The 57,671-nt window shown below is 70.8% G+C and carries 44 protein-coding genes and 2 rRNA genes (1 of these 46 running past the window's edge); 22 read left to right on the forward strand and 24 right to left on the reverse strand.

The window, feature by feature from the left end:
- Both ACFY3D_RS15950 and rrf read left to right on the forward strand, forming a co-directional pair.
- Positions 1-89 (forward strand): 23S ribosomal RNA (locus ACFY3D_RS15950); the annotation flags it as partial.
- A 132-nt stretch (positions 90-221) separates the two neighbouring features.
- Positions 222-338: ribosomal RNA gene (gene rrf, locus ACFY3D_RS15955) — 5S ribosomal RNA — on the forward strand.
- 140 nt (positions 339-478) lie between these two features.
- Here the strand turns inward: rrf and ACFY3D_RS15960 are convergent.
- The 4 genes from ACFY3D_RS15960 to ACFY3D_RS15975 form a co-directional block, all read right to left on the reverse strand.
- Positions 479-1,945 (reverse strand): phosphodiester glycosidase family protein, encoded by a 1,467-nt coding sequence (locus ACFY3D_RS15960; RefSeq protein WP_362898756.1) that lies wholly within the window; start codon positions 1,943-1,945, stop codon positions 479-481.
- Between the two features lie 134 nt (positions 1,946-2,079).
- Positions 2,080-2,475, reverse strand: coding sequence for a cupin domain-containing protein (locus ACFY3D_RS15965; protein ID WP_350944822.1), 396 nt, complete (start codon positions 2,473-2,475; stop codon positions 2,080-2,082).
- 9 nt (positions 2,476-2,484) lie between these two features.
- A complete protein-coding gene (locus tag ACFY3D_RS15970; RefSeq protein ID WP_389980066.1) occupies positions 2,485-4,110 on the reverse strand; it encodes a PucR family transcriptional regulator in 1,626 nt (541 codons plus the stop codon).
- A 195-nt stretch (positions 4,111-4,305) separates the two neighbouring features.
- Positions 4,306-5,100 carry a TetR/AcrR family transcriptional regulator gene (locus ACFY3D_RS15975; protein ID WP_389980069.1) on the reverse strand — a complete coding sequence of 265 codons (795 nt, stop codon included), beginning with the start codon at positions 5,098-5,100 and terminating at the stop codon, positions 4,306-4,308.
- Positions 5,101-5,154: 54 nt separating this feature from the next.
- On the opposite strand from ACFY3D_RS15975, the gene ACFY3D_RS15980 reads away from it, so the two are divergent.
- From ACFY3D_RS15980 to ACFY3D_RS16000, 5 genes are all read left to right on the forward strand, one after another.
- Positions 5,155-6,666, forward strand: coding sequence for an MFS transporter (locus tag ACFY3D_RS15980; RefSeq protein ID WP_389980072.1), 1,512 nt, complete (start codon positions 5,155-5,157; stop codon positions 6,664-6,666).
- A 371-nt stretch (positions 6,667-7,037) separates the two neighbouring features.
- Complete coding sequence (locus tag ACFY3D_RS15985) at positions 7,038-8,336, forward strand: aspartate aminotransferase family protein (protein ID WP_350944816.1); 1,299 nt, start codon at positions 7,038-7,040, stop codon at positions 8,334-8,336.
- Complete coding sequence (locus ACFY3D_RS15990) at positions 8,333-9,838, forward strand: CoA-acylating methylmalonate-semialdehyde dehydrogenase (protein ID WP_389980075.1); 1,506 nt, start codon at positions 8,333-8,335, stop codon at positions 9,836-9,838. Before ACFY3D_RS15985 ends, ACFY3D_RS15990 begins: the two co-directional genes overlap by 4 nt.
- Before the next feature lie 151 nt (positions 9,839-9,989).
- Positions 9,990-11,228, forward strand: coding sequence for an ABC transporter substrate-binding protein (locus ACFY3D_RS15995; RefSeq protein WP_389980078.1), 1,239 nt, complete (start codon positions 9,990-9,992; stop codon positions 11,226-11,228).
- Positions 11,229-11,426: 198 nt separating this feature from the next.
- The gene (locus tag ACFY3D_RS16000) at positions 11,427-12,662 is read left to right on the forward strand and encodes a saccharopine dehydrogenase family protein (protein WP_389980081.1); all 1,236 of its coding nucleotides are present in this window, start codon (positions 11,427-11,429) and stop codon (positions 12,660-12,662) included.
- Positions 12,663-12,823: 161 nt separating this feature from the next.
- Here ACFY3D_RS16000 and ACFY3D_RS16005 read toward each other — a convergent pair whose 3' ends face one another.
- Positions 12,824-13,066, reverse strand: coding sequence for a hypothetical protein (locus tag ACFY3D_RS16005; protein WP_350944810.1), 243 nt, complete (start codon positions 13,064-13,066; stop codon positions 12,824-12,826).
- 528 nt (positions 13,067-13,594) lie between these two features.
- Positions 13,595-14,947, reverse strand: a complete 1,353-nt coding sequence (gene gabT, locus ACFY3D_RS16010; protein WP_389980084.1) for a 4-aminobutyrate--2-oxoglutarate transaminase — start codon at positions 14,945-14,947, stop codon at positions 13,595-13,597.
- 99 nt (positions 14,948-15,046) lie between these two features.
- Between gabT and ACFY3D_RS16015 the strand changes: the two genes are divergently transcribed.
- Positions 15,047-16,507 carry a PucR family transcriptional regulator gene (locus ACFY3D_RS16015; protein ID WP_362898738.1) on the forward strand — a complete coding sequence of 487 codons (1,461 nt, stop codon included), beginning with the start codon at positions 15,047-15,049 and terminating at the stop codon, positions 16,505-16,507.
- Positions 16,508-16,550: 43 nt separating this feature from the next.
- Here ACFY3D_RS16015 and ACFY3D_RS16020 read toward each other — a convergent pair whose 3' ends face one another.
- On the reverse strand, positions 16,551-17,180 hold the full coding sequence (locus tag ACFY3D_RS16020) for a TetR/AcrR family transcriptional regulator (RefSeq protein WP_389980087.1): 630 nt from the start codon (positions 17,178-17,180) through the stop codon (positions 16,551-16,553).
- Positions 17,181-17,391: 211 nt separating this feature from the next.
- Between ACFY3D_RS16020 and ACFY3D_RS16025 the strand changes: the two genes are divergently transcribed.
- The gene (locus ACFY3D_RS16025) at positions 17,392-18,819 is read left to right on the forward strand and encodes an aldehyde dehydrogenase family protein (RefSeq protein WP_350944806.1); all 1,428 of its coding nucleotides are present in this window, start codon (positions 17,392-17,394) and stop codon (positions 18,817-18,819) included.
- Positions 18,820-18,999: 180 nt separating this feature from the next.
- Here ACFY3D_RS16025 and ACFY3D_RS16030 read toward each other — a convergent pair whose 3' ends face one another.
- Positions 19,000-20,088 carry a trypsin-like serine peptidase gene (locus ACFY3D_RS16030; RefSeq protein ID WP_389980090.1) on the reverse strand — a complete coding sequence of 363 codons (1,089 nt, stop codon included), beginning with the start codon at positions 20,086-20,088 and terminating at the stop codon, positions 19,000-19,002.
- A 53-nt stretch (positions 20,089-20,141) separates the two neighbouring features.
- On the reverse strand, positions 20,142-21,269 hold the full coding sequence (locus tag ACFY3D_RS16035) for a trypsin-like serine peptidase (RefSeq protein ID WP_389980092.1): 1,128 nt from the start codon (positions 21,267-21,269) through the stop codon (positions 20,142-20,144).
- Positions 21,270-21,571: 302 nt separating this feature from the next.
- On the opposite strand from ACFY3D_RS16035, the gene dxr reads away from it, so the two are divergent.
- The 4 genes from dxr to ACFY3D_RS16055 all read left to right on the forward strand — a co-directional run bounded on the left by dxr (position 21,572) and on the right by ACFY3D_RS16055 (position 27,034).
- On the forward strand, positions 21,572-22,756 hold the full coding sequence (gene dxr, locus ACFY3D_RS16040; protein ID WP_389980094.1) for a 1-deoxy-D-xylulose-5-phosphate reductoisomerase: 1,185 nt from the start codon (positions 21,572-21,574) through the stop codon (positions 22,754-22,756).
- Between the two features lie 35 nt (positions 22,757-22,791).
- Positions 22,792-23,961: a flavodoxin-dependent (E)-4-hydroxy-3-methylbut-2-enyl-diphosphate synthase gene (gene ispG / locus ACFY3D_RS16045; RefSeq protein ID WP_350944802.1), complete on the forward strand. Its 1,170-nt coding sequence runs from the start codon at positions 22,792-22,794 to the stop codon at positions 23,959-23,961.
- 511 nt (positions 23,962-24,472) lie between these two features.
- Positions 24,473-26,131: an alpha/beta hydrolase gene (locus ACFY3D_RS16050; RefSeq protein ID WP_389980097.1), complete on the forward strand. Its 1,659-nt coding sequence runs from the start codon at positions 24,473-24,475 to the stop codon at positions 26,129-26,131.
- Between the two features lie 60 nt (positions 26,132-26,191).
- Positions 26,192-27,034: a GNAT family N-acetyltransferase gene (locus ACFY3D_RS16055; protein WP_389980470.1), complete on the forward strand. Its 843-nt coding sequence runs from the start codon at positions 26,192-26,194 to the stop codon at positions 27,032-27,034.
- Between the two features lie 202 nt (positions 27,035-27,236).
- Here ACFY3D_RS16055 and ACFY3D_RS16060 read toward each other — a convergent pair whose 3' ends face one another.
- Complete coding sequence (locus ACFY3D_RS16060) at positions 27,237-27,614, reverse strand: DUF3037 domain-containing protein (protein WP_350944798.1); 378 nt, start codon at positions 27,612-27,614, stop codon at positions 27,237-27,239.
- Entirely contained in the window at positions 27,611-28,429 is an 819-nt protein-coding gene (locus tag ACFY3D_RS16065) for a HipA family kinase (protein ID WP_389980099.1), read from the reverse strand. The genes ACFY3D_RS16060 and ACFY3D_RS16065 overlap by 4 nt, the downstream gene beginning before the upstream one ends.
- Before the next feature lie 215 nt (positions 28,430-28,644).
- On the opposite strand from ACFY3D_RS16065, the gene ACFY3D_RS16070 reads away from it, so the two are divergent.
- Positions 28,645-30,702, forward strand: a complete 2,058-nt coding sequence (locus ACFY3D_RS16070; RefSeq protein ID WP_389980101.1) for a PASTA domain-containing protein — start codon at positions 28,645-28,647, stop codon at positions 30,700-30,702.
- A gap of 115 nt (positions 30,703-30,817) precedes the next feature.
- On the opposite strand, the gene ACFY3D_RS16075 is transcribed toward ACFY3D_RS16070, so the two are convergent.
- Positions 30,818-31,408: a TetR/AcrR family transcriptional regulator gene (locus ACFY3D_RS16075; protein WP_389980103.1), complete on the reverse strand. Its 591-nt coding sequence runs from the start codon at positions 31,406-31,408 to the stop codon at positions 30,818-30,820.
- 126 nt (positions 31,409-31,534) lie between these two features.
- Between ACFY3D_RS16075 and ACFY3D_RS16080 the strand changes: the two genes are divergently transcribed.
- Both ACFY3D_RS16080 and ACFY3D_RS16085 read left to right on the forward strand, forming a co-directional pair.
- Entirely contained in the window at positions 31,535-33,769 is a 2,235-nt protein-coding gene (locus ACFY3D_RS16080) for an MMPL family transporter (RefSeq protein ID WP_389980105.1), read from the forward strand.
- A 94-nt stretch (positions 33,770-33,863) separates the two neighbouring features.
- Entirely contained in the window at positions 33,864-35,603 is a 1,740-nt protein-coding gene (locus tag ACFY3D_RS16085) for a trypsin-like peptidase domain-containing protein (RefSeq protein ID WP_389980107.1), read from the forward strand.
- Positions 35,604-35,776: 173 nt separating this feature from the next.
- Here ACFY3D_RS16085 and ACFY3D_RS16090 read toward each other — a convergent pair whose 3' ends face one another.
- Positions 35,777-36,379 carry a response regulator transcription factor gene (locus ACFY3D_RS16090; RefSeq protein WP_362501040.1) on the reverse strand — a complete coding sequence of 201 codons (603 nt, stop codon included), beginning with the start codon at positions 36,377-36,379 and terminating at the stop codon, positions 35,777-35,779.
- A complete protein-coding gene (locus ACFY3D_RS16095; protein ID WP_389980109.1) occupies positions 36,376-37,671 on the reverse strand; it encodes a sensor histidine kinase in 1,296 nt (431 codons plus the stop codon). Before ACFY3D_RS16095 ends, ACFY3D_RS16090 begins: the two co-directional genes overlap by 4 nt.
- A gap of 172 nt (positions 37,672-37,843) precedes the next feature.
- On the opposite strand from ACFY3D_RS16095, the gene ACFY3D_RS16100 reads away from it, so the two are divergent.
- Entirely contained in the window at positions 37,844-38,257 is a 414-nt protein-coding gene (locus tag ACFY3D_RS16100) for a hypothetical protein (RefSeq protein WP_389980111.1), read from the forward strand.
- A complete protein-coding gene (locus tag ACFY3D_RS16105) occupies positions 38,250-38,831 on the forward strand; it encodes a hypothetical protein (protein WP_389980113.1) in 582 nt (193 codons plus the stop codon). The genes ACFY3D_RS16100 and ACFY3D_RS16105 overlap by 8 nt, the downstream gene beginning before the upstream one ends.
- Positions 38,832-38,968: 137 nt before the next feature.
- Here the strand turns inward: ACFY3D_RS16105 and ACFY3D_RS16110 are convergent, their stop codons facing one another.
- Positions 38,969-40,822 (reverse strand): CHAP domain-containing protein, encoded by a 1,854-nt coding sequence (locus ACFY3D_RS16110; protein ID WP_389980115.1) that lies wholly within the window; start codon positions 40,820-40,822, stop codon positions 38,969-38,971.
- Between the two features lie 533 nt (positions 40,823-41,355).
- Between ACFY3D_RS16110 and ACFY3D_RS16115 the strand changes: the two genes are divergently transcribed.
- Both ACFY3D_RS16115 and ACFY3D_RS16120 read left to right on the forward strand, forming a co-directional pair.
- Positions 41,356-41,571, forward strand: coding sequence for a DUF5999 family protein (locus ACFY3D_RS16115; protein WP_350944788.1), 216 nt, complete (start codon positions 41,356-41,358; stop codon positions 41,569-41,571).
- Positions 41,572-41,710: 139 nt separating this feature from the next.
- The gene (locus tag ACFY3D_RS16120; RefSeq protein ID WP_389980117.1) at positions 41,711-42,142 is read left to right on the forward strand and encodes an ATP-binding protein; all 432 of its coding nucleotides are present in this window, start codon (positions 41,711-41,713) and stop codon (positions 42,140-42,142) included.
- Positions 42,143-42,363: 221 nt separating this feature from the next.
- On the opposite strand, the gene ACFY3D_RS16125 is transcribed toward ACFY3D_RS16120, so the two are convergent.
- Together ACFY3D_RS16125 and ACFY3D_RS16130 are read right to left on the reverse strand one after the other, a co-directional pair.
- Positions 42,364-44,670, reverse strand: coding sequence for a LuxR C-terminal-related transcriptional regulator (locus ACFY3D_RS16125; RefSeq protein WP_389980119.1), 2,307 nt, complete (start codon positions 44,668-44,670; stop codon positions 42,364-42,366).
- A gap of 367 nt (positions 44,671-45,037) precedes the next feature.
- Entirely contained in the window at positions 45,038-47,164 is a 2,127-nt protein-coding gene (locus tag ACFY3D_RS16130; RefSeq protein ID WP_389980121.1) for a protein kinase, read from the reverse strand.
- 346 nt (positions 47,165-47,510) lie between these two features.
- On the opposite strand from ACFY3D_RS16130, the gene ACFY3D_RS16135 reads away from it, so the two are divergent.
- Positions 47,511-48,743, forward strand: a complete 1,233-nt coding sequence (locus ACFY3D_RS16135; protein ID WP_389980123.1) for an ROK family transcriptional regulator — start codon at positions 47,511-47,513, stop codon at positions 48,741-48,743.
- Positions 48,744-48,819: 76 nt separating this feature from the next.
- Positions 48,820-50,079 (forward strand): alpha/beta fold hydrolase, encoded by a 1,260-nt coding sequence (locus ACFY3D_RS16140; RefSeq protein WP_389980125.1) that lies wholly within the window; start codon positions 48,820-48,822, stop codon positions 50,077-50,079.
- Between the two features lie 150 nt (positions 50,080-50,229).
- Here the strand turns inward: ACFY3D_RS16140 and ACFY3D_RS16145 are convergent, their stop codons facing one another.
- From ACFY3D_RS16145 to ACFY3D_RS16175, 7 genes are all read right to left on the reverse strand, one after another.
- A complete protein-coding gene (locus ACFY3D_RS16145; RefSeq protein WP_362898691.1) occupies positions 50,230-51,651 on the reverse strand; it encodes an ATP-binding protein in 1,422 nt (473 codons plus the stop codon).
- Positions 51,652-51,695: 44 nt separating this feature from the next.
- Positions 51,696-53,369: an FAD-dependent oxidoreductase gene (locus ACFY3D_RS16150; RefSeq protein ID WP_389980127.1), complete on the reverse strand. Its 1,674-nt coding sequence runs from the start codon at positions 53,367-53,369 to the stop codon at positions 51,696-51,698.
- 86 nt (positions 53,370-53,455) lie between these two features.
- Entirely contained in the window at positions 53,456-54,382 is a 927-nt protein-coding gene (locus ACFY3D_RS16155; RefSeq protein ID WP_389980129.1) for a TrmB family transcriptional regulator, read from the reverse strand.
- Positions 54,383-54,711: 329 nt separating this feature from the next.
- Entirely contained in the window at positions 54,712-55,302 is a 591-nt protein-coding gene (locus ACFY3D_RS16160; RefSeq protein ID WP_350944776.1) for a TetR/AcrR family transcriptional regulator, read from the reverse strand.
- Positions 55,303-55,496: 194 nt separating this feature from the next.
- Positions 55,497-56,510, reverse strand: a complete 1,014-nt coding sequence (glnII, locus tag ACFY3D_RS16165; RefSeq protein WP_362898685.1) for a glutamine synthetase — start codon at positions 56,508-56,510, stop codon at positions 55,497-55,499.
- 258 nt (positions 56,511-56,768) lie between these two features.
- Positions 56,769-57,401: a MerR family transcriptional regulator gene (locus tag ACFY3D_RS16170; protein WP_389980131.1), complete on the reverse strand. Its 633-nt coding sequence runs from the start codon at positions 57,399-57,401 to the stop codon at positions 56,769-56,771.
- Between the two features lie 37 nt (positions 57,402-57,438).
- Positions 57,439-57,671: the end of an HAD family hydrolase gene (locus tag ACFY3D_RS16175; protein ID WP_389980133.1), read on the reverse strand. Its footprint extends 361 nt past the window's final position; 233 of the gene's 594 nt are visible here — the last part of the coding sequence; its start codon lies beyond the right edge, outside the window — the gene reads right to left on this strand; its stop codon occupies positions 57,439-57,441.

The raw sequence follows: 57,671 nt of genomic DNA on the forward strand, positions 1-57,671 counted from the left end.
CCCGGTAGACGACCGGGTTGATAGGCTGGAAGTGGAAGCGCAGTAATGTGTGGAGCTGACCAGTACTAATAGGCCGAGGACTTGACCACAAAGCAATGTGCTTGGTCTGTTGCAGCGCTCTGTCCCTTCGCCGGGTCCGGAGCAGCGCCAGGCCAGGGATTGTGCTCGCGTCCACTAGGCAATTCTGAGACAGCAAACGGTGTTTGTGTGTTTCATAGGGTTACGGCGGTTATGGCGAAGGGGAAACACCCGGTTACATTCCGAACCCGGAAGTTAAGCTCTTCAGCGCCGATGGTACTGCACCGGGGACGGTGTGGGAGAGTAGGTCACCGCCGGACAATCTTTCATGAGAGGGCTCCCGCCGTTTGGTGGGGGCCCTTTCGTGCTTCCCAGGGTCTTTTCCTTTCAACAGATCCCGGTGACGGAGAAGCCCCGGCCTTCCAGGACCGGGGCTTCTCCGTCACACCGCTGTTTCCCGTCAGGGGGTGATGAAGAGACCGTCACCCACGGTTCGCTCCGCGCCGTCCGAAGGCCGGTTCACGGGCTTGTGGTTGACGACCATCACACTGGAGCCGCCACCGTCGAAGTTGATGGCCTGCTTGGCTCCCAGCCACCGCATCAGCTGGGCGGCCTCCACCATCGAGGCGCCCACGCTGACTCCGGGGTTGCGTCCGTCGACCGTGGCCAGGATGAGCCCGCCCGACTTGTCGACGCCGACCATCGTGCGCGGGTGACGCCGGAGCATCATGTTGATCGAGGCGTGCCCGTCGGCCGCCGCGGTGATGCGCACCCGGCCGTTCCTGACCAGCCCGACCCCGCCGCCCATGATGTGTGTCTCCGGGGTGAGTGGTATGGCCCGCTGCGTGCGCAGGTCGATGACCTTCCCGTCCACCTTCATCCAGGTTCCCTGCCCGTGCTCCTGGAGCCAGACGGCCGCCAGGCCGGTGCCGTGGAGCAGGTAGGTGCCCCGGGCGACGATGCCGCCGGCCTGACGGACCTTGATGACCCTGCCGTCGGCGGCGTTGACGACGACCTCGATGCCGCCGTCGGCTGCTGTCTTGCCGCCGAACTCCTCGGTGTAGAGGACGAGCTCCTCGGCCCCGGCGGCCCGGTTGATGCCGTTGATCTCGGCCTTCGTCCCGTCGGAGGAGATCGCGGTGACCGTGGTCTTCAGCTCGGTGATCCGCGCCTTGCGGCCCTGGGTGATGACGAGACCGCTGCGGCCCGGCACGGCCTCGCTGAGGAGCCTGCCGCCCACGACGGACACACCGACCGGGTCGCCCTGGAGCGCCTTGGCCGTGTGGATGTTGAAGAAGCCGCCGTTGACCCCGGCGATGGCGCCGGCCAGCTTCGACATCGAGCTGGTGCTCTCGCGCTTGGCCACGCTCTTGCCGACGCTCGTCTTGAAGGATCCCTTGAACAGCTTCGGGTTGACCATCAGCACGCGCATGTCCCAGGGACCGGTGGTGTCTGTGCCGTCGTCGCCGAGATAGTCGGTCTTGGCCCGGACACCGGCTGCCTTGAGCTCCTTCACGACCTTGTCGGCCTTGGCTCGCTGGCCGAACGACCACAGGCCGGTCCTCACCATGTAACGCTCCACGGCGGGAGCGTCCGAGGCGGCGGGCTGCACGATTCTCAGAATTTCAGGGGCGAATCCGGCGTCCTCCATCGCCTGGGCCACCGTCTGTGCGGTGACCAGGGAACCGGCGTCATGCCCGTTGGGCATAAGAGCGGAAACTGTCCACCCTTGGGTGGATTTGCCGTGTTTCACACTAAAAAGGGTAATTCCCGGTGCCACGCTCTGCTGCTGCTTCACCGGCGCCATGCTCACACCCAGCGGGAACGCGGAGGAGGGAAACCCGACACTCGCCTGTTTCGCCTCGGCGGGAACCGCCACGGCGGTGAGTGTCAGGGTCATCAATCCGGCGACAAGGTGTCGCGACATGTGCATCTCTCCCCGTTGGTCTCCGATTTCGTGAACCATCGTGCCGAGATCTACGGGTCAAGGGGAGGCAAACAGGTGAAACATCCCAAGAAAGTGTTGTTGCTCACGCTGGAGGTTCCGCGTACCTGATCCCGTCAGCCCACGCAGTGGTACACCTTGCGCAGCGTCTCGTGGACGATCCAGACGGTCTTGGCACCCTCGGCGAGCAGGCAGACCGATCCGGGCACGAGTTCCAGGGTGGCGCCGCCGTCGACTTCCAGTGTGGCGCGGCCGGACAGGACCACGAACATCTCGTCACGTTCCACATCGACGACCGTGCCCGGTGTGATCTCCCAGATGCCTCGGCTCTGCCTGCCGTCCGGTGAGGACCACAACTCGATCGACGAGACGCGCGGAGAACCCGCCAGGATCTGGTGGGGCTCCAGCTCTTCCGGTGACAGCCGTACGTCGTCGGTGGGGACGGAGAACGCCCCGGCGGCGGCGACCATCCGGGTCAGATCGGCGGTCTCGGGAACGAAGATCTCGGGCATGGGGACCTTTCAGGAACGGGGACTGTCTCTCCGGAAGGACTCCAGAGCCAGGAGGGCGACGTGGAGTGAGAGACAGGATTCGACATCGTCCAGATCGGTGTCGAGGACGCGCTCCAACCTGCGGAGACGGTCGTAGAAGGCGGGTCTGGACAGATGGGCTCTCTGGGCGGCGACGGCCTTGTTGCGACCCGAGTCGAGATAGACCCGCAGGATCCCGGTGAGGTCGCCGCCGCGCTGGGCGTCGTGGGCGAGCAGCGGTCCGAGCTCGCGCTCCGCGAAGGTCTGCAGCCGGGCGTCGTCGCGCAGAAGATGGAGCAGTCCTCTCAGGCGAAGGTCGGGCAGCCGGTAGAAGGCGCGGCCGTCGGGGTGTCTGACGGCCACGTCGGAGACCTGCTCGGCCTCCAGGAAACTTCTCCGTACGTCGCGGATCGACTCGACCAGGGAGCCGGCGGCGAGGACGAAGGGGACGGTGAAGGCCGCGCGCAGGTGATCGGCGAGCGTGGTCAGCGCGGCCTCGGGGAGGACGCGCGGCGGAAGGGGGAGCAGGACACCGACCCGATTCTGGTCCAGGGCGCCGACGAGGGCGGGAAGGCGGGCCTCGCGGCAGGCGGCGGCGGCCGCGTCCGCCAGCTCGCCGAGTTGGATGAGCTGCTCCTGGCCCTCCAGCGGCTTGTCCGCGGTCTCGGCAAGGCGGAGCACCACGCTGATGAGCTTGCGTCCGGTGAGTGACACACCGACCGCGCGGGCGCGTGCCGCGGCCTCCTCGGGGTCGGCGTACGCGTGGGTGAGGATTCCGGTGATGATCGTGCCGTGCGCCTGACGTTCCAGTGACTCCTGGTGGCGCTCCAGCAGGCGGCCCAGGGCGAGGGTGGTCGCGGCGCGCTCGGCGAGCACGATGTCGCGCGGCCCTGGCTCCGTGTCGCAGAGGATGATCAGGCGGCCCCAGTCCTGGCCGCGTGCGCCGACCATGGTGACCAGCCAGCCGGAGGCGGCATCGTAGGCGGTGCGCAGGTCGGGCGCGACCGCGCGGGAGCGGGTCTCCCAGCCCGCGAGCAGGGAGCCGGTGTCGCGGCCGGCGGTCTCGCAGGCCAGCACCTGGTGGGCGAGGTTCTCCAGCAATGCGGGGCGCCCGGACAGCCTCGTCACCTGGCCCAGGACATCCGCCGGAGAGGCGCCCTCGACCGACAGCTCGGTGAAGACCTCGTGCAGTTGCTCGGAGGCGCGGAGCTCCTCCAGCTGGATGTCGATGATCCGGGCGTGCACCGACTCGGTGATCTGCACGAACGGTGTCTCCCTGGCCAGGGTGACCAGAGGCAGGCCGTGCTCCTCGGCGGCGCGGACCACGGCGCCGGGCAGCTCCCCGACGAACTTGCGGCCCAGTTCCACGATCAGTCCCGAGGCGCCCACGGCGACGAGCTCGGCGATGTAGTCGGCGAGCTTGCGGGGATCGTCGGGCAGGGCGATGCCGGTGGTGAGCACGAGCTCGCCTCCGCGCAGCAGGTGCGCGATGTCGGTCACCTCGCCCACGTGCACCCAGCGCACCCGGCTGTCCAGCCGGTCGGCCCCCGCCACGACCCGTGGATTGCCCCGACGGACGGTGTCCAGGGCGAGGACGTCGGCGACGGTAGGGAGCACCTGTCGAGAATATCCGATCAGCATGTAAGCGCGAGAGGGTCACGCTTTACAGCCTGTTTGCCCCACCCTCCCCGCCACCTGCTTTCCCCCGCGAGCACGGTCACCGCTCGGCTCCCGTGGGGGCGGTCCAAGGATCGAAGACCCGCGCCGCGGCGGCCCTTACTCCATCGCCGCCCCTCACCCGCTCTTGCGTTCCTACCGGCGCGACTCCCCGGTTTCTTCGATGTCCGCGCCGGGTGCCGAGCGGCTCCGCGGCGCCAGAGGTGCCAGAGGTGGGGTGGCGCGGTTCAGGTGGGCCTCCAGTCCGTCGAGGAGGCAGGTCAGGCCGAACTCGAAGTTGAGCGCCCTGGCGGAGTCGACGTCCATGCACCGGTACTCGGCGTAGCGGGCGGCCAGCTCGGGGTAGTCGGCCGCCGCCTTCTCCACCACGGGCTGCAGGGCCTCGTTCAGTTCGTTGGAGTCGAGGCCGGCCTTGGCGGTCATCGCCCGCCAGGAGATTTCGGGCGCGGTGACCCCGAGCACGTACGCCAGAAGCGTCGAGGCGGCGTGGTCCTGGTCGAGGCCGCGGAACCCGGCGTGGTCGAAGGTGGCGACGAGCCGGCTCATCATCCGCATCGCGTTGGGGCCGATGGCGGGGGTCGTCCCGATGTAGCTGATGACCCAGGGGTGTGTGAAGAGCGCCTGGCGGATGGAGTACGCGAAGGAGGAGGCGGCGTTGCGCCAGGTGGTCTCCCGGACGTCCGGAATGTCGAACTCGCCGTAGACCTCGTCGAGGACCAGCTCAAGCAACTCGTCCTTGTTCGCCACGTGCCAGTAGACGCTGGTCGTCCCCGAGCCGAGCTTGGCGCCCAGGCGGCGCATGCTCAGCGCGTCCAGCCCTTCGGCGTCGAGCAGCTCCATCGCCGTGCGCACGATCTGCGTGCGGCTGAGGGTGGGACTCTTCGCGGTGCGCCGCTCGCGGGTCCAGACGGAGCTGAATTGCTGTTCCACTCCTCAAGCATAAATCTGGTGGCACGCTGTTCGAGCTTATCGTACGGTGTGCGAGTGGAATCGAACGCTGTACGAGTCGAACGTGATCCGAGGCGCTGGTGGATCCTCGGAGTGCTCTGTCTGAGCCTGCTTGTCCTCGTGGTGGACAACACCGTCCTGAACCTGGCGATCCCCGCCCTCATGGTCGATCTGGGGGCGAGCCCGGCCGACATCCAGTGGATCATCGATGCCTATGTCCTGGTCTTCGCCGGGCTGCTGCTCACCTCCGGCAGCCTGTCGGACCGTTACGGTCGCAAGCGCTTCCTGATCATCGGTCTGGTGCTGTTCGGCGGCGCCTCGCTGCTCGCCGTGCTGGTCACCGAGCCCTGGCACCTGATCGGCGCCCGCGCGCTCATGGGCGTCGGCGGCTCCATCCTCATGCCGAGCACCCTGTCGATCCTGATCACCGTCTTCGACGACGAGGAACGCCGCAAGGCGATCGCCGCGTGGAGCGCGGTGGCGATGGTCGGCGTGATCGCCGGTCCCACGCTGGGCGGCTTCCTGCTCGAACACTACTGGTGGGGATCGATCTTCCTGCTCAACGTGCCGGTCGCGATCGTCGCCGTGATCGCCGCGGCGCTGCTGATGCCCGAGTCGCGCGGTCCGGCGAGAAGGCTCGACCCGGTCGGTGTCGTGCTGTCCACGACCGGCATGAGCGCCCTCGTCTACGTGGTCATCTCCGCGCCGACCGCGGGCTGGACCTCGGCGGAGTCGCTGGTCGCCGCAGGGCTGGCGGTGGCGGCGCTGGGGGCGTTCGTGATCTGGGAGCTCAGAACGGAGCACCCGATGCTTCCGCTGGAGTTGTTCCGCGACCGGAACTTCAGCGGGGCGTCGTTCTCGATCGTGCTGATGTCGTTCGGCACGGGAGCGCTGCTGCTGATGCTCACCCAGTACCTGCAGTTCGTGCTGGGCTACAGTCCGATGCGCGCCGGTCTCGCGCTGCTGCCGTACGCCGTGGCCGCCGCGGTGTTCAACGGGGTCGGCGCCGCGCTGGGGCAGAAGGTCAGCAACCGGATGCTGGTAGCCGTCGGCCTCGCCGTGATGGCCGGTGGGTTCGGGGTGCTCGCCGTCATGACCGCCGACACCGGGTACGGCCTGCTGATCACCGGTCTCATGCTGATGGGGGTCGGCGGGGGTCTGGCGGGACCCGCGGCCTACGCGACGCTGATGGGGGCGGTACCGCCCGCGCACGCCGGTGTCGGGTCGGCGCTCAACGACACCGTCCAGCAGGTCGGCATGGCGCTGAGCGTCGCCGTGCTCGGCAGCGTGCTGGCCGGGGTCTACACCGCGTCGATGCCCGACGACGCCCCGGCCGCCGCGCGCGAGTCGATCGGCGAGGCGCTGCGACTGGGGGACGGGGGAGTGATCGAGACCGCGCGCGAGGCGTTCGTCTCGGCCATGTCGTTCGGCTCCTGGGTGGGGGTCGGCTTCACCCTCGCCGCCGCCACGCTGGCGTTCCTGGTGCTGCGCCCCGCGCCCGTGTCCGGGGCCGGTACGGAGGAGGGACTGGCGAAGGCGGGGAGCTGAGAGGTCGTCCAGGCCGTCGGCCCCGTGCGACTCGCGCCACGCCAAGGACGGCGCGAGCCGCCGGGGGTCGGGACGGGGCTCAGGTCGCCCGCGCTCCGGCGTGGGACGCGAGCCGAACGGGCTCCGCCGCGGGATGCGAGGGCGCCGTGGGATGTGAGCCGCACGGGCTCCCCGTGCCGCACGACCGCGTCGGGGACCTTTTCCCGGCGGAGCGGACGACCGCCTTCGATGCCCTTCAGCGCCCCGCGCGGCCCCGCTGCCCCGGTGAGGGTGATCCTCACGGACGGAGCCTGACAGTGTGCAGGGTTTGGTGGCGATATGCCGACATATTGTAGGTATGAGCGATGGCCCCGAGAGGCGATACTCGATGTATGTCGGACCTCCTTGCGCGCCATCGCGCGGTAATGCCCAACTGGCTGGCCCTTTACTACGACGAGCCCATCGAGATCGTCTCGGGCAAGGGAAACCGCGTCGTCGACGCGTCGGGCAAGAGCTATCTCGACTTCTTCGCGGGCATCCTGACCAACATGATCGGGTACGACGTGCCCGAGGTGCGCGAGGCCGTCGAGCGGCAGATCGCCACCGGTGTGGTGCACACCTCCACGGTCTACCTGCTGCGCGGTCAGGTGGAGCTGGCCGAGAAGATCGCGAGGCTCTCCGGCATCCCGGACGCGAAGGTCTTCTTCACCAACTCCGGCACCGAGGCGAACGAGACCGCCCTGCTGCTGGCGACCTACGCGCGTAAGTCCGACCAGGTGTTCGCCATGCGGCAGAGCTACCACGGCCGCTCCTTCGGAGCGGTCAGCGTCACGAGCAACCGCGCGTGGAAGAACAACTCGCTGTCACCGCTGAACGTGCACTTCCTGCACGGCGCCGACCGGCATCTCACCCGGTTCCGCGGCCTGTCCGACGCCGACTACATCGCGGCGTGCGTCGACGACCTGCGCCACGTGCTCTCCACCGCCGTCGCCGGCGACGTGGCGGCGCTGATCGCCGAGCCGATCCAGGGGGTGGGCGGTTTCACCATGCCTCCCGACGGGCTGTTCGCCGCCTACCAGGAGGTCCTCGACGCCGAGGGCATCCTGTTCATCTCCGACGAGGTGCAGACCGGCTGGGGGCGCACCGGCTCGGCCTTCTTCGGCATCCAGAACCACGGCGTCACGCCCGACATGATGACCTTCGCCAAGGGGCTGGGCAACGGCTTCGCGGTCGGCGGCGTCGTCGCCCGCGGCGACCTGATGGACAACCTCCACGCCGTGGGACTGGCCACCTTCGGCGGCAACCCGATCTCCATGGCCGCCGCCAACGCCACCCTGGACTACGTCCTCGACCACGACCTGCAGGCGAACGCCGCGAGGACCGGTGCCCTGATCATCGACGGGCTCCGTGCGGCGGCGCCGAGGCTGCCGATCGTCGGCGACGTCCGTGGCAAGGGCCTGATGTTCGCCGTCGAGCTGGTCGACCCGGCGACCGGCGAACCCTCGCCGGCCCTCGCCACCCGGTTCATGGAGGAGACCAGGAAGTCCGGCCTGCTCGCGGGCAAGGGCGGCCTGAAGGGCAACGTGCTCCGGATGGCCCCGCCGCTCACCCTCTCCCTCGACGAGGCCGCGGACGGCCTCGGGATCATCGTCAGCGCGCTCGAAACCATCAACGCCGAGGTCGTCTCGTGAAGAACGTCACCCACTGGATCGGCGGAGGCCCCGTCGAAGGCTCCGACCGTACTTCGGAGATCTTCGACCCCGCGACAGGGGAGGTCGCGGGCCGCGTCCACCTCGCGTCCGTGGGCGAGGTGGACGCGGCCGTGGCCGCCGCCGTCGAGGCCTGGCCCGCCTGGCGGGACGCCTCGCTGGTCAAGCGCTCGCAGGTGCTGTTCCGCTTCAGGGAGCTGATGTACGCCAACCGCGACGAGCTGGCCCGCCTCATCTCCGAGGAGCACGGCAAGGTCCACTCCGACGCGCTGGGCGAGGTCGCGAGGGGCCTGGAGGTCGTGGAGTTCGCCTGTGGCATCCCGCACCTGCTCAAGGGCGGTTTCTCCGAGGGCGTCTCCACCCGGGTCGACTCCTACTCGATCCGGCAGCCGCTGGGCGTCGTGGCCGGGATCACCCCGTTCAACTTCCCGGCGATGGTGCCGATGTGGATGTTCCCGATCGCGATCGCCGCGGGCAACGCCTTCGTCCTCAAGCCGTCGGAGAAGGACCCCTCGGCGTCGCTGCTGATGGCCGCGCTGTGGAAGGAGGCCGGGCTGCCCGACGGCGTCTTCAACGTCGTCCAGGGCGACAAGGTGGCGGTGGACCGGCTGCTGGAGCACCCGGACGTGCGCGCGGTCTCGTTCGTCGGGTCCACGCCCATCGCGAGGTACGTCTACGAGACCGGCACCTCCCACGGCAAGCGGGTCCAGGCGCTCGGCGGCGCCAAGAACCACATGCTCGTCCTGCCCGACGCCGACCTCGACCTCGTCGCCGACGCGGCGGTGTCGGCCGGTTTCGGCTCGGCGGGGGAGCGTTGCATGGCGATCTCCATCGTGCTCGCCGTGGACCCGGTCGGGGACGAGCTGGTCGACAAGATCGTCTCTCGGGTCTCCGCGCTCACCGTCGGTCCCGGTGACGACCCGTCCTCCCAGATGGGACCTCTCGTCACCGGGGCCCACCGCGACAAGGTCGTCTCCTACCTCGACCTGGGCGTTTCCGAAGGCGCCAAGCTCGTCGTGGACGGCCGCCTGACCCCCGTCCTCGGGGGCGGTGCCGCCCAGGACACGGCCGGATTCTGGCTCGGCCCCACGGTTCTCGACCACGTGGCCGCCGGCTCCCGGGTCCACCGGGAGGAGATCTTCGGTCCGGTCCTGTCGATCGTCCGCGTCTCCTCGTACGAGGAGGGCCTGGAGCTGATCAACGGTGGTGAGTTCGGCAACGGCACCGCGATCTTCACCAACGACGGGGGCGCGGCCCGGCGTTTCCAGAACGAGGTGGAGGTCGGCATGATCGGCATCAATGTGCCGATCCCGGTGCCGATGGCCTTCTACAGCTTCGGCGGCTGGAAGGCATCGCTCTTCGGGGACACCCACGTCCACGGGGCCGAGGGCGTGCACTTCTACACCCGGGGCAAGGTCGTCACCTCCCGATGGCTCGACCCGAGCCACGGTGGCGTCAACCTCGGCTTCCCGACCAACGGGTAGCCTCCGACCCGCGAGGCCCGCGCCCCTCCTGCCGGGGCGCGGGCCTCGCGTCTTTTTCCGCCCCTTTCTCGGTGCGACATGCGGACACCCGGGACGGGCGCGGGCCGGTAGGCTCCCGGGCAGGTCGGTGGCGATGTCGGGAGGAGACCTCGTGGGCCTCGTGGGCAGGGACAGGCTTCGCCTGGCGCGGCTGGGAGCGCTGCTCGGAGTGGGCGTGCTCGCGCTCGCCGCCTGCGCCCAGGCGGGGGCCACGACCACGGCGAGGCCGATGCGCGGCCCCTCGTCCTCCGCGACACCCGTCACCCCCTCCGCGACGCCCACCGCCGCGACCCGTGCGGCCACTCCGAGCCCGACGCCTTCGCCGTCCATCGGCGAGGGCGAGGGCACGCTGCGGGTGCTCACCTTCCAGGGGTACGTCGAGTACGGCGGGACCAGTTCGCAGGTCAACTGGCTCACGCCCTTCGAGCGGGAGAGCGGCTGCGTCGTCAAGCTCGACCGGGTCCGTACGAGCGAGGAGATGGCCGTCAGGTTCGCCACCGGCGCCTACGACGCCGTCTCACCCGCCCCCGACCTGGCGGGGCTGCTGGTGGCGCAGGGGAAGGTGGCGCCGCTGGAGACGGCGTTGGTCGACGACTACCGGCGGATCCCCAGGCGGCTGCGCGAGCTGCCCGGCCTGCGCGAGGACGGCAAGGTCTACGGCATCCCCTACCTGTGGGGGGTCAACCGGGTCCTCTACGAGGAGGGCAGGCCCGAAGGGCCGTCGGCGCTCTACGGGACGTCCTCCGCGGCGATCAGGAACAGCCCGCTGAGCATCGCCGACGCCGCGCTCGCCCTCGGCGGGAGGCGTCCCGGGTCGAAGACCGAGGATCCGTTCCAGCTCACTTCCGCGCAGCTCGACGCCGCCCTGAGGCTCCTCGCCGAGGGCGAGGGTCCCGGCCGGGTTTACTGGGACGGCTCACTCGACCTGGTCAGGGCCCTGTCGGCGGGACCGGTGCGGATCGCCCAGGCCCTCCCGTACCACCTGGACCTCTTCCGGCGCGCGGGCCGGCCGATGAAGGCGCTGGAGGGGGTGCCGATGACCGGGTGGGTCGACTCGTGGATGCTCGCGGCGAAGCCCGCCAGCCCCAACTGCGGCTACCGGTGGCTGAACTGGGTGAGTTCGGCGTCGGCGCAGCGCCCCGCCGCGGCCTGGACCGGGCTGGCCCCGGCCAATCCGGAGGCGTGTGGCGGTCACGCCCGCCGGATGTGCGAGATCTACCACGTGCGAGACAGCCGGCGGCTGCGCGATGTCGTCTTCGCCACCCGCCCGACGCGCGATTGCGGGGGTCGTGGTGGGGAATGCACCGATTACACCGAGTGGGCGGAGCGCTGGAAGCAGCTCCTGAAGTGATCGGTTTCCCGCCGGTCCGAGCGTGAAGGGCCGCGGGCCCGTCCTTCCCTCCTCGTGACACTCGTCTCCAGCTATGCCCGCATATCTCGCGTTTGGCCGCGCTTTTCGTTGTCGTGATCGTGTTTGACGATGGATTCGGTGGGAAAATCATGGTCTCGATATCGACTGGTTGACCAGTCAGTGGGTAGTCTGGTCGCCATGAGAATCCTTCTTGTTGGAGCGGGCGGCGTCGGTTCCGCCGTCGTGCCGATCGCCGCACGCCGAGATTTCTTCGAACACATCGTGGTCGCCGACTCCCAACAGGACCGGGCCGCCGCTGTCGTGGCCAGGATCGCGGACCCGCGCTTCAGTGCCATCGGACTGGACGCCTCCGACCGGGCGGCGGTCGAGGCCGCCCTCGCCGAGCATCGCTGCGACGTGCTCTTCAACGCCGTGGACCCCCGCTTCACCATGTCCCTGTTCGAGGCGGCGCTCAACGCCGGGGCGCACTACCTCGACATGGCGATGTCGTTGTCGCGACCGCACCCGCGCAGGCCGTACGAGCTGACCGGGGTGAAACTCGGCGACGAGCAGTTCGCCCTCGCCGAGGCCTGGCGGCGGAAGGGCGGCCTGGCGCTGGTGGGGATGGGGGTGGAGCCGGGGCTCGCCGACGTGTTCGCGCGCTACGCCGCCGAGCACCTGTTCCGGAGCATCGAGGAGATCGGCATCCGCGACGGCTCCAACCTGGTGGTCGACGGTTACGACTTCGCGCCGACGTTCTCCATCTGGACGACGATCGAGGAGTGCCTCAACCCGCCGGTGATCTGGGAGAACGGCGGCTGGCACACCACCGAGCCGTTCAGCGAGCCCGAGGTGTTCGACTTCCCCGAGGGGATCGGGCCGGTCGAGTGCGTCAACGTCGAGCACGAGGAGGTGCTCCTCGTGCCCCGCTACATCGACGCCAAGCGGGTGACGTTCAAGTACGGCCTGGGTGAGGAGTTCATCGGGGTCCTGAAGACCCTGCACAAGCTCGGCCTGGACAACGCGGACAAGATCAAGGTGGGGGGAGTCGAGGCCTCGCCGCGCGACGTGGTCGCGGCCAGCCTGCCCGACCCGGCCACCCTCGGCGACCGGATGCGCGGCAAGACCTGCGCCGGGACCTGGGTGAAGGGTGTGGGCAAGGACGGCCGGCCGCGCGAAGTGTATCTCTACCACGTGGTCGACAACGAGTGGTCGATGCGGGAGTACGGCTGCCAGGCCGTGGTCTGGCAGACGGCCGTGCACCCGGTGGTCGCCCTGGAGCTGCTGGCCACCGGTGCCTGGTCGGGCAGTGGCGTGCTCGGCCCCGAGGCGTTCGACGCCGTGCCCTTCCTGGAGTTGCTCAACGCCTACGGCTCGCCGTGGGGCATGCGCGACGAGAGCGCCGAGAGCGCCGAGACGCTCCTGTCCGCCTGAGGGCCCTCCCCGCCGTCTCCTCGGCTTACTTCGTAAAGGCGTGCCGGGGATTCCGGCCGCATCGGCTTCGCGAGGGTGATCGGGGTGCCGACGGAGGCCGCAGCCGTACCGGTGATCAACCGGTGCGGGACCGCGGACTCGCACCGGTTGTCGAGAAGAGCTCAGAAGAAGGCCACGCGCCGGGGCCGGGAGCGGGCGTCGTCCTGCTGCGGTAGCAGCGCGTCGGCGCACTCCGGGCAGGCGAAGAGGGCCGTGCCGTCGGGGAGCCGGCCGATCCTGGTCCGCGGGCGAGGCCACTTCTTGTGGCAGGCCACGCAGGCGTCGCCCTCACGCTGGGTGCGGGTCAGTCCGTCGGGATCGAAGGTCATCGTGGCGTGTGCCGTGCTGGGCGGCCTCCAGTTCATCGTGTTCCTTTCAGCGCGGAGACCCCGCCTTGAGGCGTGGGAAGGAAACGCGGCAAGGCGCCGTACGGGTTGGTGGCATGCGCGTGCGGTGGCGATGGCCGAGCCGCCTACGCATACCCGCACCACCCTCGCCGCCGGGCCGGCGGCGAGAGAAAACGCCTGTGGAGCCGGGGTAGGACCTCAGAGGGGAGAATTTCTCTCCTGGCGGGCAACTGGCGGTGAAGCGGGAGACCCACCCCGTGCGGGTTGGAATCCCCTGGCTTCGGTCGTGGGGAGGAAGCCGATCACATTCCTCCAGCGTGGTGACTCCTTGTTCTCTCCCGTGGCTCGGCCGCGAGGAGGACGTCGGCACGTTTCCTGTCTTGATCGCGTACTTTCATATCGGAACCGTTATAACGCGGTCACGACCCGTGATCGCTGTGGCGGATGTCAAGCGGTGGTTAAATCACGGCCTACATGCGGGCCGTATAGCGACAAAAGGGACACTCGGCATCAAGCCGGGTGCCCCTTTTGGTGCGTTCTAAACAGTCAGGCCTCGTTCACGGCCTTCTCCAGGATCGCGAGACCCTCCTCCAGGAGGTGATCGGGGATGACCAGTGGCGGCAGGAAGCGCAGCACGTTGCCGTAGGTGCCCGCGGTCAGCACGAGCAGACCCTCCGCGTGACACCTTTTCGCGATCTCGCCCGCCGCCGTGGGGTGGGGCTCGCCGGTGCCGGGCACGACCAGCTCGATGGCGATCATGGCGCCCCGGCCGCGTACGTCGCCGATGATCGGGTTTCTCCTCGCCATGGCGCGCAGCCGCGGAAGCATGGTCTCGCCGATGCGGCGGGCCTTCCCGATCAGGTCGTCGGCCTCGATGGTCTCCATCACGCCCAGCGCGGCCTCGCAGGCGAGCGGGTTGCCGCCGTAGGTGCCGCCCAGCCCGCCGACGTGGACCTTGTCGAGGATCTCGGCGCGGCCGGTGACGGCGGCGAGCGGCAGGCCGCCCGCGATGCCCTTCGCGGTGACGATGATGTCGGGCACGATGCCCTCGTCCTCGCAGGCGAACAGGTGGCCGGTGCGGCAGAAGCCGGTCTGCACCTCGTCGGCGACGAAGACGATGCCGTTCTCGCGGCAGAACTCCAGGATCCTCGGCAGGAAGCCCTTGGCGGGCTCGATGAAGCCGCCCTCGCCCGCGATCGGCTCGATCACCACGGCGGCGATGTTCTCGGCGCCGATCTCCTTGGTGATCTGGTCGATCGCCTGGGCCGCGGCCTCTTCCGCGCAGTTCTCCGGGCCGGTGGGCCAGCGGAACGGGTAGGCGAGCGGTACCCGGTAGACCTCGGGTGCGAACGGGCCGAAGCGGTGCTTGTAGGGCATGTTCTTGGCCGTCAGCGTCATCGTCAGCAGGGTCCGACCGTGGTAGCCGTGCTCGAAGACGACGACCGCCTGGCGGCCGGTGGCGTGGCGGGCGACCTTGACCGCGTTCTCCACCGCCTCGGCGCCGCTGTTGAGCAGGAAGGTGCGCTTCTCGTGGTCACCGGGGGTGATCTCGTTGAGTTTCTCGGCGACCCGCACGTACGACTCGTACGGCGTGATCATGAAGCAGGTGTGGGTGAAGTCCGCCACCTGCCTGCTCACCCGCTCGACGACGCGCGGGGCGGAGTTGCCGACACCGGTCACCGCGATGCCGGACCCGAAGTCGATCAGAGAGTTGCCGTCGGCGTCGACCACGACACCGCCCCCGGCGTGCGTCACGAAGACGGGCAGCGTGGTGCCGATGCCCGGTGGTACGGCGGCCTGCTTGCGCGCGAGCAGTTCGCGGGACCTCGGGCCGGGAATCTCGGTGACGAGGCGGCGCTCCTGCGGAAGGGAGGGGCCGCCCTCGGTGACGGTGCTCATGATGTGAAGCTATGTCGCCGGTGCCGGTGTGCCGATGATGCACTATGGCAAAATTGCGAAGAGCAGAATAGACATAACGTACAAAAAAAGGGGGTGGGGATGGCGCCGACGCTGAACACCGTCGTACGGCGGCTCGCCCTCGGGCTCGTCGTCCTCACCGGGCGGGAGGCGCTCGACCGGCCGGTGCGCTGGGTGGCGGTCAGCGAGCTGGAAGATCCCACCCCGTTCCTCGAGGGCGGCGAACTGGTTTTGACCACGGGCATGCGCCTGGACGCCCGCAACGCCGGCCCCTACGTCGAGCGGCTGGTCGCCAGAGACGTCGCCGGACTCGGGTTCGGCGTCGGACTCGGGCACGAGACGATCCCCGAGGCGCTGGTCGAGGCCGCCACGCGGGCCGGGCTGCCGCTCGTCGAGGTGCCGCGCGACACCCCGTTCGTCGCCATCGGCAAGGCGGTGAGCGAGCTGATCGCCGCCGAGCAGTACGACGAGCTCAGCAGCGCCTTCGCCGCCCAGGGCCGCCTCACCCGCGCCGCGCTGCGCCCGGAGGGCCCTCGCGCGGTGATCGACCGCCTCGCCCGCGAGCTGGGCGGCTGGGCGATCCTGCTCGACGAGGCGGGGGCCGTACGACATCTGGCGGGCAGAGGCGCCGCCGCGGCGGCCGGAGACCTCGGCCCCGAGCTGGAACGGCTGAGAAGGATCACGAGTCAGGGCGCTCCCGCGAGCGTCGCCCTCTCCTCACCCGAGGAACACGTCATCGTGCGGCCACTGGGAGCCCGTCGGGTGAGGGGATTCCTCGCCGTCGGCATCGGCCGGTCCTTCACCCCGGTCGCGCACACCGTGGTCAACGCCGCCGCGTCCCTGCTCACACTCGCCGTCGAGCACGGTGTGGAGCACCTGGCCGCCGAACGCCGGGTCCGCTCCGCGGTGCTGCGGCTGCTGCTGGCCGGGCAGCCGGAGGCCGGGCGCGAGACGCTGGAGCGGCTGGGGGAGCGGCTCGCCGGCGAGCCGCTGGTGGCGATCGCCTGCGCCGGTGAGCCTGAGGCGGTGCTCGAGGCCGCGGGGGCCGAGTTCGCGGCGGCCGACGGCGACAGGGTGGTCCTGCTGGTCCCGCCCGCGCGGGCCGACGCCGTGGCCGCGACGCTCGGCGAGTACGGCCCCGTCGGGGTCGGCGAACCGGTGGGTCTCGACGACCTGCGCGCGGGACTGGAGCAGGCCGACCGGGCGCTCGCCGCGGCCGGGCGCGGCACCGCGCCGGTGGCGCGCTTCGCCGACCTGGCGGGGCAGGGGCTGCTCTCCCTGCTCGACCCCGGCGTGGCGGAGGCGTTCTCCTCCGCGCTGCTCGCCCCGCTCAGGGAGTACGGCTCGCGTGCGGATCTGCTCGGGTCCCTGCGCGTCTACCTGGACTGCAACGGCCACTGGGACGCGGCGGCGCAGCGGCTCGGGGTGCACCGCCACACTCTGCGCTACCGCATGCGCCGGGTGGCGGAGCTGGTCGGACGTGACCTTGAGGACCCCGCCGTCCGCGCCGAACTCTGGGTCGCCCTCGCCGTCGCCAGGTGAGGGCGGAGGTCCAGGGGGGCGGACCCGGGGAACGCCGTCGGGGTCAGTCGCGGTCGACGACCAGGTAGCGGGAGATGACGGCATAGGTGACCGTTTCGTAGGTGGCGCTGTCGCGCAGGTGCCCGGCACGTTCCAAGCCGATCGCGCCCTGGGCCGCGGCCCACACGGCGTCGGCGATCTTCCTGGGCTGGGTGGGGACGATGTATCCCGCCGAGATGCAGTCCGCGATCACCCGATCGACGATGTTCAGCGCCGCGCGGGCGAGGGTCCTGGCCCGCTCGCTCGGCACGAAGCCGGGGATCGCGCGCTCGAACATCAGGGCGTAGTAACCGGACTCGTCCAGCGCGACCTCCCGGTAGACGGGACCCAGCGCGATGAGGTGCTCCAGGGCGTCCTTGCGCGAGGGCACGGCCTCCAGGCGGCGCCGGAAGCGCTCGAAGCCTTCCAGGTACAGCGCCTCGGCGAGGCCCTCCTTGCTGCCGAACATGGTGTAGACGACGGTCGTCGAGCATCCCGCCTCGGTGGCGATGCGGCGCATCGAGAGGCTCTCCGGCCCGATGGTGACCAGCAACTGGCTGGCGACGTCGAGCAACCTGGCACGAAGCTCGTCCTGAGATGCCCGCTCACCGACAAGGTAGGCGCCCTGAAGGCCGCGCGGCGCCGAGGAGGTCATGCGCCCACGCCCTTCCGCTCTCATCGTCATCCGGTGACTTAGCCACGGTGAAGATCATTCAAACCGGTGCCTTGTAAGGAATATCCCCGATTACCCCTGTTTTCGTTACAGGGCACGGACGGGCGGTTTTATGCGGAACGGCGTGCCGTCGCGAGGCTGTTGTGCGGAGTGGAGTAAGACCGCTCCCATGCCGGTGACATAGCGTCTGGATATGGACGTGCGCCCCTTCTGGCTCGCCGGACGCCCCGCCAAGGGCGAGACCGAGCTCACTGTGACCAACCCGCATGACGGCCGCGTCGTCGCCGTCTGCTCCGTGCCGACCGACGGCCAGGTCGAGGAGGCCGTGGCCGCCGCGGCGGCCGTGCGGAAACAGGCCGCCGCGCTTCCGATCCACGTACGGGCCGAGGCCCTCGCGCACGTCTCGCGTCGCCTCGCCGAGCGCGCCGACGAGATCGCCGCCCTGATCACCGCCGAGAACGGCAAGCCGATCTTCTGGGCCCGCGGCGAGGTCGGCCGGGCGATCTCCACCTTCAGGTTCGCGGCCGAGGAGACCCGCCGTCTCGGCGGCGAGACCGTGCGCCTGGACACCGAGGCCGCCTCCGCGGGCCGCCTCGCCTACGTCTCCCGGGTCCCGCACGGCCCGATCCTGGGCATCAGCCCGTTCAACTTCCCGCTCAACCTGGTCGCGCACAAGGTGGCCCCGGCCATCGCCGTCGGTGCCCCGATCGTCCTCAAACCCGCACCGGCGACGCCGGTCTCCTCGCTGGTCCTGGGCGAGATCCTGGCCGAGACCGACCTGCCGGAGGGCATGTTCTCCGTGCTCCCCGTGTCCAACGACCGCGCCGGCGCCCTGGTCGAGGACCCGCGCCTACCGGTCGTCTCCTTCACGGGCTCGGCCCCCGTGGGGTACGCGATCATCGACCGGGTCCCGCGCAAGCACGTGACCCTGGAACTCGGCGGCAACGCCGCCGCGGTCGTGCTCGCCGACGCCGACCTCGACTGGGCCGCCTCGCGGATCGCGCTGTTCTCCAACTACCAGGCCGGTCAGAGCTGCATCGCCGTACAGCGGGTGATCGTCGAGGCGTCGGTCCACGACGACTTCGTGGCCCGGCTCGTCCCGGCCGTCGAGGCCCTGGTCACCGGTGACCCCGCCGACGAGAAGACGCAGGTCGGCCCCCTCGTGTCGGCCGAGGCCGCCGAGCGCGTGGAGCAGTGGGTCGGCGAGGCCGTCTCCGCGGGCGCCCGTCTGCTGACCGGCGGCACCCGCGACGGCGCCACGTTCGCGCCGACCGTGCTCGCCGACGTGCCGGCCGACGCCAAGGTCTCCCGCGAGGAGGTCTTCGGCCCGGTGATGGTCGTCCAGAAGGTGTCCGGTGTGGACGAGGCGTTCGCCGCGGTCAACGACTCCAGGTACGGCCTTCAGGCGGGGGTGTTCACCCGCGACCTCGACCACGCCTTCCGCGCCAACCGGGAGCTGGAGGTCGGCGGTGTGATCATCGGTGACGTGCCGTCGTACCGCGCCGACCAGATGCCGTACGGAGGGGTCAAGGACTCGGGTGTCGGCCGCGAGGGACTTCGCTCGGCGATCGCGGACTTCACCTACGAGAAGGTGATGGTCCTCACCGGCCTCACCCTCTGACGGGCCGGGGCCCGACCCGCGCGCCGTCGATCCGCCCTTCCGAGGCTCATCAGGGGCACCGGCCCGAACTTTCGACGGGCCGGTCCCGGCGCCACAGGCCCGGCTTTCCGCGGCAGGTTCCGGCTCTCGGTGCCGTCGAAGCGACCTTGCGACGCTCTCGGCGCGGTCTCCGCGCCGAGGTCACGACGCGGAGGCCGTGGCGTAGAGGGCCTTGGCCGAGTCACCGAAGTAGGGGCCGTACATGGTGCGGCGGTCGTCGCTGTACTTGAAACTGCTGACCGAGACGATCGTGCCCCGGCCGGTGGAGGCGTCGAAGCCGCTCAGCCAGGGACCCCCGCTGGATCCGGCGGTCATGTCGCAGCGCATGCCCTGGTCGCGGGTCTGCCCGTTCGGGTCGTCGCGGAGCGGGCCCGCGCAGTAGACCAGGTGCTCGCCGTCGTAGGGCGCGTCGGCGGGAAAGCCGAAACCGCTCGCGAGGCGCCCCCTGGGAACGCCGAAGGCGATGTCCTGGCCGCCGACGACGTCGCCAAGGTGTCTGCCGCCGCTGGTGGCGACCGCCACCATGCCGATGTCGTGGCTGTCGTCGCCCTCACGCGACCAGGGGCCCGCGACGAACATGCGGCGCGCGGTGTACTGCCCGTACGGGCGGCGGCCCTGGCTGTAGCCGGGGACGAAGGTCCAGTTGTCGGCCCAGGCGCCGGTGCCGTCCTTGACGCAGTGGCCGGCGGTCACCACCAGATCCTTGTTGGCGCTCCTGACCGAGCTCGCCGAGCACACGAAGTCGCTGCCCTTGATGGTGAGGAACACCCGTCCCGTGGTGCGTGCCACCGCCCCGCCGGAGGTCCACCGGGCGCCGGCGGTGCGGGACACGGCGCCGTGCGATCTCTGGCGGGGGACGACCCCCCGACCGGTGGCGGAGAGCCGCCCGAGCGTCCCGGTGGCCTTGTCGAGCCGGTCGAAGGGGGTCGCGGAGGCCATCCGGCGGGGGGTCCAGTAGCCGAGCAGGCGCTCCCGCTCCGACGCGGTGGGAGCGGGCGCGTGCTCGACGACGTCCGGCGCACCGGACGTCGCGACCGTCGCGGGTTTCCCCGTCGTCTCCGTCGTCCCGGCCTTCTCCGCCGTCTCCGCGGAGGGGTGCACGGGGGGCTTCGCGGACCGTTTCCCGAACTCGGTGACCGCCTGCCAGGTGGCCGTCGCGCCGGGCGCCGGGGCGCTCAGCGACCCGGCGAGGAGCGAGGCGGCCGCAAGCAGGGGGAGGCTTGAGGTCATGAAACCCGAGTTTGCACTACGTGTGGTGTTCCCGTGATTACTTTTGGTGAATATCAGGGGGTGCCGGTGGTCTGGGCCGCCTCGTAGACGGCCCGCGCCTCGGCCCCGAAGTAGGGGCCGAACATCCAGCCTTCGGCGAAGCCGTACTTGAAGCTGTTCACCGAGTTCAGGGTGCCGAGGCCGGTGCTCTCGTTGAAGTCGAGGAACCAGGGTCCGCCGCTCGACCCGCCGGTCATGTCGCAGTTCAGCCCGATGTCGCGGGACATCAGGAAGTCGTCGAACGCGCGCCCGGAGCAGTAGACCAGTTTGGAACCGTCGTACGGGGCGGCGGCCGGGTAGCCGAAGGAGTGCATCTGCCGGCGTCGCGCCTGGTTGAAGGAGACGCCCTGGCCACCGACCACGTCGGTCAGCGATTTGCCGTTCAGCGGGGCCACCACGGCCGAGGCCACGTCGTAGTCGATGTCCTCGCTGTTGTTCCACTGCGGGGTGGTGTAGAGGGTGGTCGCCACCCACGTGCCGTAAGGCCGGTCGCCGTTCTGGTAGCCGGGCACGAAGACCCAGTTGCCGTGGAAGGCGCCGCCCATCCTCACGCAGTGCCCCGCTGTGATCACGGTGCTCTTGTTCTCGCTGGTCACCGCGCTCGCCGAGCACGAGGCGTTGCGGCCCTGGTAGGTGAAGAAGACCCGGCCCGCGGTCTTGACGATCGCCCCGCGACGGGTCCACGCCGCGCCGGTGGAGGCGCGGGCCGCCGCCGAGCCCCTGGTGACCGTGATGGCGTCGCCGTCGGGCTCGGTCGCGGGGACGGAGACGGGGTCGGCCGCGGTCTGGGCCGCGATCGCCCCCGCGGTGAGCCGGGCGCCGTCCTTCTCGGGGACGAGGGCGGCGAGCGGCTTGGCCGCCTCCATCTTCGCCTCGGTCCAGTAGCGCTGGACGGTCTGCTGTTCCTTCTTGGTGTCGGCCGCCTCCTCCTCGACCGGCTGGGGAACGGCCCGCGCCGGGGTGACGCCGCCCCCGCTCCTGCCCGCCGCGCCCGCCGGGGTGTCCAGCCCGGCACCCGTCGTGGCACCCGCCGTGGCATCTGTCGTGGCCTCCACGGTGGCGCCGTGCGCGACCGTCGCGGAGAGCAGTGTGCTTCCCGCGATGGCGGTGAGAACAGGAATGAGTCGTGCCGTGCGCCGCATATGTACCTCCCGAGGGCCTGTCACTGCTCCGGGAAGCTAGTGCGCTGTACGTATGCATTTCTCAGGCTTTACAACTATTGATATGACGAAATTCGGACTTAAATACCGCCTTTTATCGCGTGTTCCACGGCTAACAGTTTTTCGCCGCGATCCTGCCTGATCAACACTGGCGTACGCCGATCCGGATTGATCAATCCTGGTACGGCCGATTCGACGATCCCTCGGGCGTCGGATCGCGGACAGGGGGATTCACCCCGGTGCGACCGATTCGACAGCGCGGTCCGAGCCGGGAGAATGGGGCGGTGCAGCCAGACACCGTTCGCTCCGTCGTCCTGCTCGGCTCGACCGGGTCCATCGGGACCCAGTCCCTCGACGTCATCGCCCGCAACCCCGGCAGGTTCCGGGTGGCCGCGCTGGCCGCCTACGGTGGCAGGATCGACCTGCTGGCCAGGCAGGCGGCCGAGTTCCGGCCCGACGTGGTCGCCGTCGCCGACCCCTCCGCGCTGCCGCAGTTGCGGGAGGCCCTGGCCGCGCACGGGGTGGGCGCGCGGGTGCTGGCCGGCCCCGATGGGGTGGCCGAGGCCGCCGCCTGGCCCGCCGACGTCGTACTCAACGGCATCACCGGGGCTTTGGGGCTCACCTCCACGCTGGCCGCGCTCGAGGCGGGCCGGGTGCTCGCGCTCGCCAACAAGGAGTCGCTGATCGTCGGCGGGCCGCTGGTGAAACGCCTGGCCAAACCCGGCCAGCTGATCCCCGTCGACTCCGAGCACTCCGCGCTGGCCCAGTGCCTGTGGGCGGCGGGCCCCGCCGGCCCCGACGCCTCCGCCGTGCGCCGCCTGGTCGTCACCGCGAGCGGCGGCCCCTTCCGTGGCAGGTCGCGCGCGGACCTCGCGGACGTGACCCCCGAGCAGGCCCTCGCCCACCCCACCTGGTCGATGGGGCCGGTCATCACGGTGAATTCCGCCACACTCGTCAACAAGGGCCTTGAGGTCATCGAGGCCCACCTGCTCTTCGACATCGGCTTCGACCGCATCGAGGTCGTCGTCCACCCGCAGTCGGTCATCCACTCGATGGTCGAGTTCGTCGACGGCTCGACCATCGCCCAGGCCAGCCCGCCGGACATGCGCCTGCCCATCGCCCTCGCCCTCGGCTGGCCGGAGCGGGTCGCCGACGCCTCCGCCGCGGTCGACTGGACCGCGGCGCACACATGGACGTTCGAGCCGCTCGACGAAGAGGCCTTCCCCGCCGTCGCGCTGGCCAGGCAGGTCGGCAAGGCCGGTGGCACCGCCCCGGCCGTCTACAACGCCGCGAACGAGGTCTGTGTCGAGGCATTCATGGCCGGGCGCCTGCCGTTCCCCGGCATCGTCGACACCGTGGAGGCGGTGCTCTGTGAGCACGAGGTGACTGAGGCCGCCTCCGTCGCCGAGGTGCTCGACGCCGACTCCTGGGCGAGGATACGGGCACGCGAGCTCACTGGGACTGCCTAGACTGATGGGTGTCGTCGACTCTTCAAGGGCTGAAAATGACTTCTGTTGCTCTCGGAATCCCGTCCGTCAGGACCAGGCCGATCGCCGAGCGACGCGTATCCCGTCAGATCATGGTCGGCTCCGTCCCCGTGGGCGGGGACGCGCCGGTCTCCGTCCAGTCGATGACCACCACGGTCACCGCCGACGTCAACGCGACGCTCCAGCAGATCGCCGAGCTGACCGCCTCGGGCTGTCAGATCGTGCGGGTCGCGGTCCCTTCCCAGGACGACGCCGACGCGCTGCCGATCATCGCGAGGAAGTCGCAGATCCCGGTGATCGCCGACATCCACTTCCAGCCGAAGTACGTCTTCGCCGCGATCGAGGCGGGCTGCGCGGCGGTCCGGGTCAACCCCGGCAACATCAAGAAGTTCGACGACAAGGTCGGTGAGATCGCCCGAGCGGCGGCCGAGCGCGGCGTGCCGATCAGGATCGGCGTCAACGCCGGCTCGCTCGACCCCCGCCTGCTCCAGAAGTACGGCAAGGCCACCCCCGAGGCGCTGGTGGAGTCGGCGCTCTGGGAGTGCTCGCTGTTCGAGGAGCACGGCTTCCGTGACATCAAGATCTCCGTCAAGCACAACGACCCCGTCGTGATGGTCCAGGCGTATCGCCTGCTCGCCGCCCGGTGCGACTACCCGCTCCACCTCGGCGTCACCGAGGCCGGTCCGGCCTTCCAGGGCACGATCAAGTCCGCGGTCGCCTTCGGCGCCCTGCTCGCCGAGGGCATCGGCGACACCATCCGCGTGTCGCTGTCGGCCCCTCCGGTCGAGGAGGTCAAGGTCGGCAACCAGATCCTGGAGTCGCTCAACCTGCGCGAGCGCGGCCTGGAGATCGTCTCCTGCCCCTCCTGCGGACGTGCCCAGGTCGACGTCTACACCCTCGCCGACCAGGTCCAGGCAGGGCTCGAAGGACTGAAGGTGCCGCTGCGCGTCGCGGTGATGGGCTGCGTCGTCAACGGTCCCGGCGAGGCCCGCGAGGCCGACCTCGGCGTCGCGAGCGGCAACGGCAAGGGCCAGATCTTCGTCAAGGGCGAGGTCATCAAGACCGTCCCCGAGTCGCAGATCGTCGAGACCCTGATCGAGGAGGCCCTGCGCCTCGCGGAGGAGATGGGCGTGGAGGTCGATCTCGACGACGACGCCCCCGGACCCCAGGTCGTCGTCGGCGGCTGACCCCGCGTCCCGCGCCTGCTCCCGTCCGCCCCCGGGTGATCCCTTCTCGCGTCGGACGCGGCCGCTGACCCGCGACGGCGCGGCAGGTGCGGAGAGCGGTGCGGCACCTGCGGAGAACCGGGCCGGCGGCCGCCCTGCCGTGGAGTTCCCTGCCGTCCGTCCCCGAGATCGCGTTCGCGCCGGGGCGGGCGTTTCCTTTGGCGTTCAGCCTCGCGCCGTCTCGCCTGCAGGCGCGGCCGGAGGCGGGCGCTCGCCGGTCTTACGGGCGCCGCACCTCGTCGTACCCGCACCTCGCCGTACCCGTACCGCGGCGCGGGCGGGTCGCCGGGGCGGTCGGGGCCCCGATGACCGCTGTCGGCGTTCACGGCTCTTCAATCGGCCCGTCCCACCTGCGGTCATTACAGTTAGCAATTATCTGACTACACTTTGCCAGGTGTTCGGCTGTGTTCCGGATGACCGTGCCGCGCTCGGGAGACCATCGCCTCTGCCGTACGAGTAGGGGGATCACACAGTGAAGAAGAGGGTTGTCGGGATCGCCGCGAGCATCGCGATGCTGGCCGTGGCGATGGGGGTGCCGCAGGGGGCGGTGGCCCAGGGGAGACAGGCGAGGGAGGGGCTGGTCTGGGGCTCCTGCGAGGGCGGGGTTCCGGTGACCGGGGTGGCGTCCACCGGAGCGGGGGACAACCCGATGGAGTGCGCCACCCTGAGGGTGCCGCTCGACTACGCCAACCCGCAGCGGACCATCGGCATCGCCCTGAACCGGATCAGGGGGAAGGCCGTTCACGACCGTCTCGGCGCGCTGCTGGTCAACCCGGGCGGTCCCGGGGCGTCCGGCCGCGACCTGGTCAGGACCGTGGTGGCCGGGCTTCCCGACGGCCTGGCCGACCGGTTCGACGTGATCGGGTTCGACCCGCGCGGGGTGGGGGCGAGCGATCCCGCGCTGAAGTGCGTCGATCCCAAGAAGTACTACGAGGCGCCGCGTCCCGACCAGGTGCCGGTCACCAGGCGCGACGAGAACGTGCTGATCGGCCGGGCCCGCAGGTACGCCGAGGCGTGCGGCGAGCGCTGGAGCTGGATGCTGCCGCACATGACCACCGAGAACTCCGCCAGGGACATGGACGCGATCAGGGCGGCCCTCGGCGAGTCGAAGATCAGCTTCCTGGGTTACTCGTACGGGACCTATCTCGGGGCCGTCTACGCGACGCTCTTCCCTGACCGGCTCAGGCGGCTCGTCCTGGACAGCGTGGTCGATCCGCGCGGCATCTGGTATCGCTCGAACCTCGACCAGAGCATCGCCTTCCAGGACAGGCACGAGGACTTCCTGAGGTGGGTCGCCCGCCACAACCCGGTCTATCGGCTCGGCGCCACGGAGAAGGCGGTCTCCTTCGCCTGGGACGCCATGCGGACCAGGCTGGCCGGCCGCCCGGCCGGAGGGGTGGTCGGCCCGAGTGAGCTCGACGACGTCTACACCCTGGGCGGCTATTCGGACGTCATCTGGCCGCAGCTGGCCAGGGCGTTCTCCGCCTACGTCAAGAAGGGGGAGGCGACTCCCCTGGTCAACGCCTACCGCAAGCACGCGGTGAACGACGACAAGGACGAGAACAACTACGCGGTCTATCTCGCGGTGCAGTGCCGCGACGCCGCCTGGCCGCGCGACTGGGCACACTGGCGGACCGACATGACCAGGGTCCACGCCAGGGCACCCTTCCTCACCTGGCCCAACGCCTGGTACAACGCGCCGTGCGCGTTCTGGCCCCAGCCGGCCGGGACTCCGGTACGGATCCACGACGACGCCAAACTGCCGCCGATCCTGCTGATCCAGGGGCAGCGCGACGCCGCCACTCCGTACGCCGGGGCGGTGCGGATGCGCGCCCTGTTCTCCCGCTCCCGGCTGCTGGCCGTGCCCGGCGGCAACCACGGGATCGCGCTCAACGGGAACGCCTGCGTCGACCGGCGTCTCGCCGCCTACCTCAGGGACGGCACCCTGCCCGGCACCCGCCAGACCTCGGACGCTCCTGACGCCCGCTGCCCGGGAGTCCCCGCGCCCGTGCCGGTGGTCGCCCCACCGGCCGTCCGTGTCCCCGCCGGTCACGCGGCGGGTCGCGTGACGGGTCATGTGGTGAGGCACACGGTGAGGCGCCCGGTGGAAAGAGATGGCCAAAGCAGGTAGATGAGAGGCTCTGTGTTGGTTCCTGCCAAAATCGAGGGGGTCGCGTAGGCTGAGCACGTGATGCTGCGCACAACGGCGTCGCGCGTGCTCGACGACAACGATCGAGACGAGGTCCTGGCGCTTCTCGACACCGATCCCGTCGGCAATGTCTTCGTCGCCTCCAGGGTCCGTTCGGTCGGGCTCAATCCGGCCAGGCTCGGTGGCCAGATGTGGGGGTTCGGGCCGCGCGGCGGCCTGACCTCCATCTGTTACGCCGGTGCGAACCTGGTTCCGGTCAACGCCGGTACGGACGCCGTCCACGCCTTCGCCGATCGCGCGCGCAAGCAGGGCCGCCGCTGCTCCTCGATCGTCGGCCCCGCGGACGCGGTGGAGTTGCTCTGGGAGCGGCTGGAGCCGCACTGGGGGACCGCCCGCGCGATCCGCTGGGCGCAGCCGGTCATGGTGATCGCCGAGCCGTCGCCGGTACCCGCCGACCCGCTGGTGCGGCGCGTCCGGCCCGACGAGTTCGACATCCTGCTCCCGGCCTGCGTGGCGATGTTCACCGAGGAGGTGGGCGTCTCCCCCGAGGCGGGCGACGGCGGCGTCCTCTACCGCTCCAGGGTCGCCGAGCTGATCAGGATCGGCAGGTCCTACGCCCGCATCGAGGGCGGCAGGGTCGTCTTCAAGGCCGAGATCGGCGCGGTGACGCCGCACGCCTGTCAGATCCAGGGGGTCTGGGTCCACCCCGACCTGCGCGGCCGCGGCCACGCGGTGGCGGGGATGGCCGCGGTGGTCAAGCACGCGCTCGACTACTTCGCGCCGGTGGTCTCGCTGTACGTCAACGACTACAACGCCCCTGCCAGGGCCGCCTACCGCAGGGCGGGTTTCGTCGAGGTGGGCACCTTCATGTCCGTGCTCTTCTGAAACCCGCCCCCGGATACGTCCGTGCTCTCCCAGGAGCGGCCCTCTGTTTTCCGGGGCCGGACCATCTGGGCCGCCCCAGGGGCGCCCGGCCGGGCCGGGATGTGGCGATCACGTCGGCGAGCGGCGCCGAGTTCCCGAGGCCGGGCGCTCCGGGCAGCCTCGAACCAACGCCGAACCTCTGGGGCCGGACATCTCGGACCGGTCAGGGGCTGCGGACCAGCCGGGCCACGAGGCGCTCCAGCTCCGTCTCCGGGTCATCGGTGAGACCGGCGTGGACCGGGCCGGTCTGCACGATCGTGCTGCGCGGGGCGGTCAGCCAGCGGAAGCGGCCGCCCAGCGGCTCCCTGGTCAGGGGTCCCGAGTCGCTGCCGCAGGAGCGCTGGTAGGCGCCGAGGGCGTGCCGTACCCCTTCGAGGTCGACACTGTCGTCGAGGGCGCGCAGGCGCGCCTCGTCCAGCTCCACCCGGGCGCACAGGTATTCGCGGGGCTGACAGTAGAGCAGCACCCCGGCGTTGATCAGCTCGCCGCGTTCCACGCGGGGGATGACCCGGATGATCGCGTACTCGTAGACGTCCTTCACCGGTTGTCCCTCCAGAACGCGCCCACCGAGCCGGTCTTCCTCTCCTGGTCCTGCGGTGTCTCCTGGACCGCGGGACCCGGCAGCCAGGTGCGTGGCCCCTGGGCGCGGGCCAGCAGATGCTCGACGTACGCCTGCCGCACCGCCTGCGCCCCGTCGAACCCCGGTTCGTCCTCCAGCCACTCGTCGGGGACCTCGTCCACCACCCCGTCGAGCAGGTCCCTGGTGATCATCTCGCTGAACTCGGCGTCGGCCTCGGGCATCAGGGTGGCGAAGGGCGCCATCACGTGGTCGCTCGGGTCGAAGTCGCGCAGCGGGTTGGCCGAGGGCCAGTTGTGATGGAACCAGAGCGCGGCGCCGTGGTCGATGAGCCAGGTGTCACCGTGCCACAGAAGCAGGTTGGGGTTGCGCCAGCTGCGGTCCACGTTGTGGATCAGCGCGTCGAACCAGAGCAGACGGGAGGCGAACCCGGGCTCGGGGGGCCAGGCGAGCGGCTCGAAGCCCAGCGCGCCCGGCAGGAAGTCGACCGCCAGGTTGTTGCCCTCGCTCGCCCTGAGCAGGTCCTGGATCTCCTCGTCGGGCTCGCGGGCGCCGAGCTGCGGATCGACGTCGATCACCTTCAGCTCGGGCGTACGGAACCCCAGGCGCCGGGCCAGCCCGGCGGCCACGATCTCCGCGACGAGGACCCGGCGGCCCTGCCCCGCGCCGCGGAACTTCACGACGTGGGTGCCGAGGTCGTCCGCCTCCATGATCCCGGGCAGCGACCCCCCCTCACGCAGCGGTGTCACATAACGAGTGGCTTTGATCGCTTCAAGCACCTCGCCAGGCTACCGGCCGGCCCGCGGAACGACACGGCGGGCAGACGGCGGGAAGGGAGAACAAAGGCGGCTGCGTATTCGGGGGATGTGTTGTGTCTTGTCCTGACCTGAGCATCACATGAGTGTCACGGTGAGGAAGACAAGACCTTCAGCCCCGTTGACTGTCGGCGATGCTTCTTCTTGAGTGAGAAGGGTGGCGGCGAGGGGAGGCTCGCGTGCCGTATGCGCAGCCGCTCAAAACGGGGGATCCGGCACGGCTCGGTGAGTACGAGATCATCGGGCGTCTCGGCGAGGGTGGGCAGGGGGTGGTCTATGTCGGGGTGCGCCCCGGCACCGGCTCCGAGCCCTATGCGGTCAAGCTTCTGCACGGCTCGGTGGGGGAGGATCCCGACGTCTTCCTGCGCGAGGTCGAGCTGGCGAAGCAGGTCGCCAGGTTCTGCACGGCCCAGGTGATCGACGCCGGGCTGGACGGTGACCGGCCCTACATCGTCAGCGAGTACGTCGACGGCCCGTCGCTGCACCGAGAGGTCGCGGTGAGCGGGCCCCGTGAGGGAGGCAGGCTGGAGCGCCTGGCCATCGGCACGGCGACCGCGCTGGCGGCCATCCACCGGGCCGGGATCGTGCACCGCGACTTCAAGCCCCAGAACGTGCTGCTCGGTCCCGACGGGCCGAGGGTGATCGACTTCGGGCTGGCCAGGGCGCTGGACGCCGCGGCCACCCAGAGCGGGCGCGGCGCGGGCACGCCCGCCTACATGGCGCCCGAGCAGGTGGAGGGCGCCGAGATCGACCCGGCGGCCGACGTCTTCGCCTGGGGCGCCACGATGTGCTTCGCCGCCAACGCCCAGGCTCCCTTCGGGCAGGACTCGATCGCGGCCGTGCTGAACCGGATCCTCACCGCGGCTCCGCGACTGGGCCGTCTGGACGGGCTGCTCGGCGCGCTGGTGGTCGACTGCCTGGACAAGAATCCCCGCAACCGCCCCACCAGCCGGGAGTTGCTGCTCGCGCTGCTCGGCGACGACGGAGGCCGCTCGGTGGCCGGGGCCCGCTCCTCGCCGGTGCCGGGGTTCCCGGCCGTGCTCGGCGGGCCCGACGTCTCCGGCCCCTCGCTCTTCTCGGGACGGACCGGTCTCACGGGCGCTTCCGGCCGATGGAGCGACTCCGGGTCCGCCTGGCGGGCCGGGGGCGGCGGGTCCGGCGAATCGGGCGGTGCGTCCTCGGCGGGCGCGAGGTCCGGCGGGCGCGCGTTTCCCGCGGAGGGTGAGAAGTTCGACGAGCCCCGGACCCACCCGGGGCGTGCGGCGACCAGGGCCTCGGTCGCGGTCTCCGGCGCGCTGCTCGTCAGCGCCGCCGTGCTGGTGGGGGTGCTGGTCCCCGCGCTGAGCGGTGTGACGCCCGGAGGCGCGCCCGCGCCGCCGATCGTCCCCCTGGTGGAGACCACGGCCCAGGGCGGCACCACGTCGCACGAGGGCAGGGCGAGCGCTCCGATCAAACCGCTCCCGGTCGTGCCGACCGTCCCGGCCGGGCCCCCACGAGCGGAGGGCGTCAAGTCCTCCCCGCTGCCGCCCCCCGCCGCCACGGTGGTCGTGCCCGCGCTCATCGGGCTGGATCGTTCCGAGGCGGCGCGCCTGATCAAACGGGCCGGACTGGTCGCGGGGGCCGTGAAGGCGGTCGACTCCACCCGGCCGCTCGGGGAGGTGCTCGCGAGCAGCCCGGCGCCGGGGACGGCCCTGCCGAAGAAGGGCAGGGTCGACCTGCAGGTCTCCGGTGGCATCCAGGTGCCCACGCTGGTCGGTCTCGCCAGGGGAGGCGCCGAGGCGGCGCTCGCCCAGGCCGGGCTGGTCTCCGGCGGGGTCAGCACGCGCTGCTCGGACCAGCCGGCCGGGCGGGTGCTCGCGAGCACTCCCGGCGCGGGCAGGCGCGTCTCTCCGGGGAGCGCGGTGGCGCTCGTCGTCTCCAGGCACGGTGTCCCGGTGCCGCCGGTCACCGGTCAGGGCGCGACCGACGCCTCCAACACCCTCGGCGGGGCGGGCTTCGCCGTGCGCACGCGGGCGCGTCTGGTCACCAACGAGGCCCAGGACGGGGTGGTGCTGGCGCAGAGCGTGGCGCCCGGCACCTGCGCGAGGCCCGGCGCGACGATCGTGCTCACGGTCGGTGTCGAGGGGCAGAGCGGCCCGGGACCGGGACCTGGGCCGGACCCGGGGGAGACCGTCGAGCCCCCCGACCCCACGGTCCCGCCGACGCCCGTTCCCGGGGAGGCCGCTCCTTCCGGGTGAGGCGCCCCTTCGGCCGGATGCACCCGAGGGACGGTCGAACGCGGTGCGGGTTCGCCGTCCCGGCCCGGTGTGAGGCGACCGGAGGGCGGGACCTTCGGAGGCCGGCGCGGAGAGTTCAGTGCCGTCCGGCGAGGCCGGGTCCGGGAGGAATGGCATGCGGCGCCGTGCCCGGGGCGTCCAGGGAGGCGAGGACGGTGGCGAGGAGGGTCTTCCTGACCTCCTCCTCGGGGAGGTCGATCGTCTTGATCACCGACTGGAGCGAGCCGAGCGTGGCCCACGCCCAGACCTGGCGGGCGAGGCCGGGGTCGGGTCCGGCCAGACGGCTGTAGATCGCGTCGCGGAAGGCGCGGATGGCCTCGCCGGGGGAGCCGGGGGGCGCGTCGTCGGCACAGTGGATGTCCTCCATGATCAGCCGGATGATCGCCCGATGCCTCACCGTGAAGGTCACCAGGGCCTCGACGAAGGCGCGGTCGTCGGCGAAGTCGTCCTCGATCAGGGCCACGATCTCCTGGCCGGCGGGTGCGATCAGCTCCGTGGCCAGACGGTCCTTGGGATGGAAGTGGTAGGCGACGGCCGTCTTCGTCAGGCCGACGACGGAGGCGATGTCGGCCAGCGAGGTCGCGGCGTAACCGCGCTCGGCGAACAGTTGACGGGCGGCGTCGAGGATTCGCTCCCGCGTTTCGTGCCCGTGCTCAGGTGTGGTCATCGTCTCAGTCCCACGCTGCTTACAGCATTTACCGATTTATCCCCCTACGCTCTACCATAGGTACTGTACGAGCGTACAGTACGACTTTTCAGGGTGTTTGAGACTCCAAAAGCGGGGCGGTCACCGATGTCTGGTTTGCTGGGGCGGCTCGGAAGTTGGTGCGCGCGACACGGCAAGGCCGTGCTGGCCCTGTGGGTGATCGCGGCGGTGTCGCTGACGGCGGGCTCGGTGTTCTTCCCGGGACCGGTCAGCAACAACGTCAGCATTCCCGGCACTGACGCCCAGCGTGCCGTCGACCTGATGAAGGACGGCTTCGGCCCCGGCTACGGAGCCGGCGGCTCCGCACAGATCGTCCTCTACTCGCCCGACGGTCCTCTCATCTCCGAGACCAGGAAGCGCGCGGTGGAGCGCGCCGTGGACCGGATCCGCGAGGTGCCGCACGTGGTGGAGGTGAAGTCCCCCCATCAGGGAGGTGGTCTCGCCCCCAGCCTGGCAATCGGCATCATCACCGTCAAACTGGAAGGGAACGACACCACCAAGCTGGCCGAGACCACCAAACTCCTCTCCGAGGCGGCCGAGCCCGCACGGGCGGCGGGCATCGAGGCGGTGCCCGCGGCCTCGGCCAACCCGGCGGACAAGGAGATCAAGACCGGGACGAGCGAGATCATCGGTGTGATCTGTGCGCTGCTGGTCCTGCTGCTGGCGTTCGGCACCCTGGTCGCCGCGATGATCCCGATCTTCACCGCGCTGGTCAGCATCGCGACCGGGCTCGGCGTGGTCAGCCTGCTCGGCCACGTCGTGGACGTGCCCAAGCAGGCGTCGATCATGGCGACGATGATCGGTCTCGGCGTCGGCATCGACTACGCGCTCTTCCTGCTCAGCAGGCACCGCAAGCTGCTGGCCGACGGCCTGCCGCCCCAGGAGGCGGTCCGCCGGGTGGTCGCGAGCTCCGGCGGCGCGGTGGTGTTCGCCGGGGCCACAGTGATCATCGCGCTCAGCGCGCTCATGCTCGCGGGCTTCCCCATGCTGCAGACGCTCGGCTGGATCACCGGCATCTCGGTGGTCTGCGCGGTGCTCACCTCGGTCACGCTGGTCCCCGCGCTGCTCGGCCTGCTCGGGCACCGGGTCAACGCGCTGCGCCTGCCGTTCATGGGACGGCAGGGCAGCCACGGCTCGTCGGGCTGGGCCTCGCTGGGCGACTGGGTGGCCAGGCGGCCGTGGAGCGTGCTCGCGCTCAGCGTCGTCCTGCTGGGCGCGCTGGCGGCACCCGCCCTCGCCATCAAATTGGGCTCGGTCGACAACGGCTACGCCGACCGCGGCACCGACGCGCGACGCTCCTACGAACTCCTGCAGGCCGGTTTCGGGCCCGGTATGAACGGCCCGCTCGTCGTGGTGGCCGACCTGGACACGAAGGTCGTCGACCGGGAGCCGACCCCGGCCGTGCTGCGCGACCTGAAGGATCGCGTCGCGGACGTCGAGGGGGTGGCCCACGTCGGCGATCCCGTACTCAACGAGGACGGTACGGCGGCGCTGGTGCAGGCGATCCCCGACTACGCTCCGAGTGACCCCCGGGCGCTCGACGTGGTCAGGGCGGTGCGCGCCCTCGACGTCGAGGGCGCCCAGGTGCACGTGGGCGGTCAGGTCGCCGGCATGGCCGACGCCGGCGACAGGATCGCCGGACGCACGCCGATGGTCGTCGGCGTCGTGGTGCTGCTGAGCGCGCTGTTGCTGCTGCTGGCGTTCCGCTCGCCGGTCGTCGCGATCAAGGCCGCGCTGATGAACCTGATCTCCCTCGGCGCCGCGTTCGGCGCGCTCTCGCTGGTCTTCTCCCTGGGCCTGGGCAGCCGCCTGGTGGGCATGGACACGCCGGTCAGCGCGGACGACTCGTACCTGAGCACGGTGTTCTTCACGGTGCCGATCGACAGCTACATCCCGCTGATGCTGTTCGCGATCCTGTTCGGCCTGTCGATGGACTACGAGGTCTTCCTGCTCACGGCCGTGAGGCAGGCGTACCTGAGGCACGGCGACAACCGCAGGGCGGTGGCCGAGGGGCTGGGGTCGACCGGTAGGGTCATCACCTCCGCCGCCCTGATCATGGTCGCGGTCTTCGTCGCGTTCATCGCCTACCCCGACCCGATGGTCAAGATCTTCGGTGTCGGACTGGCGGTGGCCATCGCGGTGGACGCCACGATCATCCGGGGACTGCTCGTCCCGGCGACCATGGCCCTGCTCGGCAGGGCCAACTGGTGGTGCCCCGCCTGGCTGGACCGCATCCTGCCCAACCTCTCCGTCGAAGGCCACGAGGAGGACGAGGAGGCGGAGGAGCCGGACAGGGAACTCGTCGGCGCCGGTCGCGGCTGAGGGGCGGAACGCCGTCCCAGTCGCTTCCAAGTCCTCCCCAAGTGGCCTCCGCCATGCTCTCGCCTGGGAAGCGAGTTTTGGGGAGAGTACGAAGATGTTGGGAAGAATCAGCGCCGTCGCCGGCCTGGTGCTGGCGAGCACGCTGGCGCTGCCGGGCACCGCGGTGGCGAAACCCAAGGAGGTCGACGTCCCCGTCGGGACGTGGCTGGCCGCCAGGACGCACCCGGCCGTCCAGCTGACCTCGGTGTCCTACACGGCCGACGTGGCCGTGCCGACGCCCGAGGCGAACCTGGAGGCGATCAGGGTCCTCACCCAGCAGGGGGTGAACGCCGTGCAGAGCGGCAAGATCTCCTCCGACGAGAACAGCATCTACCGCTGGGTCGTCCAGCAGATGGCGAAGGACCCCGGCCGCTACTTCTCGCCCGGCGGGCGTGAGCGGGTCGTCGAGGCGACGGCGGGCGGGCTGTGCACCGGCTGGTGGGTCACGCCGGACGGCTACATGGTGACCGCGGCGCACTGCGTCGGCCAGGAGGAGACCGAACTGGCGCAGACCTTCGCGGCCCAGGCACTCACGAAGATCAACGAGAAGGACGCGGCCGACCTGGTCGCCGAGCTCGGGGACGTCGCCTCCGACGAGGAGATCCTCAGGACGGCGACGAAGATCTTCCAGATCTGGAACGCGGACAACATCAAGATCCGCAACGTCCAGAGCTCGCTCTCGCTGCTGCAGAGCCTGCCGGGCGGCGGCGTCGACAAGACCACCAAGACGGTGCCGATCGAGCTCGTCGCCAAGGGGACGGTCTACCCGGGCAAGGACGTCGCGATCCTCAAGGCCAACGGGCAGAGCAATCTGCCGACCGTGCCGCTGGGGGAGGACTCCGACGTGCGCGTCGGCGACACCCTCTACATCAGCGGGTTCCCCGGCACGGTGACGCAGACCTCGATCTTCAACCTGGAGTCCAAGCTCGATCCGGCCTTCACCGAGGGACCCTACAACGCCGCCCGCCAGACCCCGGAAGGGGTGCCGTACATCCAGACCCAGGCGCCCTCCTATCCCGGCAACTCGGGCGGACCGGTGTTCGCCAAGAACGGCAAGGTGATCGGTGTCCTCGTCGGCGGCCTGGTCCAGCAGGACGGCGGCTCCACCGAGGCGGAGAGCTTCGTGCTGCCGGTCAGCATCGTCAAGGAGAAGCTGAACGAGAAGAACATCAAGCCGGTCGAGTCGACGACGACGAAGGCCTACAACGAGGCGCTCGACCTGTTCTTCCAGAACAGGTACTCCGACGCGCTGCCCAGGTTCCGCGAGGTGCAGGCGCTGCAGCCGAACCACCCGTACGTCGCCAAGTACATCAGCGACTCCCAGCAGGCCATCACCGCGGGCAAGGACGAGAGCGGCACGCCGATCCTGCCGTGGCTGCTGTGGGGTGGCGGCGGCCTGGCCGTCCTGTTCGTGATCGGTACGATCGCGGCGGTCGCGAGGGGCAGGCGCCGTTCCAGGGGACCGGCCCCGTTCCCGCCCACCCCCTACGGTGGGCAGCCCGGCTACGCGGCGCAGGTGCACGGCGGTGCCGCGTACGGGCAGCCGCAGTACGGACAGCAGGGACAGCCGTACGGCGCGCCGCAGCAGTACCAGCAGCGGGCACCCTATCCGCTCCCGGCCGCGCCGGAGGAGACCCGGGCGGTCCGGCCGCACTCGCCCTACGGCCCGCCGAACCCCCAGCCCGGCCATGGGAGCGCGGGGGGCCCGGGGGCCAACACCCGGATCGCCGGTCTGGAGGCCGAGCTGGAGCAGCTGCGCCGCTCGATGGGGCAGCGCCCGCCCGAGCAGCGTTGAGCGCGCCCTCCCGGACGCGCCGAGGGCCCGGCCTCCGGCCCTGGTGAACGCGGTCCCCGCCGGTGTCACGCCGGCGGGGACCGACCCATCTCCCGGCCCGGGAGAGACCCCTGCCTCACCTGGGCGGAGGGGTCCCAAGGGCGACGTGTTCACCGCGACGCGGCGGGCCAGACCTAGATCCAGCCCTCCTCCCAGGCGCGGTGCGCGGCGGCGTGGCGGGAGCCGACACCGAGCTTGGCCATCGCCGCCGACAGGTAGTTCCTGACCGTGCCGGGCGCGAGATGGACCTGCGCCGCGATCTCGTTGACCGAGGCGCCCGCCCGTGAGGCGCGCAGCACCTCCAACTCTCGTTCGGACAGCGGGCAGTCGTCCTCCGACAGCGCGGAGGCGGCGATGTCGGGGTCCACGTAGCGCCGGCCTGCGGCGACATCGCGGATGATCTCGGCCAGCCGGGTGGCGGGCGTGGTCTTGGGCACGAACCCGCTCACCCCCGCGGCGAGGGCACGCCGCAGCACGCCGGGCCGGGCGTGCCGGGTGACGAGGACGATCCGGGTGGGCAACTCGGCGCGGATCGCCTGCGCGGCGCGCAGCCCGTCGGCGGGCGGCATCTCCAGGTCGAGCACGGCGATGTCCGGCCGCCGCTCGCGTGCCAGGCGCACCGCGTCGGTGGTGGTGGCCGCCTCGGCGACGACGTCCAGGTCGTCCTCCAGTGAGAGCAGCGCCGCCAGGGCCCCTCTGATGAGGTCCTCGTCGTCGGCGACCAGCAACCGGATCACCGTGCGCCCGCCTCGGCCGGGTACGCGTGCGCGTCGGCGGGCAGGGCGGCCACCACCTCGAAGCGGTCGCCGTCGCGCCGCCGGTCCAGCGTGCCGCCCGCCCGCTCCAGCCGTTCGGTCAGGGAACGCAGCCCGGTGCCGGTGTCCGTTTCCCGTTGGAGACGACCGTCCTCGACGCCGTCGTTGCCGATCCGGAGCCGGGCGCGGCCGTCCTCGACGTCGTAGGCGATGTGTGCCCGGCGCGCCCGGCTGTGGCGCAGCACGTTGGTGGTGGCCTCGCGCATCACCAGGCCCAGGATGTGGCGGGCGGGCTCCGGCAGAGTGTCCGCCCCGCCGGCCCGGCCGTGCTCCACGGCCGTGTCGATGCCGGCGGCGGTCAGCACCTTCGCGGCGTTGGCGATCTCGTCCTCCAGGGTCGTGCGCCGGTATCCCTGCACCACGGCACGGGTGTCGCGGAGCGCGTCGGACGCGAGCCGCCGTACCTCCCGCATCTCGGCGGCGGCCCGGGCGGGGTCGGACTCGGCGAGCCTCTCGGCGAGCTCGCTCTTGAGCGCGACCACCTGCAGGTGATGTCCCTGGATGTCGTGCAGGTCGGCGGCGAACCGCAGCCGCTCGTCCTTGACCGCCAGTTCGGCGGCGAGGTGCCGCGCCTGGTCCAGCCGGTCGGCGATGTCCCAGGCCCACAGCATGCCCAGCGCCACCCAGGCGAAGGAGACGACGGTGCCGACGGGGAAGGCCACCGCGAGGAGCCGGTCGGAGTCCTCCGAGGCGAGGGCCACGGATCCGCCGAGTGCCGCCGCGACGACCACCGCGCCGGCGATGAGGGTGCGCCGGTGCGCCGGCCGCAGGAACATCGCCGTGATCGACACCATCACCGCCGGGGCCACCGCCCACAGCCCGTCGTCGCGTGAGGCGAGCGGGACCGCGCCCAGCACGGTCGTCGCGAGCCCTCCTGTCACCAACCAGCCCACCGGCGGCCCGGCGGCCCGTTCGCGCGTCGGTGAGACGCGGAACCGGTCCCGCGCGTCACCGGGTACGCGCGGCAGCCGACGGCCGAGCAGCACGCCGACGGACACGATCAGCACGGCGAGGGCGAGGCCGGTGACGCCCCTGATCCAGGGAGGCACGCCCTCGTCCATCGCCCAGGCCCTGACGAAGAGCACCAGGGAGACCGTGATGCCCCCGGTGAGGCTCCACCAGGTGTAGCGGCGGAAACCGCTCAGTCCCGTTCCGTGCTGACCCGGCCGCTGATTCGGCTGCTCGCTCGGTTGCTCGCTCGGCCCGTCACGCACGCGGACATTGTCCCCCGCGAGGTGGCGGCCATGGGCTGCCCGGATGACAAATGTCACGAAATCTCGTGACACGACCATGCCGGGACGTGTCGGTTCGCCACTACTGGCGGCTGCCGCCCTCCCGCAGTCTGGGTGTCGCGTACCCCGACCCCGTATACCGGAGGAGCACGAGATGACAGTGAGAGCCGTCCACGTCCGCGCCTGGTGGCCGTTCTGGCGCCACTACCTGGAGATGCTCGCGGCGATGGTCGTCGGCATGGTGGTGCTCGGTGCCGCCGTGCGCGCCGGGCTGGCGCTCGCGGGCCTGGAGTTACCGGCGCGACCGGAGGTGGTCGCCCTGGAGATGGCCGTCGACATGTCCGCCGGGATGATCGTCTGGATGCGGTATCGAGGTCACGGCTGGGCCGCGACGCTGGAGATGGCCGGGGTCATGATCGTTTCCGCCCTCGCGCTGTTCCCGCTGCTGTGGATGGGGGTGATCTCGGGTGACGCGCTGCTCCTGCTGGAACACGTCCTGATGCTCCCGCTCATGCTCCTGGTGATGCTCCGCCGCCGCGACGAGTACGGGGGTCCCTCCCGTGTCTGACGTCATGGCGCGCGGTACTCGCTGGAAGGCCGTGCTGCGGCGCCGGCCGACCGTCCTGGCGGTCGGGACGGCGGCGGTGTCTGCGGTGTCTGCGGTGTCGGCCGGAGGTTCCTCGGCGGAGGAGATCACCTCGCTCACCGAGATCCTGCTGCTCCTGCCCCTGGTCTACCTCGTGGTGGCCAAGGTCCGACGACGGGAGGCGTCGTGGCCGGCGCTCCTCGTCTTCACCGTCCTCTATGTGGTTCTGCGGGCACTGGAGGTGGTCGCCGTACCGGTCGTGTTCGCCGTCGTGGCGCTGGCCGTCCTGGTGTGGGGCGCCGTCTCCGGCGACCTGCGCCGCTCGGGCTCGTTCCGGGCGCAGTCCCTGGGGATGATCGGATTCGGCGCGCTGGTTCTGGCCGCGCTGATGGTGGAGCCCGACCTGGGCCGATATCTGGTCGCGGCCGGCTGGCTCCTGCACGGCGCCTGGGACTTCGTCCACCTCAGGAGGAACGCGGTCGTGTCGCGTTCGTACGCGGAGTGGTGCGGCGTTTTCGACATCCTCACCGCCGCGCAGCTGGTGTTCCTCGCATGAGCGGGCGCGCGGGTACGGACCCGCGCGCCCGCCCGGGGCGTCCCAGGTCTCGCCGTCGAGGTGTCACGGCCACCTCGGTCGGGCGGGCCGGGTGGCGGGGGCGCCACGAGGCTCGGCCGCCACTTCGGCGACGTCGCCTAGACCGGTGTCCTCGCCCGGCGCCGCCCCCGGTAGCCGCTGTGGACCAGGATGTCGCCCGGCTCCGCGAGGAGTGTGGCGGAACCGGCGGGGACGGCGGGTTCGCCCCGGCCGGTCCGTACCGTCGAGACCGGAACGGCCGTTCTCGGTCCGGGGACCGGGCGGGCGGACGTGGTGGACCGGGTGGGGGCGATGGGACGGACAGGACGGGCGGGGCGCGTCGGGGTGACCGGGACGGTGGTGACCACGGGGTCGGCCCGGCGGTGACGGCGTCCGCGCGGCGGGGAGTCCTGGACCCAGGTCGACGACTCCGCCACGGCCTGCTCCTGCAGGCGGCGCCTGCCCCGGTAGGGGGCCCGGGGGCGGTCGTCGCGAGGGCGCGGTACGGGGGAGAGCGCGGCAGGGCGCCCCGAGGGCTCCTCGACGTGGGCGACGGAGGTCGTGACCGAGGGGAACCCGGTGGTGGCGGTCGGGGCGAACGTGCTCTCCGGAACGCTCTCCCTGGGACTCGTGGCCCCGCGGGAGGGGAGGAACGCGTCCCAGAGGTCGGGGGCGACGGGCGTGTGCTCCGAGGCGTCGGCCGGGATCGGCGCGTACCGGAGATCGCGGGAGGCGAGGGTGTTCTCCGGGGTGCTGGGCGAAATCGGCGCGTTCCCGAGGCCGGGGTCGACGGGCGTGTGCTCCGGAGTGCCGGCCGGGGTGGGCAGGTACGAGAGGTCGCGGGAGGCGAGGGTGTCCTCCGGGGTGCCGGCCGGGGTCGGCGCGTACGAGAGGTCGCGGGCGGAGACGTTCCTGGGCATGCGACGACGGCCCGGGGCGCGGCGGGGCGAGGAGGCGGGGGCCACCGCGGCGCGCCCCGAGGCGGACGCGAGGAGCCGTACCCTCGACTGCCTCGCCTTGCCGTGGGCGAGGATCGCGGCCGCGGCGAGCAGGACCGGGGCGAGTACGGCGGGGGAGTCGAAACCGGGGACGGGCGTGGCGAGGTCGCGGGCGGTGGCGGTGGGGGTGACGGCGAGCGCGCTGGTGTCGGCGGTGGAGGCCTTGGCGTGCTTGCCCGGCGAGGTACGGCCGGTGGCCGGCGCCCGGGTTTCGCCGGGCGCCTTCGTGGTCGTCCGGTCGCTCCGCTGGGTGTTCGCGGCGGGGTTCCCGCCGGACACGGCGTGGGCGTCGTCGCCCGGAGCGGCCTTCCCCTTCGCCGTCGCGGCGGTGTGCCCGGGAGCCGGCTTGCTCGTCACTCCCTCGGAATTCCTGCCCGGCCCCGTGGAGGCCGAGGTCTCCGGCGTCGGCACGGGGGCGGGGGCCATCGCGATCAGGTTGGGCCCGGGGCCGATCACCACCGCGTTGTCCCCGGCCGTGGCGGGCGTGAGGATGGTCTGCTTCTCGGTGGCCTCCCGGTCGAGCCGGGCCTTGATCTTCTCCGGGTATCCGTAACCGACGACCTTGCCGGTGTCGCGCTCCTTGCGCTTGGCGACCCCGCCGTCGATGTTGCCCTCGATCGTGTGGATCCTGTTTCCCTCGACCCTGGTGACGATCCCCACGTGGTCGATGTGGCTGATCTTGTCCGAGCCGCGCCAGTCGAAGAAGACGATGGCGCCCGGCTTGGGAACGGTGCCCCAGGCGTCCTGCTGCCGGAACCACTGGGCGTGGTGGACGGTGTAGGCGAACTGGCCGATCCACTCCTGGTAGCCCAGCTTCTCCGCCGCCCACGACAGATACATGTCGCACCAGGGGGCCGAGGTGTAGTCGGCGTCGAACTCGACGTTCTTGCCGTACCAGTCACCGAACTTGGTGTAGCCGCCGCTCTTCTCGGAGTAGCCGAGCTGGCTCTCCAGCAGCTCGATGAACTTGCGCATCTCAGGTGTCACAGAGGATTTCAGGGGGGCTCCCGGTGGCCGTGCGGGCATGGTCGCTCCACCTCGCGACCTGGCTATCGGGAGACGAGGTTGAGCGACGGCGCGTTCACGCGAACCCACCGAGGGGTGAGGAGGGACGCGTGTGGCGGCACCACTGACCGGTTGTCTTCCGTGACGAGGGAGGTTACCCGCCCCCAAGGATAGGTCAAGACACACTAAAGGGCGCGTCAAGTCGATCAACGTTGCATAGACGGACAAAAGGCGACGTCAGGGCGTCTCTGGGTGACCTTCAGTGGTAAAGCGCCCACGAAAAGGATCTACCGGAGGTCGCGGGCGGAGGCCGGGACCGCCGTGGCCGCGCCGTTCGATCTTGTCGATCCCCCTTTGCCTCGATGCCCGATTTCTTTACCTTTCGGAGAAATAGGTAGACATGGGGGTATTTCTCCCGATATGTAGGTAGTGGTCACGGGAGATGCTGGTCACACCAGGTAAGGCTCAGCAGCAGTCAGAGAAGGTTAAAAAAGGTACGAGCCATGTGTCAGCACCAGCCGAGATGCCCAGTCGCCAGCGCGCCCGACCACGAAGCCGCGTCGCTCGTGGCCTTCCACCCCGAGCAGGGGTGGGGTCTGCTCTGCAACGGTGTGGTGGTCTTCGACGACACCGGAGCGCTCATGCCTGACGGCCGCAGCACTCCTGTCCACGCCATGCCGCTCCCGCTCCACCGGGTCACCCTGGGCCAGGCGGCGTGATCTCGCGCCGCGCGCCCGCCGTGCCGGGACCGAACGCGCCACGCGGACGAGTGGTTCCGCGGCGGCCGATGGTCTCCGGCGGGGGACGCGCGTGCGATCCGCATCCGATCGAGGTAACCGACGACCAGGGAGGTGGACAATGAACCCGCTCCTCGAAAAGCCGTACGAGCAGGAAGAGCTGGACGGCCGGGAGACGTCGTACTCCTTCGCGCCCGAGCCGGCGTCGGTGCCCCGTGCCCGCCACCTGACTCGCGCCCACCTGGCGGACTGGGGGCTGGACGAGCACAGCGAGGTCGCCGAACTGCTCGTCAGCGAGCTGGTCACCAACGCGCTGCGCCACTCGCGGGGGACCATCGGGCTCCTCCTCTCCTTCCAGGACGGTCTGCTGCGCTGCGAGGTCGAGGACGCCGACCCCTTCCTGCCCCGCGCGTGCCGGGCACGCGACGACGAGGAGCGGGGACGAGGGCTTCACTTGATCGAACTCCTCGCCTGCTGCTGGGGCAGTGCCCGCACGACCGAGGGCAAGGCCGTCTGGTTCGAGCTCACGACGGCGGACGCGCTCGCGGCCTGACCGCGAGACCACCCGGAGCGCCGGGTGAGGAAGCCCTCCCGCGAGGCTCCTTCGGGAGCCGGCCACACAGACCATCTCCGAAGGGCCGACGCCGAGTCCCCCGACTCGACCTCGGCCGAGCGCCGGAGCCGGGTCCCCCGACCCGGCCTCGGCAGGACGCCGGAGCCGACGAGATCATCGCACTCGTCGGCTCCGGCGTCCCGGCTTCTCCGCCCCGTCCGTCAGGTGCCGGGCGGGCGCTCCCCGTCCACATTCAGGATGTGTTCGCCGGTCCATACGGCGATCTGGGCCCGCGAGTGGAAACCGAGCTTGGTCATGATGTGCTCGATGTGACCCTCCGCGGTGCGCTGGGAGATCGTGAGCGAGGCCGCGATCTCCTTGTTGCTCAGTCCCTGGGCGACGAGCCTGGCGATCTCCGTCTCCCTGCGGGTCAGCGGCGAAGGCTCCTCGGCCTCGCCCGAGGGCTCGCCGAGGGGCGCGCTCTCCTCAAGGGCGAAGGCGATCGCCTCGTCGCACCGCATCTTCGAGCCCTGTCTGAGCACGGTGTCGAAGGACTGCCTTCCGAGAGCCTCGCGCGTACGCTCCTCGCACTCGTCGTGGTAGCGCCTCAGGTGCCCGAAACCGGACAGCGGCGCTCCGATCACCTGCCAGACCTGCTCCAGGATCCCCAGCAACCTGGCGGCCCGCCGATGGTCGTCCTCCGCGGCGGCGATCCAGGCCAGCACCTCCAGGTTCACGCCGATGCCCAGAAGATCGTCGAGCGAGCGGTTGAACCTCAGGCTCTCCTTCTCCAACTCGGTGGCGCGCCGGGCGTCGCCCTGGCACCAGACCCCGAGGCCGAGCGCCATCATCGCGTACGCCCGGTGCCAGCCCTCCTCGTGGGCGTCGCACAGCGCGATGCACTCCTCGCCCGCGGCGACGGCGCTCGACCAGTCCCCCCGGAAGGAGTGGGCGAGACAGAGACGAATGAGCGCCAGGGCCTGGCCGGTCGGGTCGTCGTCGGCGCGGTGGCGCGCCGCCGCGTCCTCGTACAGGCCGATCGCGCGATCGACGTCTCCACGGAACATGGCGATCATCCCCGAGTAGAGCGCGACGTAGGCCAGGATCCGCTTGCACCCGGGGCGTTCTCCGATCTCCCTCGCCTCCTCCAGCATCCTCGTGGCGGCGACGACATCGGCCTGGATGATCGCCAGCCAGCTGTCGGACCACAGCGCGCGGCCCCGGCTCTCGTCGGGTCCTGTGCCGCCGAGCAGGCTCAGGTCCATCCAGCGGCGTCCCTCCCTGAGATAGTGGCTGGTGGTCCAGTGATAGAGCAGGTCGGCGGCCATCTCCAGCGCGACGGGGGTCTCCTCGGGGTCGGCGAGGCAGTACTCCAGGGCGGTGCGCAGGTTGGCGTGGTCGAGCTTCAGCCTGCCGAACCAGAACACCTGCAGCGGGCCGAACCGCTGCGCGTACGCCTCCGCCGCGAGCCGCCGGTAGTGGTCGCGGTGCAGCCGCTGCAGGGCGTCCTCCTGCCCCGAGGCCGCGAGTCTCTCCCTCCCGTACTGCCTGATCGTCTCCAGGAGCCGGTAGCGGGTCGCGGTGGAGGCCGAAGGAGGGTCCTCCCGGATCAGGATCGACTTGCCCACGAGTCCGATCACCAGGTCGACCACGTCCTCGCGCTCGATGCCGTTCCCCGAGCAGACCGCCTCGGCGGCTTCGAGGTCCAGGCCGTCGGCGAACACCGAGGCGCGCTGCCACAGCAGCCGCTCCTCCTCGCCGCACAGGGCGTAGCTCCAGTCGATCAGCGCGCGTAGCGTCTGCTGGCGGGGCAGCGCCGCGGGGGAGCCGCCGGTGAGCAGCCGGAACCGGTGGTCCAGCCTGGACAGCAGCTCTCCGGGGGAGAGGGCGCGCAGCCGCACCGCCGCCAGTTCGATCGCGAGCGGGATGCCGTCCAGGCGGCGGCAGATCTGTTCCACGGCGGACCGGTTGGCCTCGGTGAGGGTGAAATCCGGCAGGACGGCGGTGGCCCGTTCGGTGAACAGGCGTACCGCCTCCGACAACGCCGGCACCTCTGTGGACAGCCTGGGGAGATCGGGGTCCGGTGGCAGCGGCAGCGTGGGGACGACCAGCGTCTGCTCGCCGGAGATGCCCAGCGCCTGCCTGCTGGTGGCGAGGACCCGCAGGGAGGGGGCCGAGCGTACGAGGGCTCCCACCAGTACGGCGCAGGGTCGCAGGAGATGCTCGCAGTTGTCGAGGATCAGCAGCGCCCGCTTCTCCCGCAGGTGGTCGATGAGCACATCCAGGGGAGACCGGTGGGAGACGTCCCTGATCCCCATGGCCTCGTTCAACGACGCGGCGAGCAGCTCGGGATTCTCCAGCCCGGCGAGCTCGGCCAGCCACACCCCGTCGGGGAACGCCCGCTGGACGTCGGCGGCGACGCGCAGGGCCAGCCGGGTCTTGCCGACGCCGCCGGGACCGGTGAGGGTCACCACGGGTGCCCCGGACAACAGGCGTTTGACCTCGGCCATCTCATGCCGACGCCCCACGAAACTGGTCACCTCGGGGGGCAGGTTCGTCGCCTGCCGCCGCTTTGGGGTGGCCGCTGCCACCTCTCCCATCAACCCCCACGCCGGTTTTATCAATCAGATCGCTTTATGTCCGGATCTGGTGGGCGTAATCCACACTATGCGCACGCCGTTCCCCGCGCGCACCCCGTGGTCGGGCGGGCACCCAACGGGGCGGTGGCCCGCCGACGGGGACCCGTTCGCGTACGGTGGGCGCGGCTCCCCGAGGCGGCGGCCCGCCCTCCCCGGCAGGGAGCCGGTGGGCGGACGCGTCACGGGCCGGGGCGGCCCTGAGGGGGCGGCGGCCGATCACTTCGGCGGCCGACCACGCGGCGCGGGCGTGGTCGGCTCACAGGATGCCGTCCAGGTCGAGGTCTACGTCCAGGTCGATCAGGCCGGGCTCGTTCCCTGTGGGTCCCTCGGAGTCCCGCGGCTCCCGCGGCCCAGGGCTCGCGCCCGTGTCCTGGTCCTGGCCGGTGCCCGGATCGGGGGTGCAGGAGGGCAGGTCGATCCTGGCCGTCCGGGAGGGGGTGTCCCCCTCGGGAGAGGTGGTGATCGTCACCAGCCGGGTGACGTACCCCCCGCACTCGGGCAGGTCGGGGAACTCCCCGGTCACCTCCCGTTCGTACTCGGTGGCGCCGGACAGCTCCAGCTCCCGCACGCCGCCGGTCGGGGTCCCACGCGTGCCCCCGGCTCTCTGGGCGAACCCGAGCCGCACGGTCACCGCCGAGGTGGTGGGGGTCCGCACCCGGAACCTGACCGTGGTGCCGTCGAAGGAGGTGATCGAGACGGCGGGTGGCGCGCACGGCTCGCCGTGGACCCGCTCCGTGCGGCCGGCCGTCCCGTCCGTGGAACGGGGCACGGTGGAGACGGTGACGCGACGGTAGAGGGTCTGCCCGCAGGCGGGGACGGTGAAGGCGTGCGGGACGGTGTGGGAGTAGGTCTTCAGCCCGCCGATCACGGAGGTGCGCGAGGACGCCCGGACGAGCCGGTCACGGTCGGGTCCCTCGGCGAAGGTGACGGTCACCGCGACGTTCCCGGTCGTGGAGGCGCGGAAGCCGACCGTGGTCCCGTGCGCGTCGATTCCCACGACCTTCAGGCCGCTCACCGTGTGCGCGGGCCCCGGTGTCGCCGTTGGCGTGGGCTCGGGGGCGGGTGTGGGTGTGGAGGTGGGCGGCGGGGGCGGTGGCTGCGAAGCGGTCGGTGTGGGGGGTGGGGAGGGTGGGGCGACCACCGTCCGGGTGGGGGCCGGGACCAGGGAGGGGCGCGAGGTGGCCTGGCCGGGGTTCGCGCCACCCGAGGGGGAGACGGGCTTTTTGACGGCGGCGCTTCGCGAGGGGGTGTCGGGTTCAGGGGAGGGGTCCGGCGGTGCCGACACCCGGCTCTGCCGCCGCTGCGCGGGGGTCTCCTGGATGATCGCGGAGCTGGGCGGCGGGGTGAAGATCGTGTCCGCGGAGAGCCGGTCCTGCGGCCGGTTGGCCGCGATCACACCGGCGGTCATCGCGACGGTGATCACTCCCAGCCCGGCGAGGGTCCGGGGGCCCAGCCGGGGGCGGCGCGCCCGTCCCACCCGGCCGAGCACCGTCTGGGCGACCGAGGAGCCGGCCTTCGGGGTGGGCTTGGCCAGCGGGAACGCCAGCGCCAGCAGCGTGGCGAGCTCGGCGAGGTGCCGCCGCCCGCGCTGCTCCCAGTCCGGTCCGTACGCCGCCCGCGCGGCCGTCTCCAGCTCCTCCAGGAACGCCCGCGCGCTCCGCGGCCGGTCCGCCGGGTTCTTGGCCAGACCTCGCGTGACCAGCCCGCGTACCGACGCCGGCACCTCCTCCGCCGGGATCGGCGCGTGCCGGTGCCGGTGCATCATCACGACGCGGTGATCGGCCGCGTACGGCCGGTGGCCCGTGAGGCACTCGAAGAAGACGCACGTAGCCGCGTAGACGTCGCTCGCCGCGCTCGCCGGCGCCCCCTCCCACTGCTCGGGGGCCATGTAGGCGGGAGTGCCCGCGGTCACCCCCGCCTCCCCGACGTGGGCCGCGATGCCGAAGTCGGCGAGCTTGCTGCCGCCGTCGGCCTGGATCAGCACGTTCTCCGGCTTGTAGTCGCGGTGCACGATGCCGGCGGTGTGCGCGAAGGCCAGACCGAGCAGCGAGCCCTTGAGCACGGCCAGCGCCGCCTCCGGGCTCGTACTGCCGTGCTCGGACAGGATCCGCCTGAGCGCGACCCCGTCGACCAGCTCCATCACGATCGCGGCTTCGAGGACGTCCTCGTAGTACTCGTAGAGCTGGACCACGTTCGGGTCCTGCAACTCCACCATGACGCGCGCCTCCGCGCGAAAGCGCGCCAGGAAGCGACGATCGTCCTTGAGGGTCGCGTTGAGGTATTTGATGGCCACGTAGGCGCCGGTGGGGGCGTACGTGGCCAGCACCACGCGCCCGCCTCCGCCGATGCCGAGTTCCCGAACCTCGCGGTATCCCGGAACCATCCCGTCCCCTTCCGAGCGCCGTCGACTTGTTCGACGGTCTCACCCCTGCGGTTGGTTGTCACGATTGGTCAACTTTGGCGGAGAGTGACGTTGGAATAATGGCCGGTAGCCGATTTAGTGGCTTATGAGATTAATGAGTCATGCGACTCCTGAAAAGGGAGTCGCGGAGGTTCTCGGTCGGGGGATCGCCGGGAACGGCGGACGCGTGGTCGCGGTCTGGGAAACCCGCGCGGTACCCGAGGCGAGCGGACCGTTCCAGGACAGGTGGGCACGGCGGGAAAGCCTGGATCGGCAGTGACTAGAATAGTTGTACTAACATCTGAAATTAATTCCCCGGGGGAGAAGTATGAGCCGTCCACAGCGGGGGACCCTTCGTGACGTGCGCAAGGGCAACCGGTCCGTGGTCCTGTGGACTCTGTACTTCGCAGACGAGTTGAGCAGGCACGATCTCGCCCGGCTGACCGGGCTCAGCGCGGCCACGGTCAGCAACGTCATCGGCGACCTCATCACGGACGGCATCGTGGTGGAGACGGGTTCCGTCGACTCGGACGGCGGGCGGCCACGGATCATGCTCAGGGTGGATCCCTCGTACGGATACGTGGTCGGGGTGGGCGTCGGAGAGACACGCGTCCGCGTGGAACTGTACGACCTGGCGTTGCGGGAGCGGGCGAAAAAGGAGTTCGCCCTCGACCCGGGCCACCACGAGCCGGCGGTGGTGGCCCGTCACGTCCTCGACGGTCTTGAGGCGGTCCTGTCCGACGCCGGAGCCACCGAGTCCGAGGTGCTGGGCATGGGCCTCGGTGTACCCGGCGTCGCCGAGCAGGGGCCTGACCTGCTCATCCACGCCCGCGCGTTCGGCTGGGACGGTGTTCCCCTGGGCGCGCTCATCCGCGAGGGCACCTCGCTGCCGGTCTTCGCCGACAACGGGGTCAAGACGACGGGCCAGGCCGAGCTCTGGTTCGGCGCGGGCAAGGGTGCCCAGCACCTGGTCATGGCCTTCATCGGCACGGGGGCCGGGGCGAGCGTCGTCAACGGCGGCGTCACCTACCGGGGAACGGCGAACGGTGCCGGTGAGTGGGGACACACCAAGATTGTTCTTGGTGGGCGTCCCTGCCGATGCGGCGGCCAGGGTTGCCTGGAGGCCTACGTCGGGGCCGAGGCGATACTCGCCGGCGCGGGCAGGGACCTGGGAGGTGACGACGAGGAGAGCGTCTTCGCCGAGTTCCTCGCCGACCCGCTCGCGCGGCCCGCGCTGGAGGAGGCCATCGGCTCCCTGGGGGCCGGGCTGGCCAACCTCATCAACCTCCTCAACCCCGAGCGCGTCATCCTCGGCGGCTGGGCCGGGTCCCTCCTCGGGCAGAGGTTCCTCCCCGAGATCCGCGCCGCGGCCTCCCGGTACGCCCTGCCGCTGCCCTTCGCACAGACGTCGATCGAGCTGGGCAGGCTCGGCGCCGAGGCGGTCGCCCTGGGCGCGGCCACCCTGGTCGTCGAGGACTTCCTGCTGCGCAGCCACGCGGTGCGCCCGGCGGGCCGCGTCGCGCCCCTCGCCCCAGCCCCGGCGGGACACGTGTCCGGCTGAACCGGCGCAGTGAGGCCGTGCCCCGGGCGGCACGCGAAAGCGAGAACGGGCGTACGGGTCCGATAACTTTCCGTGGGTGACTGTCCTTCTGCCCGGTGTGGCGCTCACCGACCACGTGTTCACCGTTCCCCTCGACCACGCCGACCCCGGTGGCGAGACGATCGAGGTCTTCGCCCGTGAGGCGGTGGCCCCGGAACGACGGGGGGAGGATCTCCCGTGGCTGCTGTTCCTGCAGGGCGGCCCCGGAGGCAAGTCGCCTCGCCCGGCCTCCGCCGACGGATGGCTGGGACACGCGCTGAAGACCCACCGGGTCCTGCTGCTCGACCAGCGGGGGACCGGCCGCAGCACCCCCATCACCGCGCAGACCGTACGCGGCACGGACGCCGAGCTCGCCGCCCGCCTCGCGCACTTCCGGGCCGACTCGATCGTGGCCGACGCCGAGCTGATCCGGCGCGAGCTCTCCGGTGACCGGCCGTGGGAGACCCTCGGTCAGAGCTACGGCGGTTTCATCACGCTGACCTACCTCTCCCGGGCTCCCGAGGGCCTGGCGGCCTGCTACGTGACCGGTGGCCTGGTCGGGCTCGACGCCACCGCCGACGACGTCTACTCCCGCACCTACCCGCGGGTCCGCGACAAGGTGAACCGCTACTTCGCCCGCTACCCGCACGACTCCGAGCGCCTGGACGCGATCGCGGCCCACCTGCGCCTTCGCGAGGTGCTCCTGCCCGACGGCGACGTGCTGACCGTGCGCCGCCTGCAGACCCTCGGCATGTGCCTGGGCATGAGCGACGGGGCCGAATACCTGCACTGGGTGCTGGAGGAGGCCTGGAGCGGAGGCAGGCTCTCCGACCTGTTCCTGTACGAGGTCATGATGGCCACCGGCTTCGTCGGCAACCCGCTCTACGCGGTCCTGCACGAGTCGATCTACGCCCAGGGTGCCGCCACCGGCTGGGCCGCGCACCGGCTGCTGCCCGAGGAGTTCCGCGAGGACGCCGTGCCGACCCTGCCCACCGGAGAGATGATCTATCCCTGGATGTTCGACGAGATCGCCGCGCTCCGCCCCTTCAAGGGCGCCGCCGAGATTCTCGCCACCGTCTCGGACTGGCCGGCCCTCTACGATCCCGCCCGGCTGGCCGCCAACCGGGTTCCGGTGACCGCCGCCGTCTACTACGACGACATGTACGTCGATCAGGGCCTGTCCATGCGCACCGCGAAGGCGGTGGGCAGCGTGCGGACCTGGGTGACCAACGAGTGGGAGCACGACGGTGTCAGGGTCTCCGGCGGCAGGGTCCTCGCCCGCCTGATGGAGATCGCGGGTGGTGCCCACGGCTCCTGAGCGCTCATAACCGCCGAGCGGCCACGGCTCCTGAGCACCCGCGCCTTCCGAACCGAACGCCCACGCCTCCCGGACCGCGGTAACCGGCCGGACGCCATGGAGGCCGTGGAGTCCTCCCGCCGCCGGGCGGGAGGACCCCACGTTCCGGTGTCAGCCGGGAGCGGCCGTCTCGGTGAGGGGCAGACGCACCTCGAAGCGGGTGTCGCCGGGCTTGGACTCCACGCGCAGGTCGCCGCCGTGTCGGCCGGCGACGATGCGGAAGGAGATGTCCAGGCCGAGCCCCGTGCCCTCGCCGACCGCCTTCGTGGTGAAGAACGGCTCGAAGATCCGCTCGCGCAGGGCCTCGGGGACGCCGGGGCCGCTGTCGCAGATCTCGATCAGCGCGATCGTGTCGTGCTCGAGGCGGGTGCGGACGGTCAGGACGCCGGTGCCGGCCATCGCGTCCAGCGCGTTGTGGATCAGGTTGGTCCACACCTGGTTGAGCTCCCCGGCGTAGGCCGGGATGGGCGGCAGGTCCGGGTCGTAGTCGGTGACGATGCTGATCCCCGGCGGGATCTTGCCGCGGAACATGGTGAGGGTGCTGTCCAGGAGTTCCCGCACGTCCACCGTCTGGTACGGCGCCCGGTCCATCTGGGAGTACTGCTTGGCGGAGGCGATCAGCGAGGAGATCCGCTCGGTCGCGTCGGTCACCTCGTTCAGCATCTGGGTGATCTCGATGGCCTCCGCCAGCCAGTGCATCGCCCCGGACAGGTACCGTTCGCCCAGCGCCTCGCGGATCTTGTCCAGTTTCTCCGGCTTGAAGCCGGCCGCCACCAGGGGCGAGGCGATCTCCCAGGGGTCCTCCACCCCCGCGTCCTCCATGGCGTCGGACAACTCGTCCTCGGCGTCGGAGATCTCCATCGGGGAGCGGGGCGGCATCTCCGCGAGGCCGGCGGCGCACGCCTCCTGCAGGTCGACCAGGGCGCTCAGCCGGTGGGGCTCGATGCCGTCCTCGGCCAGCACGGCCAGCCGCCTGCGCGAGGTCTTCATCCGGACCCGCAGGTCGTCGACGGCCCGCACCGCCGCCGCGGCCGGGTTGTTGAGCTCGTGGGTGAGTCCGGCGGTGATCGTGCCGAGCGCGGTCAGCCGCTGCCGCCGGTCGATGAGCTCCCGCTGTGCCATCCCGCCCAGACGGGCCCCGTCCAGAAGGTGCACCGCCATCGGGAACCACTCGGCCATGATCATGCCGTACTTCCTGGCGGGGAGCATGAACATGCGGGTCGGCTTGGTGGCGCGCAGCGTGTGGGCGTAGGTGGCCGGGGCGCGGTCTCCGAGGTAGGCGAGGACCGCGCCGCCGTAGGCGCCGGGCTGCGAGGTGGGGGTCATCGTGACGGGCCCGGCGGTGGTCTCGGTGACCATCACCACCTCGCCCTCGACGAGCACGGCGAAGCAGTCGGCGGGATCCCCCTGCTTGACGATCGGGTCGCCCGCCTCGTACTCCTCCTCGTCCCCGTACCTCGCGAGCCACCGGAGCTTGTCGTCGTCGAGCTTCTCGAAGAGGAACAGCCCGCGGAGCACCTCGATGTCGATCATTTGACCTCCTTCGTGAGCGCCGCAGGAGACCTCGTCGGGGGCACTCACGTCTTCTCCAGGTAGCGGTGGACGAGGGCCACGGCCATCGCGCCCTCACCGACCGCGGAGGCGACCCGCTTGATCGAGTCGGCACGGACGTCGCCGGCGGCGAACACCCCCGGCACGTTCGTCTCCAGGTGGTACGGCCCGCGCCGGAGCGGCCAGTTGCGCGGCCTGTTCTCGTCGGCGGTCAGGTCGGGACCGGTGAGGACGAAGCCCTTCGCGTCGCGTTCGACGGTGTCGCCGAGCCAGTCGGTGAACGGCTGGGCGCCGATGAAGACGAACAGCCACTCGGCCTCGACGGTGCGCTCGCCCTCGGGACCTTTCAGCGTGATCCGCTCCATGTGGCCCTCGCCCTCGGCGCCGACCACCTCGGTCTCGGTGTGCACCTCGATGTTCGGGATCTGGGAGATCTGCTCGATCAGGTAGTGCGACATGGTCCTCTCCAGCCCGTCGCCCCTCACGATCAGGTGGACCTTGCTGGCGTACCCCGACAGGTAGACCGCGCCCTGGCCCGCCGAGTTGGCGGCGCCGACGATGTAGACCTCGCGGTTCGCGCACTCGGGCGCCTCGGTGAGGGCCGCGCCGTAGTAGCAGCCGGAGCCGATGAAGTCGTCGAGGCCGGGGGCGTTCAGCCGCCGGTAGGAGACGCCGGTGGCGAGGATGACGGTGTGCGCGGCGATCGAGCCGCCGTCGGCGAAGCCGACCACCCGGGCCTGGCCCTTGACCTCAAGGCTGGTGACCGTGCGGGCGGTGAGCAGCTCGGCGCCGAATTTCAGCGCCTGGCGCCTGGCGCGATCGGCGAGTTGCGCGCCGGAGACGCCGTCGGGGAAGCCCAGGTAGTTCTCGATCCTGGAGCTCTGGCCCGCCTGCCCGCCCGAGGCGTGCTGCTCGACCATCACCGTGCGCAGCCCCTCCGAGGCGCCGTAGACCGCGGCCCCCAGGCCGCCGGGACCGCCCCCGATCACGATCAGGTCGTAGAAGTCGGTGGCCGGGGCGGTGGACAACCCCACGGCCTCGGCCAGCTCCGAGGTGCTCGGCGCGGTGAGCTTCGTGCCGTCGCCGGTGACGACCAGCGGCAGCCTGGCCGGGCCGGCGGCCCCCTTCTCCCCGGCCTCCGCGGCCGCCGCGAGCAGCTCGGCGCCCTCAGAGGAGTCGGCGAGCATCCAGCGGTAGGGCACCTGGTTGCGCGACAGAAACTCTCTGACCTCGTACGACGGGGCCGACCAGCGCGCGCCCACCACCCGCAGCTCGTCGGACTCGCGCCGATCCGTCCGCTGCCAGGCGTCGAGCTGGGCGTCCAGCACCGGGTAGAACTTCTCCTCCGGCGGGTCCCACGGCTTGAGCAGGTAGTGGTCGAGATCGACCACGTTGATCGCCTGGATCGCGGCATCGGTGTCGGCGTAGGCGGTCAGCAGTACGCGGCGCGCGTAGGGATACAGGTCCATCGCCTGCTCCAGGAACTCCACGCCGTTCATCTGGGGCATCCGGTAGTCGGCGAGGATCGCCGCCACGTCGTCGCCCCTGAGCCGCAGCTCGCGGACACTGGCCATGCCCTCGACCGCGGTGTCGGCCCGGATGACGCGGTAGGCGTGGCCGTAGCGGCGCCGCAGGTCGCGGGCGATGGAACGGGACACGCCAGGATCGTCGTCGACCGTCATGATGACCGGTTTTTCCATGTCCTGCCTTCCCCCGAGATGGAGATAGCCGATATTAAGGACAATCTCTCCGAAGGATGTCACATCCGTGTTAAAGCCAGCATTGATCAGGCGTGGTCATGAGGGGTGGGAGTCGCGGGGGACGCGAGGGAACCGTGGAGACGGTGACCGGGCATCCCGGCGGCGCGCAGCAGGACGGCCGGGTGGTCGCGGTCGCCGAGGAAGCGTCTGAGTTCGGAGTCGGTCGTCCAGATCTCGCGCATGGCCTCGTGCCCGACCCGGTCGGCGACGATCTGCAGGGCGATGTCCTGCCTGACGTACTCGACCGCCATCGCGACGACGGCCGGGTCCTCGGTGTAGACGCCCCACGCGGTGCCGCCGGCGAAACCGCCGACGAGGGCCTCCCGCCGGTCCCCCGCGACGACGAGCAGCCGGTGGTCCTGGTCCTCCTTCACGCTCCCCTCGCCCTCGTGCAGGGGCGCGGGGAAGGGGAAACGGCGCTCGTACAGGTTCCCGACCGGCTCCCGCGCCGCGCCGAAGTGCATCACCGAGGTCTCGACCCCGCGCTCGACGGCGCGCCTGATCAGCGGGGAGAGCGGTTTCATCTCCTCGGGCCAGATCGACACGAACAGGTCGCTCCGTGCCCCGGCCACCACGTCCTCCGCCCGGTCGAGCAGCGCCACGGGGTCCTTGAGGCTGTGGATCAGATAGGCCTTGGGCGGCGCCACGATCGCGGGCAGCGCGACCTCCAGTGCCCCGATCGAGTCGGCGAACTCCCTGCGCATGCGCTCCAGCAGGGATCGCGGCGGTAGCGGCAGGTAGTCGGTGGCGTCGTCGGAGCCACGCAGCTCGTAGGCCGCGCCCTTGGCCACCAGCTTGCCAAGCGTCTCGTAGACCGTGCTGCGCGGCACCCCCGAACGTTTGGCGACCTCGTAGCCGTTGAGGGGCTGTCCGGCGCCGACCAGGGTGACGTACGCCTTGGCCTCGTAACCCGACATGCCCAAGCGCTGTAATTGCTCCACTACGTCCCGCATCGCAGTTATGGTACGGCGCCGACTACCCGTTTAGCGCTGTCCTAAAGCACCTGTTTTGTAGGATTTTTGTGACGTGAGGTCGTCCGGACCCGTGGAACGGGGGCGACGAAGCGTGGGAGCGCTCCACCGGGAGGCGTTTCACTCTCGTCCGGCCGCCGACGTCATCATGCGTGCTCAGCTGCCTGCGAGGGGCACCGCCCGATCCTGTCCGGGGCCGGACCCGCCGGTCCCGGTGGCCTCCACGGGTGGGAGCGCCGCGGGGCCGGGGCCCGTCCCGCTCGGGTGGCGTGCGCGGTAATTTCGGTCGCGGCCGCCGCACCTCCGCTTCGCTACGCGGGCTTCAGGGCCCGCAGGGCGAACTCCACGAGTGTGTCGGCGTACTCGTGGGTGAGAGGGGCGGTGCGCAGCATCCAGCGGTGGTAGATCGGTCCGTACAGCAACTCCACGGCCACGCTCAGATCCGCGTCCTCGGCGACCTGGCCCGCCCGCTGGGCACTGCGCAGCCGTTCCCTGGTCGCCTCCAGGTGCGGCCCCAGGAGTCGCGCGGTGATCTCGGCGCTGATCGCGGGGTCGTTCAGGGACTCGACGGTGAGTGCCCTGGTCATCGTGTCGAGCTCGGGATCGTGGTACTCGTCGACGATGGCCCGCAGCGTGAGGCGAAGGTCGGCCCCGAGGTCGCCGGTGTCGGGAAGTGCGACGCTCCCTTCCTCGTCGGAGGTCCTGGAGAGGAAGGCGTCGATGAACACGGCGCCCTTGGAAGGCCACCAGCGGTAGATCGTCTGCTTGCCCACTCCCGCGCGGGCGGCGATCGCCTCTATCGTCAGCTTGGCGTATCCGGACTCGGCGACCAGGTCGAAGGCGGCGCTCAGAATGGCCCGGCGCGACTGCTCGCTGCGACGGGCCGGGTTCGGGGTCTTCACGTGCCCGAACGTATCATTTCACGAGTCGAAACGTATCGTCTTGCTCGGCTCGCCGCATTGGCCGCGCTCGCGGGTCGATTCTCCCCGAGAGACCCCGGACACGGCCGAAGGGGGTGGGGGAGCGGACGAGCGGAACGCCGAAGGCCGCGGAGACCCCCGGCAGGGCTTCCGCGGCCTTCGAGTCTGCGGTCGGATCAGACCTGGCCGGCCTTCTCCAGGGCGGAGCAGCAGGTGTTCACGATGAGGCGGGTGACGAGGTAGGGGTCGACGTTGGCGTTCGGACGCCGGTCCTCGATGTAGCCCTTCTTCTCCACCTCGACCTGCCACGGGATGCGGACCGAGGCGCCGCGGTCGGAGACGCCGTAGCTGAACTCGTTCCAGGGGGCGGTCTCGTGGAGGCCGGTGAGGCGCTCCTCGATGCCGGCGCCGTAGTGCTTGACGTGCTCCAGGGCGTTCGCGGCGAGGGCCTCGCAGGCGGTGACGATCGGGTCGTACTCCTCGCGCATCGCCTTGGTGGAGAAGTTGGTGTGCGCGCCGGCGCCGTTCCAGTCGCCCTTCACCGGCTTGGCGTCCAGGGTGGCGCCGACGTTGAAGTCCTCCGCGGTGCGGTAGAGCAGCCAGCGGGCGATCCACATGTGGTCGGAGGCCTCGACGGGACCGGCCGGGCCGATCTGGAACTCCCACTGCCCCGGCATGACCTCGGCGTTGATGCCGGAGATGGCCAGGCCCGCCTCGATGCAGTAGTCGAGGTGCTTCTCGACGATCTCGCGGCCGAAGACCTCGTCGGCGCCGACGCCGCAGTAGTAGCCGCCCTGCGGGGCGGGGAAGCCGCCGATCGGGAAGCCGAGCGGGCGGCCCTCCTTGAAGAAGGTGTATTCCTGCTCGATGCCGAACCACGACTCCTGGTCGGCGTACTTCTCGGCGACCTCGACGAGGGCGGCGCGGGTGTTGCTGGAGTGCGGGCTCATGTCGATGTTGAGCACCTCGCACAGCACCAGCACGTTGGCGCCGCCGCGGATCGGGTCCGGGCAGGTGAAGACCGGCTTGAGCACACGGTCGGAGGAGGAGCCGTCGGCCTGGTTGGTGCTGGACCCGTCGAAGCCCCAGATCGGGAGCTCCGCACCGTCCGCCATCACCTTGGTCTTGGAACGAAGCTTGGCGGTCGGCTCGGTGCCGTCGATCCAGATGTATTCAGCCTTGAAGGTCATCGGCGGAGTCCTTGAGGATGGAGGGATCTTCTGCTCTCAAAGATTCGCAAGGCGCGATTTCGCATCTGTTGCCCATATGTGAACAGAGTGTTACTCGGGCCTATACGAGCAGGCAGAGGCTGTATTGAAATCCTCACAGGTGTTTTCCAGGGCTGTGAGCTGCCTTTTCGTGGGACGATTGGAACGATTGAGACATCCGTCACAGGTGACGCCGACTATTGCGCCAAGTCATTTTCGTCACCTTTGTCGCATGTGCTATCAGCCGCCGAGGAGGCGGGCCGAGACCGACTCGTGGGCGAGCCGCCGCATGATGTCGAGGACCCTGCCGTATACGACGGTGCCGAGGACGAGGGCCTCGACCGCCTCCTCGCGGGGGCCGTCGAACGGGACGGTGTCGATCTCGTGCTCGGTCACGAGCCGCAGGGCGGCGTCGGCGTAGGGGCGCAGGGCCTCACCGTCGGCGGGCATGCCGAGCCGGCCGAGGGTGAGGACGGCCTGGGCCAGCTCGTCGCGGGTCGGGGCTTCGGGCTTGATCTGCCAGCCAAGATTGGTGATCATGGCATCGGCCTCGGCGCGGGCACGCGTCCACTCCTCGTCGGGCGTGTCCGGCTCGGCCTCGGGCGCGAGGGCGTACTGCGTGACGCCGAGGACGTGGTGCAGGTCCAGGCTCTCGTCGTCGACGGCGGCCACCACCTTGCCGATGGAGGCGATGGGCAGCCGCCCGACCTCCAGCAGCGCCCGGATCAGCCGCAGCCTGCGCACGTGGCCCTCGCCGTACCGCGCGCTGGTGGCCGAGGTCTGCTCGCCCGCGGGAAGCAGGCCCTCGCGCAGGTAGTACTTGATCGTCGGGATGGAGACGCCCGATGCGGCGCTGAGCTCGGATATCCGCATCATTGGATAGTACAGATGGCCAGTGTGGGGGGCGCCGCTAGCGCAGCGAGGGGCGGACGTCGATGACGGTCATCCCCGCGGCGAGGGCGGAGGCCACTCCCTCGTCGGTGTCCTCGTAGGCGACACAGGTGTACGGGGCGACGTCGAGGAGGCGCGCGGCGAGGAGATAGACGTCGGGGGCGGGCTTGCCGTAGCGGACGTCGTCCCTGGTGACCACGGTGTCGAAGAGGGGGCGCAGGCCGGTGACCCGCAGGGTCTCCTCCACGGCCT

The sequence above is a fragment of the Streptosporangium sp. NPDC000509 genome, from assembly GCF_042898365.1.
GTDB lineage: Bacteria > Actinomycetota > Actinomycetes > Streptosporangiales > Streptosporangiaceae > Streptosporangium.

Bases quoted from the DNA above. Each gene is read 5' to 3' on its own strand.
- ACFY3D_RS15960 (WP_362898756.1), bottom strand. From the start codon at position 1,945: ATGTCGCGACACCTTGTCGCCGGATTGATGACCCTGACACTCACCGCC.
- ACFY3D_RS15965 (WP_350944822.1), bottom strand. From the start codon at position 2,475: ATGCCCGAGATCTTCGTTCCCGAGACCGCCGATCTGACCCGGATGGTC.
- ACFY3D_RS15985 (WP_350944816.1), top strand. From the start codon at position 7,038: ATGTCGGACCTCCTTGCGCGCCATCGCGCGGTAATGCCCAACTGGCTG.
- ACFY3D_RS16000 (WP_389980081.1), top strand. From the start codon at position 11,427: ATGAGAATCCTTCTTGTTGGAGCGGGCGGCGTCGGTTCCGCCGTCGTG.
- ACFY3D_RS16005 (WP_350944810.1), bottom strand. From the start codon at position 13,066: ATGAACTGGAGGCCGCCCAGCACGGCACACGCCACGATGACCTTCGAT.
- gabT (WP_389980084.1), bottom strand. From the start codon at position 14,947: ATGAGCACCGTCACCGAGGGCGGCCCCTCCCTTCCGCAGGAGCGCCGC.
- ACFY3D_RS16015 (WP_362898738.1), top strand. From the start codon at position 15,047: ATGGCGCCGACGCTGAACACCGTCGTACGGCGGCTCGCCCTCGGGCTC.
- ACFY3D_RS16020 (WP_389980087.1), bottom strand. From the start codon at position 17,180: ATGACCTCCTCGGCGCCGCGCGGCCTTCAGGGCGCCTACCTTGTCGGT.
- ACFY3D_RS16025 (WP_350944806.1), top strand. From the start codon at position 17,392: ATGGACGTGCGCCCCTTCTGGCTCGCCGGACGCCCCGCCAAGGGCGAG.
- ACFY3D_RS16030 (WP_389980090.1), bottom strand. From the start codon at position 20,088: ATGACCTCAAGCCTCCCCCTGCTTGCGGCCGCCTCGCTCCTCGCCGGG.
- ACFY3D_RS16035 (WP_389980092.1), bottom strand. From the start codon at position 21,269: ATGCGGCGCACGGCACGACTCATTCCTGTTCTCACCGCCATCGCGGGA.
- ispG (WP_350944802.1), top strand. From the start codon at position 22,792: ATGACTTCTGTTGCTCTCGGAATCCCGTCCGTCAGGACCAGGCCGATC.
- ACFY3D_RS16055 (WP_389980470.1), top strand. From the start codon at position 26,192: ATGCTGCGCACAACGGCGTCGCGCGTGCTCGACGACAACGATCGAGAC.
- ACFY3D_RS16075 (WP_389980103.1), bottom strand. From the start codon at position 31,408: ATGACCACACCTGAGCACGGGCACGAAACGCGGGAGCGAATCCTCGAC.
- ACFY3D_RS16080 (WP_389980105.1), top strand. From the start codon at position 31,535: ATGTCTGGTTTGCTGGGGCGGCTCGGAAGTTGGTGCGCGCGACACGGC.
- ACFY3D_RS16085 (WP_389980107.1), top strand. From the start codon at position 33,864: ATGTTGGGAAGAATCAGCGCCGTCGCCGGCCTGGTGCTGGCGAGCACG.
- ACFY3D_RS16100 (WP_389980111.1), top strand. From the start codon at position 37,844: ATGACAGTGAGAGCCGTCCACGTCCGCGCCTGGTGGCCGTTCTGGCGC.
- ACFY3D_RS16110 (WP_389980115.1), bottom strand. From the start codon at position 40,822: ATGCGCAAGTTCATCGAGCTGCTGGAGAGCCAGCTCGGCTACTCCGAG.
- ACFY3D_RS16115 (WP_350944788.1), top strand. From the start codon at position 41,356: ATGTGTCAGCACCAGCCGAGATGCCCAGTCGCCAGCGCGCCCGACCAC.
- ACFY3D_RS16120 (WP_389980117.1), top strand. From the start codon at position 41,711: ATGAACCCGCTCCTCGAAAAGCCGTACGAGCAGGAAGAGCTGGACGGC.
- ACFY3D_RS16130 (WP_389980121.1), bottom strand. From the start codon at position 47,164: ATGGTTCCGGGATACCGCGAGGTTCGGGAACTCGGCATCGGCGGAGGC.
- ACFY3D_RS16135 (WP_389980123.1), top strand. From the start codon at position 47,511: ATGAGCCGTCCACAGCGGGGGACCCTTCGTGACGTGCGCAAGGGCAAC.
- ACFY3D_RS16145 (WP_362898691.1), bottom strand. From the start codon at position 51,651: ATGATCGACATCGAGGTGCTCCGCGGGCTGTTCCTCTTCGAGAAGCTC.
- ACFY3D_RS16150 (WP_389980127.1), bottom strand. From the start codon at position 53,369: ATGGAAAAACCGGTCATCATGACGGTCGACGACGATCCTGGCGTGTCC.
- ACFY3D_RS16155 (WP_389980129.1), bottom strand. From the start codon at position 54,382: ATGCGGGACGTAGTGGAGCAATTACAGCGCTTGGGCATGTCGGGTTAC.
- glnII (WP_362898685.1), bottom strand. From the start codon at position 56,510: ATGACCTTCAAGGCTGAATACATCTGGATCGACGGCACCGAGCCGACC.
- ACFY3D_RS16170 (WP_389980131.1), bottom strand. From the start codon at position 57,401: ATGCGGATATCCGAGCTCAGCGCCGCATCGGGCGTCTCCATCCCGACG.